This window comes from Verrucomicrobium sp. (genome assembly GCA_028283855.1).
GTDB lineage: Bacteria > Verrucomicrobiota > Verrucomicrobiia > Methylacidiphilales > GAS474 > GAS474.
Genome location: JAPWJX010000003.1, coordinates 725,944 through 778,621, shown reverse-complemented (window position 1 = coordinate 778,621; position 52,678 = coordinate 725,944). Strand labels below are relative to the sequence as shown.

At 68.8% G+C, this 52,678-nt stretch carries 61 protein-coding genes and 1 tRNA gene (1 of these 62 cut by a window edge); 27 read left to right on the top strand and 35 right to left on the bottom strand.

Annotated features, from left to right (window positions below; translation table 11 throughout):
* Nucleotides 1–26: 26 nt before the first annotated feature.
* Nucleotides 27–365, bottom strand: coding sequence for a P-II family nitrogen regulator (locus PW734_05080; protein ID MDE1170576.1), 339 nt, complete (start codon nt 363–365; stop codon nt 27–29).
* Nucleotides 366–728: 363 nt separating this feature from the next.
* Between PW734_05080 and PW734_05075 the strand changes: the two genes are divergently transcribed.
* The 5 genes from PW734_05075 (at nt 729) to PW734_05055 (ending at nt 2,910) form a co-directional block, all read left to right on the top strand.
* Nucleotides 729–810, top strand: a tRNA-Leu gene (locus PW734_05075).
* Between the two features lie 148 nt (nt 811–958).
* A complete protein-coding gene (locus PW734_05070) occupies nt 959–1,594 on the top strand; it encodes a TetR/AcrR family transcriptional regulator (GenBank protein MDE1170575.1) in 636 nt (211 codons plus the stop codon).
* A 28-nt stretch (nt 1,595–1,622) separates the two neighbouring features.
* The gene (locus PW734_05065) at nt 1,623–2,099 is read left to right on the top strand and encodes a hypothetical protein (protein MDE1170574.1); all 477 of its coding nucleotides are present in this window, start codon (nt 1,623–1,625) and stop codon (nt 2,097–2,099) included.
* Between the two features lie 65 nt (nt 2,100–2,164).
* Nucleotides 2,165–2,518, top strand: a complete 354-nt coding sequence (locus tag PW734_05060) for an arsenate reductase family protein (protein ID MDE1170573.1) — start codon at nt 2,165–2,167, stop codon at nt 2,516–2,518.
* A 26-nt stretch (nt 2,519–2,544) separates the two neighbouring features.
* Nucleotides 2,545–2,910 (top strand): DMT family protein, encoded by a 366-nt coding sequence (locus tag PW734_05055; protein MDE1170572.1) that lies wholly within the window; start codon nt 2,545–2,547, stop codon nt 2,908–2,910.
* On the opposite strand, the gene PW734_05050 is transcribed toward PW734_05055, so the two are convergent.
* Nucleotides 2,907–3,485 (bottom strand): TetR/AcrR family transcriptional regulator, encoded by a 579-nt coding sequence (locus PW734_05050; protein MDE1170571.1) that lies wholly within the window; start codon nt 3,483–3,485, stop codon nt 2,907–2,909. The two genes, PW734_05055 and PW734_05050, sit on opposite strands and share 4 nt — an antisense overlap.
* A 129-nt stretch (nt 3,486–3,614) precedes the next feature.
* Between PW734_05050 and PW734_05045 the strand changes: the two genes are divergently transcribed.
* Entirely contained in the window at nt 3,615–4,349 is a 735-nt protein-coding gene (locus PW734_05045; protein ID MDE1170570.1) for an SDR family oxidoreductase, read from the top strand.
* 13 nt (nt 4,350–4,362) lie between these two features.
* Here PW734_05045 and PW734_05040 read toward each other — a convergent pair whose 3' ends face one another.
* The 10 genes from PW734_05040 to PW734_04995 form a co-directional block, all read right to left on the bottom strand.
* Nucleotides 4,363–5,505, bottom strand: a complete 1,143-nt coding sequence (locus PW734_05040) for a M48 family metalloprotease (GenBank protein ID MDE1170569.1) — start codon at nt 5,503–5,505, stop codon at nt 4,363–4,365.
* A 45-nt stretch (nt 5,506–5,550) separates the two neighbouring features.
* A complete protein-coding gene (locus PW734_05035) occupies nt 5,551–6,105 on the bottom strand; it encodes an ATP-binding protein (GenBank protein ID MDE1170568.1) in 555 nt (184 codons plus the stop codon).
* On the bottom strand, nt 6,105–6,668 hold the full coding sequence (locus tag PW734_05030) for a peptidylprolyl isomerase (protein MDE1170567.1): 564 nt from the start codon (nt 6,666–6,668) through the stop codon (nt 6,105–6,107). The genes PW734_05035 and PW734_05030 overlap by 1 nt, the downstream gene beginning before the upstream one ends.
* Nucleotides 6,669–6,733: 65 nt before the next feature.
* Nucleotides 6,734–7,276: a GNAT family N-acetyltransferase gene (locus tag PW734_05025; GenBank protein MDE1170566.1), complete on the bottom strand. Its 543-nt coding sequence runs from the start codon at nt 7,274–7,276 to the stop codon at nt 6,734–6,736.
* The gene (locus tag PW734_05020; protein ID MDE1170565.1) at nt 7,273–8,475 is read right to left on the bottom strand and encodes an acetylornithine transaminase; all 1,203 of its coding nucleotides are present in this window, start codon (nt 8,473–8,475) and stop codon (nt 7,273–7,275) included. The genes PW734_05025 and PW734_05020 overlap by 4 nt, the downstream gene beginning before the upstream one ends.
* 346 nt (nt 8,476–8,821) lie before the next feature.
* A complete protein-coding gene (locus PW734_05015; GenBank protein ID MDE1170564.1) occupies nt 8,822–9,025 on the bottom strand; it encodes a hypothetical protein in 204 nt (67 codons plus the stop codon).
* Nucleotides 9,026–9,074: 49 nt separating this feature from the next.
* Nucleotides 9,075–10,472: a dihydrolipoyl dehydrogenase gene (gene lpdA / locus PW734_05010; protein MDE1170563.1), complete on the bottom strand. Its 1,398-nt coding sequence runs from the start codon at nt 10,470–10,472 to the stop codon at nt 9,075–9,077.
* A 4-nt stretch (nt 10,473–10,476) separates the two neighbouring features.
* Nucleotides 10,477–11,694 (bottom strand): 2-oxoglutarate dehydrogenase complex dihydrolipoyllysine-residue succinyltransferase, encoded by a 1,218-nt coding sequence (odhB, locus tag PW734_05005; GenBank protein MDE1170562.1) that lies wholly within the window; start codon nt 11,692–11,694, stop codon nt 10,477–10,479.
* Nucleotides 11,695–11,721: 27 nt separating this feature from the next.
* On the bottom strand, nt 11,722–14,559 hold the full coding sequence (locus tag PW734_05000; GenBank protein ID MDE1170561.1) for a 2-oxoglutarate dehydrogenase E1 component: 2,838 nt from the start codon (nt 14,557–14,559) through the stop codon (nt 11,722–11,724).
* Nucleotides 14,560–14,605: 46 nt separating this feature from the next.
* Nucleotides 14,606–15,493: an HAD-IIA family hydrolase gene (locus tag PW734_04995; GenBank protein MDE1170560.1), complete on the bottom strand. Its 888-nt coding sequence runs from the start codon at nt 15,491–15,493 to the stop codon at nt 14,606–14,608.
* A gap of 139 nt (nt 15,494–15,632) precedes the next feature.
* Here PW734_04995 and pgi point away from each other — a divergent pair, with 139 nt between their 5' ends.
* From pgi to PW734_04975, 4 genes are read left to right on the top strand one after another with little or no spacing between them, the layout of a single operon-like run.
* Nucleotides 15,633–17,282, top strand: a complete 1,650-nt coding sequence (gene pgi, locus PW734_04990; protein ID MDE1170559.1) for a glucose-6-phosphate isomerase — start codon at nt 15,633–15,635, stop codon at nt 17,280–17,282.
* Between the two features lie 34 nt (nt 17,283–17,316).
* Complete coding sequence (locus PW734_04985) at nt 17,317–18,216, top strand: hypothetical protein (GenBank protein MDE1170558.1); 900 nt, start codon at nt 17,317–17,319, stop codon at nt 18,214–18,216.
* 54 nt (nt 18,217–18,270) lie between these two features.
* A complete protein-coding gene (locus PW734_04980; protein ID MDE1170557.1) occupies nt 18,271–18,813 on the top strand; it encodes a TM2 domain-containing protein in 543 nt (180 codons plus the stop codon).
* Nucleotides 18,794–19,594: a histidinol-phosphatase HisJ family protein gene (locus PW734_04975; protein ID MDE1170556.1), complete on the top strand. Its 801-nt coding sequence runs from the start codon at nt 18,794–18,796 to the stop codon at nt 19,592–19,594. The genes PW734_04980 and PW734_04975 overlap by 20 nt, the downstream gene beginning before the upstream one ends.
* A gap of 7 nt (nt 19,595–19,601) precedes the next feature.
* Here PW734_04975 and PW734_04970 read toward each other — a convergent pair whose 3' ends face one another.
* The 5 genes from PW734_04970 to PW734_04950 form a co-directional block, all read right to left on the bottom strand.
* The gene (locus PW734_04970; protein ID MDE1170555.1) at nt 19,602–19,934 is read right to left on the bottom strand and encodes a hypothetical protein; all 333 of its coding nucleotides are present in this window, start codon (nt 19,932–19,934) and stop codon (nt 19,602–19,604) included.
* 2 nt (nt 19,935–19,936) lie between these two features.
* The gene (locus PW734_04965; protein ID MDE1170554.1) at nt 19,937–20,425 is read right to left on the bottom strand and encodes a hypothetical protein; all 489 of its coding nucleotides are present in this window, start codon (nt 20,423–20,425) and stop codon (nt 19,937–19,939) included.
* A 31-nt stretch (nt 20,426–20,456) separates the two neighbouring features.
* Nucleotides 20,457–21,227, bottom strand: coding sequence for an acyl-ACP--UDP-N-acetylglucosamine O-acyltransferase (gene lpxA / locus PW734_04960; GenBank protein MDE1170553.1), 771 nt, complete (start codon nt 21,225–21,227; stop codon nt 20,457–20,459).
* A 13-nt stretch (nt 21,228–21,240) separates the two neighbouring features.
* Nucleotides 21,241–22,557: a bifunctional UDP-3-O-[3-hydroxymyristoyl] N-acetylglucosamine deacetylase/3-hydroxyacyl-ACP dehydratase gene (locus PW734_04955; protein ID MDE1170552.1), complete on the bottom strand. Its 1,317-nt coding sequence runs from the start codon at nt 22,555–22,557 to the stop codon at nt 21,241–21,243.
* Between the two features lie 63 nt (nt 22,558–22,620).
* On the bottom strand, nt 22,621–23,508 hold the full coding sequence (locus PW734_04950; GenBank protein ID MDE1170551.1) for a hypothetical protein: 888 nt from the start codon (nt 23,506–23,508) through the stop codon (nt 22,621–22,623).
* Between the two features lie 93 nt (nt 23,509–23,601).
* Between PW734_04950 and PW734_04945 the strand changes: the two genes are divergently transcribed.
* From PW734_04945 to PW734_04930, 4 genes are all read left to right on the top strand, one after another.
* Nucleotides 23,602–24,453, top strand: coding sequence for an ABC transporter ATP-binding protein (locus PW734_04945; protein ID MDE1170550.1), 852 nt, complete (start codon nt 23,602–23,604; stop codon nt 24,451–24,453).
* Nucleotides 24,450–25,241, top strand: coding sequence for an ATP-binding cassette domain-containing protein (locus tag PW734_04940; GenBank protein MDE1170549.1), 792 nt, complete (start codon nt 24,450–24,452; stop codon nt 25,239–25,241). The genes PW734_04945 and PW734_04940 overlap by 4 nt, the downstream gene beginning before the upstream one ends.
* Nucleotides 25,238–26,140, top strand: a complete 903-nt coding sequence (locus PW734_04935) for a class I SAM-dependent methyltransferase (GenBank protein ID MDE1170548.1) — start codon at nt 25,238–25,240, stop codon at nt 26,138–26,140. The genes PW734_04940 and PW734_04935 overlap by 4 nt, the downstream gene beginning before the upstream one ends.
* 63 nt (nt 26,141–26,203) lie before the next feature.
* The gene (locus PW734_04930) at nt 26,204–26,638 is read left to right on the top strand and encodes a hypothetical protein (GenBank protein ID MDE1170547.1); all 435 of its coding nucleotides are present in this window, start codon (nt 26,204–26,206) and stop codon (nt 26,636–26,638) included.
* A 6-nt stretch (nt 26,639–26,644) separates the two neighbouring features.
* Here PW734_04930 and PW734_04925 read toward each other — a convergent pair whose 3' ends face one another.
* The gene (locus tag PW734_04925) at nt 26,645–26,887 is read right to left on the bottom strand and encodes a hypothetical protein (protein ID MDE1170546.1); all 243 of its coding nucleotides are present in this window, start codon (nt 26,885–26,887) and stop codon (nt 26,645–26,647) included.
* A gap of 97 nt (nt 26,888–26,984) precedes the next feature.
* On the opposite strand from PW734_04925, the gene PW734_04920 reads away from it, so the two are divergent.
* From PW734_04920 to ribF, 3 genes are read left to right on the top strand one after another with little or no spacing between them, the layout of a single operon-like run.
* Complete coding sequence (locus PW734_04920; protein MDE1170545.1) at nt 26,985–27,959, top strand: bifunctional oligoribonuclease/PAP phosphatase NrnA; 975 nt, start codon at nt 26,985–26,987, stop codon at nt 27,957–27,959.
* 13 nt (nt 27,960–27,972) lie between these two features.
* Nucleotides 27,973–28,683, top strand: coding sequence for a tRNA pseudouridine(55) synthase TruB (truB, locus tag PW734_04915; GenBank protein ID MDE1170544.1), 711 nt, complete (start codon nt 27,973–27,975; stop codon nt 28,681–28,683).
* A gap of 18 nt (nt 28,684–28,701) precedes the next feature.
* Nucleotides 28,702–29,610, top strand: coding sequence for a riboflavin biosynthesis protein RibF (gene ribF / locus PW734_04910; protein ID MDE1170543.1), 909 nt, complete (start codon nt 28,702–28,704; stop codon nt 29,608–29,610).
* Nucleotides 29,611–29,613: 3 nt separating this feature from the next.
* Here the strand turns inward: ribF and PW734_04905 are convergent, their stop codons facing one another.
* The 5 genes from PW734_04905 to PW734_04885 are packed head-to-tail and all read right to left on the bottom strand — an operon-like array spanning nt 29,614 to nt 36,031.
* Entirely contained in the window at nt 29,614–30,243 is a 630-nt protein-coding gene (locus tag PW734_04905; GenBank protein ID MDE1170542.1) for a DUF2959 family protein, read from the bottom strand.
* A 51-nt stretch (nt 30,244–30,294) separates the two neighbouring features.
* A complete protein-coding gene (locus PW734_04900; protein ID MDE1170541.1) occupies nt 30,295–30,960 on the bottom strand; it encodes a hypothetical protein in 666 nt (221 codons plus the stop codon).
* 38 nt (nt 30,961–30,998) lie between these two features.
* Nucleotides 30,999–34,307, bottom strand: a complete 3,309-nt coding sequence (locus PW734_04895) for a CPBP family glutamic-type intramembrane protease (protein ID MDE1170540.1) — start codon at nt 34,305–34,307, stop codon at nt 30,999–31,001.
* 7 nt (nt 34,308–34,314) lie between these two features.
* The gene (gene deoC / locus PW734_04890; protein MDE1170539.1) at nt 34,315–34,965 is read right to left on the bottom strand and encodes a deoxyribose-phosphate aldolase; all 651 of its coding nucleotides are present in this window, start codon (nt 34,963–34,965) and stop codon (nt 34,315–34,317) included.
* A 4-nt stretch (nt 34,966–34,969) separates the two neighbouring features.
* The gene (locus tag PW734_04885) at nt 34,970–36,031 is read right to left on the bottom strand and encodes a hypothetical protein (GenBank protein MDE1170538.1); all 1,062 of its coding nucleotides are present in this window, start codon (nt 36,029–36,031) and stop codon (nt 34,970–34,972) included.
* 73 nt (nt 36,032–36,104) lie between these two features.
* Here PW734_04885 and PW734_04880 point away from each other — a divergent pair, with 73 nt between their 5' ends.
* Together PW734_04880 and PW734_04875 are read left to right on the top strand one after the other, a co-directional pair.
* Nucleotides 36,105–36,278: a hypothetical protein gene (locus tag PW734_04880; GenBank protein MDE1170537.1), complete on the top strand. Its 174-nt coding sequence runs from the start codon at nt 36,105–36,107 to the stop codon at nt 36,276–36,278.
* A gap of 48 nt (nt 36,279–36,326) precedes the next feature.
* Complete coding sequence (locus PW734_04875; GenBank protein MDE1170536.1) at nt 36,327–37,046, top strand: RsmE family RNA methyltransferase; 720 nt, start codon at nt 36,327–36,329, stop codon at nt 37,044–37,046.
* Nucleotide 37,047: 1 nt separating this feature from the next.
* On the opposite strand, the gene PW734_04870 is transcribed toward PW734_04875, so the two are convergent.
* Together PW734_04870 and PW734_04865 are read right to left on the bottom strand one after the other, a co-directional pair.
* Nucleotides 37,048–38,541 (bottom strand): TonB-dependent receptor, encoded by a 1,494-nt coding sequence (locus PW734_04870; GenBank protein ID MDE1170535.1) that lies wholly within the window; start codon nt 38,539–38,541, stop codon nt 37,048–37,050.
* 49 nt (nt 38,542–38,590) lie between these two features.
* Nucleotides 38,591–39,862, bottom strand: a complete 1,272-nt coding sequence (locus PW734_04865) for a glycosyl hydrolase family 28-related protein (protein ID MDE1170534.1) — start codon at nt 39,860–39,862, stop codon at nt 38,591–38,593.
* A gap of 91 nt (nt 39,863–39,953) precedes the next feature.
* Between PW734_04865 and pdxH the strand changes: the two genes are divergently transcribed.
* Nucleotides 39,954–40,616 carry a pyridoxamine 5'-phosphate oxidase gene (gene pdxH, locus PW734_04860; protein MDE1170533.1) on the top strand — a complete coding sequence of 221 codons (663 nt, stop codon included), beginning with the start codon at nt 39,954–39,956 and terminating at the stop codon, nt 40,614–40,616.
* Nucleotides 40,617–40,624: 8 nt separating this feature from the next.
* Here pdxH and PW734_04855 read toward each other — a convergent pair whose 3' ends face one another.
* From PW734_04855 to PW734_04840, 4 genes are read right to left on the bottom strand one after another with little or no spacing between them, the layout of a single operon-like run.
* Nucleotides 40,625–40,855, bottom strand: a complete 231-nt coding sequence (locus PW734_04855; GenBank protein ID MDE1170532.1) for a hypothetical protein — start codon at nt 40,853–40,855, stop codon at nt 40,625–40,627.
* Nucleotides 40,856–40,867: 12 nt separating this feature from the next.
* Nucleotides 40,868–41,254, bottom strand: a complete 387-nt coding sequence (locus PW734_04850; GenBank protein MDE1170531.1) for a hypothetical protein — start codon at nt 41,252–41,254, stop codon at nt 40,868–40,870.
* 34 nt (nt 41,255–41,288) lie between these two features.
* On the bottom strand, nt 41,289–42,323 hold the full coding sequence (locus tag PW734_04845; GenBank protein MDE1170530.1) for a serine/threonine protein kinase: 1,035 nt from the start codon (nt 42,321–42,323) through the stop codon (nt 41,289–41,291).
* Nucleotides 42,323–42,661, bottom strand: a complete 339-nt coding sequence (locus PW734_04840) for a hypothetical protein (protein MDE1170529.1) — start codon at nt 42,659–42,661, stop codon at nt 42,323–42,325. Before PW734_04840 ends, PW734_04845 begins: the two co-directional genes overlap by 1 nt.
* A 96-nt stretch (nt 42,662–42,757) precedes the next feature.
* On the opposite strand from PW734_04840, the gene PW734_04835 reads away from it, so the two are divergent.
* From PW734_04835 to PW734_04805, 7 genes are all read left to right on the top strand, one after another.
* Nucleotides 42,758–43,066 carry a hypothetical protein gene (locus PW734_04835; GenBank protein MDE1170528.1) on the top strand — a complete coding sequence of 103 codons (309 nt, stop codon included), beginning with the start codon at nt 42,758–42,760 and terminating at the stop codon, nt 43,064–43,066.
* A 208-nt stretch (nt 43,067–43,274) separates the two neighbouring features.
* A complete protein-coding gene (locus PW734_04830; GenBank protein MDE1170527.1) occupies nt 43,275–44,066 on the top strand; it encodes an ABC transporter ATP-binding protein in 792 nt (263 codons plus the stop codon).
* Nucleotides 44,063–44,836: an ABC transporter permease gene (locus tag PW734_04825; GenBank protein ID MDE1170526.1), complete on the top strand. Its 774-nt coding sequence runs from the start codon at nt 44,063–44,065 to the stop codon at nt 44,834–44,836. Before PW734_04830 ends, PW734_04825 begins: the two co-directional genes overlap by 4 nt.
* Nucleotides 44,833–45,459, top strand: coding sequence for an SCO family protein (locus PW734_04820; GenBank protein MDE1170525.1), 627 nt, complete (start codon nt 44,833–44,835; stop codon nt 45,457–45,459). The genes PW734_04825 and PW734_04820 overlap by 4 nt, the downstream gene beginning before the upstream one ends.
* On the top strand, nt 45,456–45,890 hold the full coding sequence (locus PW734_04815; protein ID MDE1170524.1) for a DUF420 domain-containing protein: 435 nt from the start codon (nt 45,456–45,458) through the stop codon (nt 45,888–45,890). The genes PW734_04820 and PW734_04815 overlap by 4 nt, the downstream gene beginning before the upstream one ends.
* Nucleotides 45,887–46,117: a hypothetical protein gene (locus tag PW734_04810; GenBank protein ID MDE1170523.1), complete on the top strand. Its 231-nt coding sequence runs from the start codon at nt 45,887–45,889 to the stop codon at nt 46,115–46,117. The genes PW734_04815 and PW734_04810 overlap by 4 nt, the downstream gene beginning before the upstream one ends.
* A gap of 1 nt (nt 46,118) precedes the next feature.
* Nucleotides 46,119–47,648 (top strand): sodium:solute symporter, encoded by a 1,530-nt coding sequence (locus PW734_04805; protein ID MDE1170522.1) that lies wholly within the window; start codon nt 46,119–46,121, stop codon nt 47,646–47,648.
* Here the strand turns inward: PW734_04805 and hisF are convergent.
* The 6 genes from hisF to trpA form a co-directional block, all read right to left on the bottom strand.
* Nucleotides 47,645–48,415: an imidazole glycerol phosphate synthase subunit HisF gene (hisF, locus tag PW734_04800; GenBank protein ID MDE1170521.1), complete on the bottom strand. Its 771-nt coding sequence runs from the start codon at nt 48,413–48,415 to the stop codon at nt 47,645–47,647. The two genes, PW734_04805 and hisF, sit on opposite strands and share 4 nt — an antisense overlap.
* Before the next feature lie 133 nt (nt 48,416–48,548).
* Complete coding sequence (locus tag PW734_04795) at nt 48,549–49,694, bottom strand: DUF2817 domain-containing protein (protein MDE1170520.1); 1,146 nt, start codon at nt 49,692–49,694, stop codon at nt 48,549–48,551.
* A 12-nt stretch (nt 49,695–49,706) separates the two neighbouring features.
* A complete protein-coding gene (locus PW734_04790; protein MDE1170519.1) occupies nt 49,707–50,189 on the bottom strand; it encodes a tRNA (cytidine(34)-2'-O)-methyltransferase in 483 nt (160 codons plus the stop codon).
* Nucleotides 50,186–51,010 (bottom strand): tRNA pseudouridine(38-40) synthase TruA, encoded by an 825-nt coding sequence (gene truA, locus PW734_04785; GenBank protein MDE1170518.1) that lies wholly within the window; start codon nt 51,008–51,010, stop codon nt 50,186–50,188. Before truA ends, PW734_04790 begins: the two co-directional genes overlap by 4 nt.
* Nucleotides 51,007–51,429, bottom strand: a complete 423-nt coding sequence (ruvX, locus tag PW734_04780; GenBank protein MDE1170517.1) for a Holliday junction resolvase RuvX — start codon at nt 51,427–51,429, stop codon at nt 51,007–51,009. The genes truA and ruvX overlap by 4 nt, the downstream gene beginning before the upstream one ends.
* Nucleotides 51,426–52,678, bottom strand: partial view of a tryptophan synthase subunit alpha gene (gene trpA, locus PW734_04775; GenBank protein ID MDE1170516.1) — the 3' portion only. Its footprint extends 295 nt past the window's final position; only the last 1,253 of its 1,548 coding nucleotides appear in the window; its start codon lies beyond the right edge, outside the window; it ends in the stop codon at nt 51,426–51,428. The genes ruvX and trpA overlap by 4 nt, the downstream gene beginning before the upstream one ends.

Sequence of the window (52,678 nt, the reverse complement as noted above, 5' to 3'; positions counted from 1 at the left end):
CAGGCCCCAGGCCCAAAAAAGGCGGCCTAAACGGCCTTTTCGCCCTGCTCTTCCGTGCGGATGCGGATGGCCTGCTCCACGGGGAAGACGAAGATCTTGCCGTCGCCGATCTTGCCGGTCTTGGCCGTGGTCAGGATGGCGCGGACGATGGCCTCGGCCTTGTCGTCGGCGGCCACCACCTCGATCTTCACCTTCGGGAGGAAGTCGACGGTGTATTCGCTGCCGCGGTAAATTTCGGTATGGCCCTTCTGGCGGCCGAAACCTTTCACTTCGGTGACCGTCATCCCTTCGATGCCGATTTCGCCGAGGGCCGATTTGACCTCCTCAAGCTTGAAGGGTTTGATGATCGCTTCGATTTTTTTCACTAAAAGTCTCCTGGGTGGTTGAGAGCCAAACACGCTGGCGGAGGGGGCGTCGTTTGTCAATATAGGTGCGTAAGAACGAAAAACCGGCCCGTTTTCCAGCGCCACCAGTGCCGCAGCGCCGGCGGGGGTCTTCGTTCGGGAGCGCGCCTCGACGGCGGCGGCCGCCTTTTTCGAGGCAGAGGCCGGTTTTCTTCCTGAAACCGGCGCTTTGGTCGTTTTAAAAATCTTCACGTATGTTGACCGCCAATTAAGCAGAACTCATGCCGCCGCACAAATCGGAAGACAAATATAATCCATTCCTCGCCGTTTTTTTGGAGGAAACGATGGACAAAACGGGGGGAGGCCGTTTTAATCCTCGGCTCTGCACTCGTGGCGAAATTGGTAGACGCGCACGCTTGAGGTGCGTGTGGGGTAACCCATGGGAGTTCGAGTCTCCCCGAGTGCACATCCTCTTTTTCCGGAGCTCCCACGGCTCCGCCCCTTGGTCCAAAGCCCCGCCGCTTTTCCGCGCCCCTTTCCACAGGCCAGCGGTTTTCAATTGGAAAACCACCTCTTCTTGACAACCATCCAACTAGTAGGTAGACATTTCTTTCATGAAAACGCTGCTGGCCCCGCAAGCTAACCGGATCACCGACTGCACCCAGGCGCTGATCGCCGCCGGCGGCTACAACGGCTTTAGCTATGCCGACATCTCCGCCCACGTCGGCATCACCAAAGCCAGCATCCACCACCACTTTCCCAAAAAGGCCGATCTGGTGCTGACGCTGGTGCGGCGCTACCGCACGGCGGCGACGGAGGGCATGGCCGCGCTGGCGGCCAAGGACACCGGACCGCTGGGCTGCCTGGAAGCCTACCTCGGGTGGTGGGCCGCCTGCATCGGCGACGGATCAATGCCCCTGTGCATCTGCGCGATGCTCGCCGCTGAGGCGCCCACCCTGCCCGCGGAAGTGGCGGAGGAAGTGCGCCTGCACTTCGCCGGCCTGGCTGGCTGGCTGGAAAGCGTGCTGGCCTCCGGCGCGGCCTGCGGCGCGCTCCATCTACAGACCTCCCCGGCGGCGGAAGCCCAGCTCCTCATGGCCACCGTCCACGGCGCGATGATTTCGGCCCGCGCCTACGGCGACCCGAAGATTTTCCGCACCGCGACGAACGCGCTTCTCGAGCGGCTGGTCTTGCCTTCCTCCCCCAAAAACAACCGCCCCGCCGCCGCGGGAAAACCCGTCCGCCCTTAACCCACCCCCCCAACAAAAGGAGCTCTCCATGTTTGGAATCACACCGCCCGGCTGGGTCCATACCGTCGGCAGCCTGCCCGCCATCCCCGCCGCCCTCTACATGTTCGCCCGCCACGGCCGCATCGTGCCCCGCTCGCCGGCGGGCGCCGTCTACTTCGCCTCGATGCTCCTCGGCTCCGTCACCGTCCTCCCCATCGCGCACCAGCCGGCCAGCTACGCCATCGCCGGAGCCACGCTCCTGCTGCTGCTCCTCGGCTACGGCGCCGCCGGGCTTCCCATGCCGGAGCGCGTGAAGACGTATGTCGAGACGATCGCCCTGTCCATCACCGCGTTTCTATTGATGGTGCCCAGCGTCAGCGAGACATTGCGCCGCGTGCCCGATGGCCACCCGCTGGTGACCGACTTAAAGTCGCCCCTTTTCCTTGGAGCCCAGGGCGCCCTCTTTGTCCTCCTCCTCATCGGCCTGGCGGCACAGGTCATCGCGCTGCGCAGGCAGCGGCCCTGAAAAGCCCGGCGATTTCCCAAAAATAACTTGTGGCTTAAAACACCCGGGGCTTTTTAATCCCCCCCATGCTGAAGGCTTACGTTTACTCCGGGTGCGACACCTGCCGCAAGGCGCTCAAGTTCCTCGACGCCAAAAAGACGGCCTACACCGCCGTTCCGATCCGGGAAACGCCCCCGTCCCTGCCGGAGCTCAAAGCGATGCTGGAAGCCTACGGCGGCGACCTGCGGAAACTCTTCAACACCTCCGGCCGCGACTACAAGGAACTGGGCCTGTCCGCCAAGCTTCCCGCCATGACGGAGGCCCAAGCCCTGGCCCTGCTGGCCAAGAACGGCAACCTGGTGAAGCGCCCCTTCCTCATCGGCAAGACCGCCCGCCGGGTCGGCTTCCGGGAAGAGGAGTGGGCCGGGCCGCTGGCTTAACGCCGCCGGGCGGGCTATCTTCCCGCATGCACGCCGCCCTGCGCACCGTCCTCTTTCTTTCCGTTTCCAACCTCTTCATGACCTTTGCCTGGTACGGGCACCTGAAGTTTTTGGACAAGAGGCCCCTGTGGGCCGTCATCCTCCTGAGCTGGGGCGTCGCCTTCTTCGAATACTGCTTCCAGGTGCCCGGAAACCGCGCGGGCGCGCAGGTCTTCTCAGGCTACCAATTGAAAATTCTGCAGGAAATCATCACCCTGGTCGTTTTCGTCGGCTTCGCCAGGGCCGTCTTCGGCGAAGGAATGCGGTGGAACTACGCCGTCAGCTTCCTCTTCCTGGCGGGGGCGGCCTACTTCGCCTTCGGCTTCTCCGGGGACGGGCCGCTCAAGCACTAGGGCCAGGCCAGCATGGCCTGCTGCACCGCGCGGCGCAGCGCCGCACGAGAGGCTCCCTGCGCGCCCTCCACCGCCAGCCCCGTCAGGAACGTGTTGAAGTATCCGGCCAGCGCGGCCGGATCGGCCGCGGCGGGCAGCTCCCCCTCCCGGCGCGCCCGCTCAAATCGCTGGCGCAGCAGCGCTTCCCGACCCGCGCAGGCCCCGGCCAGCTTGCGGCGGATCGCCTCATCCCCTTTCCCGCAGGAAAGCGCGCCGTGAACGGCCAGGCAGCCCGGCGGGGTGCGCGGATCGCCCAGCCGCTCCGCCGTTTTTTGCAACAGGAAAGCCATGCCCTCCCGGGCCGACGGCATGGCCAGCGCGCCCGCGATCAGCTCACCGGCCTCCCCCAGATAACGATCCAGCACCTTGACGAAAAGCTCCTCCTTGTTTCCAAAGGCGGCGTAGAGGCTGGGCCGGTTGATCTCCATCGCCTCGGTCAGGTCGGTCAGGGAGGTCGCCTCATACCCTTGCCGCCAGAAAACCTCCATCGCCCGGCCCAGCGCCTTGTCCACATCGAAGGCGCGCGGCCGGCCCATGGGGGCGGAGGTTTTCCCTACTTTCATACCTTTCGATACAATATTCCTTTGACAGCCGGAAGGCAATGGGATACTTATTTACCAATCGATACAAAAGTATCCGCGAAAAACCAAAGGAAGGACAAGAAAATGAGCAAGAATTTGAGCGGTAAAGTGGCGTTGGTGACGGGCGGCTCGCGCGGCATCGGCGCGGCGACGGCCCGCAAGCTGGCCTCCCAGGGGGCCGACGTGGCGATCAGCTACAGCGCCTCCCCGGACAAGGCCAAGGCCGTGGTGGCCGACCTGGAAAAGCACGGCGTCCGCGCCGCCGCCTTCCAGGCCGACCAGGCCGACGCGACCCAGGTGGCCAAGCTGGTCGACGACGTCGTGGCCCGCTTCGGCAAGCTCGACATCCTGGTGAACAACGCCGGCGTCTTCGTCACCGCCGGAGCGGAACCCGCCGCCTACGAGCGCCAATACGCCATCAATGTGAGGGGTGTGACCGCCGCGGTGGAAGCGGCCATCCCGCACCTGAAGGAAGGCGCCCGCATCATCAACCTGGGCTCGGTCCTCGGGGAGCGCTCCCTGATTCCCGGCGTCACCCACTACGCGGCGACCAAGGGGGCCGTGGCCCTCTACTCCCGCGGCTTGGCGCGCGACCTGGGCTCCAAGAACATCACCGTGAACACCGTCCAGCCCGGCCCGATCGACACGGACATGAATCCCGACGGGACCGAAATGGCCGAGGCGACCAAGCCGACGTTGGCGCTGGGCCGCTACGGGAAGCCGGAGGAGGTCGCCGCGGCGATCGCCTTCCTGGCCAGCCCGGAAGCCAGCTTCATCACCGGCACGGAGCTGACCGTCGACGGCGGCGCGATCGCCTAAGCCCTCGGCGGTTCTAGGGCGCCGGAGGAGGATTCGGCGCCCCGGAATCTCCCCGGCCGGCCTGGGCGGCGGGGGGAGGCGACGTCCCCTCCCCCGGCAGGGGAGCGGACGCCGGCTTTGCCGGGGAAGCGGGCGGGATGGTCAGGGAAAATCCCGGGCGGGCGAACGGGGCCAGGCGAATCGGCCGCTCCGCGGGACCCAGGGAAAACGGCTGCGCCGCCGCGTCGCGGCGGCGGGCTTCCATCATTGCCGCCGCCTGCCTGCCCCGATTCAATCCGTGGTGCCAGGCAGGCATGAGGACTCCCGCCGCAACCAGGCCGATATAGAGGATCAGCACCGTTTGGAAATTGAAGAGCAGGGCGAAGAGATAGGCGGCGGGATTCCGCGGCGCGGCGCTCAGGTGGGTGGGGCTCTCCGTCCCAAAAAGAAGGCTGACCCGGCGCGAAAGCGTGGGATAACCGAGGGCAAGCTCATGCCAGGAAACGAAAAATCCCCGCCGGGCGCGGTATTGCTCCGCAAAGACAACGGAGTCGATCCGGGGAGCCGTCTCCCGCCCCGCCGCCATCACCAACATGGCGCGGACAGAACCCGCCGTTTCACCCGCAGCAAGGGCGCCAAAGCGATCGCAAGTCGCCTCGCAGGCGCGATGATAGGCGCGGTAAAGAAGAGCCACCAGCTGGCCGGGCAGGAGCAGGATCCGCTTCGACAGGTGGCTGCGGCGGATGTGGCCGATCTCATGCCCGATTAGGAAACGGATTTCCGGCGTGTCGTGGCCGAGGGCTTCCAGGAGGCCGGAATAGACCACGACAAAATCTCGGCCCGCATGGCGGGTGGCGAAGGCGTTGAGAATCCCGTTGCCCTGCAGAACGTAAAACTCAGGCTCCTCCCTCTGCCCCAGCGCCGCGCAGGCGGCGCGGAACGAGGCGTAAAGCTCGGGAAGCTGCCGCTCCGTCACCCGGACCGCGCCCGACTTGAGATGGGAGACGAGCAGCCCGTTCACGAACCAGAGGAAGACCCCGAGCAGCAGCGCCACCACGGCGCCGGCAAGGCTGGCCGCCAGCGCCCCCCAAAGGATCACCGAGAGCGCCAGGAGAATGCCGAAATAGGTTTTTTCCTTGGGAAGGACCACCGTCTGAAGGGAAAGCGACGAAGCCATGCCCCTCCGGATAGCGTGGCCCGCCGGGGGCGTCAAGGCCCCCCCCTACGCCGCCAGCAACTGCCCGTGGGCGCGCAGGTCTTCCAGGATGAAGGCCGCGCGCTCCGCGGGCGGCAAAAGCGGCACCCGCACCACGCGGGCTCCCTGGAGCCGGTAGACCTTCTCCAGCTCCCGGTCCAAAAACTCCGCCACCACGTCGTTCTCCGTCCGCAGGCCGTCCAGCTCAAAGGGCAGGCGGTCCATGATGTAGACGGCGCCGAACCAGACGGCCCGCGCGTCGTCGATCCAGGACGCGGAGGGCTCGATGCCGAACCAGCGCATGTAGGCCAGCGCGTCGACGTCGGTCGCCGAGTCGACGAAGACCAGGGCGTCCTTCGGCAGGGAGGCGCGGTCGGCGCGCTCCCACTCCTTTACCCGGCGCTCCAGGACCTCCTGGTCGGCGCGGATCACCTCCATGGGGACGCCTTTCTTCAGCTCCTGCTCCATGTAGGCGCGGGCGGGCTCCGTGGCGCAGGGGAAACCCTGCCGCCGCAGCTCTTCCAGGAGCGTCGTCTTGCCGCTGGAGGGCGCCCCGGCCAGGACGATCCAGTTCGGATGCATTACTGCTTTTCGTCCGCGGCGACCGTCACCTTCACGATCTTGTCCGGGGAGGCGGGCGGCTCGCCCCGGGTGATGTGGTCGACGTACTGCATGCCCTTCACCACCTGGCCCCAGACGGTGTATTGGCCGTTGAGGAAGGGGGCGGGGGCGAAGCAGATGAAGAACTGGCTGTCGGCGCTGTTCGGGTCGGCGGCGCGGGCCATGCCGCAGGTGCCGCGGACGAAGGGGGTGTTGGTGAATTCCGCCGGCAGGCTCTGGCCGCTGCCGCCCGTGCCGTTGCCCAGCGGGTCGCCCGTCTGGGCCATGAAGCCCTCGATCACCCGGTGCCACTTCAGGCCGTTGTAGAAGCCGCGGCGGACCAGCTCCTTGATCCGCTCCACATGCTTCGGCGCCAGGTCAGGGCGCAGCTGGATGACGACGCGGCCGTCCTTCAGGTCGAGGTAGAGGGTGTTTTCCGGGTCGATCGCCGGAGCGGAATCGGTCTGGGCCGGAGCCGAAGCCGCGCCGAAAAAGAGAATGCCGAGGGAGAGCGCCAGAAGGGGAAGGTGCCGCAGGGAAATCATCCTGTTTTGATAGGAACCCCCGGGCCGCTGTACAAGCCAAAAGGGGGCCTCCCCGCGGCCGGAGCTCAGGGCGCGGCGGAAAAGCCGGAGCGGTGGAGCGCGTATTCGACGATGGGGACCGCCTCCGGGTCCCGGCAGACGGCCAGGCGCGCGCCGGTCCGGCGCATCCCCAGCTTTTCCATGACGCGGCCGGAGGCGGGATTGGCCTCCATGTGGACGGCCTCCACCTTTTCCAGACCCCAGGCGGGAAAGGCGTAGCCCAGCAGCGCGCGGGCCGCCTCCGTGGCGTAGCCCCGGCCCCAGAACTCCCGGCCGATCCAGTAGCCCAGCACGCCGCGCCGCGCCTCCAGGTGGAGCTTCACCGCGATCGCGCCGACCAGCGCCCCGTCCGGCAGGCGGACGGCGAAGGCCGCGTTGGTCCCGTTTTGGAACTCCGGGCCGTGGGTGGCGATCCACCGCTCCGCCTCCCCGTCCGGATAGGGATGGGGGATGAACTGGGTGTATTGGGCCACCTCCCGGTCCCCCGCCAGCCGCTGGACGGCGGGCGCGTCGGCCGCCCGGAAGGCGTCCAGGAAAAGCCGCTCCGCGCGCAGGACCGGATGGGTCATGCGGCGGCGGCCAGTTTGGCCAGGGCCGCGTCGGTCCGCGCCAGCGCGTCGGCCACCTCGGCGGCGGTCACGTTGTAGGGCGGCAGGTAGCGGACGGTCTTGTTCCCCGCCGGGACGACGAGGAGGCCCGCCTCCAGGAAGTGGGGCATGGCCTGCGCGGGCTCGGCCGCCAGCTGGAGGCCGACGAGCGCGCCGAAGCCCCGCACCCCGGCGACGAGGCCGCCGTGCTTCCCCTGCAGGGCGCGGAGGCCGGAGAGCAGCTCTTCCCCCCGCGCGCGCACGTTGGCCGCCAGGCCCTCCCGCTCGATGACGTCGAGAACCGCGCCCGCCACCGCCGTGCCCAAGGGGGAGCCGCCGTAAGTGGTGTTATGGGAGCCGACGGTGAAGAGCGGCGCCAGCCGCTCGTCGAGCCAGAACGCGCCGATGGGGAAGCCGCCGCCGAGCGACTTGGCCATGGAGAGGCCGTCGGGCCGGAACTCGGCCGCCCGCTCCCCCAGGATGCGCTGGAAGCTCTGGTAGGCCCCGGTGCGGAAATGGCCGCACTGGATCGCGTCGATGAAGAGGAGGACGTTCTTCTCCCGCGTCAGCGCGCGGAGGCCCAGGAGGTATTCCGGATCGGCGGGCAGGATGCCGCTCTCCCCCTGGATGCCCTCGATCAGGACCGCCGCCGTGCGCGGCGTGATGGCGGCGCGGACCGCCTCCAAATCGTTATAAGGAACGTGGACGAAGCCCGGCACCAAGGGGGCGAAGCCCGCCTGCACCTTCTCCTGCCCGGTGGCGGAGAGGGTCGCCATCGTCCGGCCGTGGAAGGAGTCCTTCGTGCAAACGATCTCAAACGCGCCCCGGTCCTTGCCAAAGAGCCGCGCCGCCTTGATGAGGCCCTCGTTGGCCTCCGCGCCGCTGTTGGAATAGAAGATCTTTCCCGGCCCCAGGAGGCCGACGAGACGCTCCGCCAAGGCACCGGCGTGCTCGTTCCGATAGAGGTTGGAGCAATGGATCAGGCGGCGGGACTGGCGGGCGTAGACCTCCGCCAGGGCGGGGTGGTCGTGCCCCAGGCAGCTGACGGCGATGCCGGTGCCGAAGTCGAGGTAGGGGCGGTTCTTGTCGTCGAAGACCGTCGCGCCCTGCCCGTGCAGGAGGGTGAGCGAGCGGTTTGCGGTGTGGAGGACGTATTCGTCGTAGGCGATCGTGGGGTTCATCGGAGTCAAAAAAAATGCCGCGGCGGAAGGTTCCGTCGCGGCTAGGGTCCGCTCTTCCTTCAGAAAGAGGCGCGCCGGCGGGCCGTTGGCCCGCTCCCCTAGGCACGAAAGGCCGCAGCGTATTAGCGGAATACGTAAGGCCTTGAGTAACGACGGGGACGGGGCAACGGACCCCGGCCCGAAGGGTTATTCTTAAAAAGCCTTCTCTCCGCGTTGCTCGGCGACTTATGTGTCACAATGGACACACTGCGTCGCCTCGCGCCTTGATAGAAGGCTTTTTAAGAACAACGCGCCTCTTTCTGAAGGAAGAGCGGACCCTGGTGGGTTTCGGCTGGTGGTTCGTCGATTAGGAATAGACCTTCACGAACTTTTCCCCTTCTTTCCGCGCCTTGCCGCGCTGGTCCCATCGGATCCCGTCATAGTTGGAACGGAAGGTCTTGCTCATGTTGCGGGGAGCGGAGCCCTTGCCGTTCTGGATGGAGGTCGCCGTGGGGGCGGAGGAGGCCTTGGGGCCGCAGCCGCAGCCCGATCCACAAGAATGTTCGCTCATACGGGATTAATTTAACAAATCGCGGCGGTTTGTAAATCGGGTCTCTTACCTATGCGTGGATGGCGTGGCCGGAGACGGCGTGGGCGGCCTCGCGGACCACCTCGCTCAGGGTGGGGTGGGCGTGGCAGGTCCGGGCGATGTCCTCCGCGGCGCCCCCAAACTCGATGACGGAGACGGCGGCGGCGATCAGCTCCGAGGCGGCGGAGCAGAGGATGTGGACGCCCAGGACCCGGTCGGTCTTGGCGTCGGCCAGGATTTTGACGAAGCCTTCCGTCTGGTCGTTGGCCAGGGCGCGGCCGTTGGGGCCGAAGATGGCCTGGCCGGTTTTGTAGGCGACGCCCTTTTCCTTCAGCTGCTCTTCCGTGTGGCCGACGGAGGCGGCTTCCGGGCTGGTGTAGATGACGCCGGGGATGGCGCCGTAGTTGACCTGGCCGGGGAGGCCGGCGATCCGCTCGGCGGCGGCGATGCCTTCGTCGGAGGCTTTGTGGGCCAGCATGGGGCCGTCGACGATGTCGCCGATGGCGTAGATGTGGGGGACGCTGGTCTGGTAGTGGGCGTTGATCTGGACGCGCTTCCGCTCCGTCAGCGCCACGCCGGCCTTGTCCAGGCCGAGCCCGTCGTAGAAGGGCCTGCGGCCGACGGCGACGAGGACTTTCTCGGCGGAGAGCTTCTCCTGCTTGCCGCCGGAGGAGACGGTGAGAGTGACGCCGTCCTTGCCGACTTCGCCCGCCTCGACCTTGGTGTCGGTGAGGATTTTCAGGCCCTGCTTGGCCAGGCTCTTGCGGAGGGTTTCGGCGATCTGCCCGTCGAAGCCGAGGGCGATGCGGGGAAGGAACTCGACGACGGTGACTTCGGCGCCGAGGCGTTTCCAGACGGAGCCGAGTTCCAGGCCGATGGCGCCGCCGCCAACGACCAGGAGCGACTTGGGCACCTTGTCGAAGGCGATGGCCTCCGTGCTGGAGACGACGTTCTTGCCGTCGAACTTGAGGAAGGGCAGCTCCACCGGGACGCTGCCGGTGGCCAGGATGAAGTGGTCGGCGGTGACGGACTTTTTCGCCCCGTCGGCGCCTTCGACTTCCACGGTCTTGGCGTCGGCGAAGCGGGCGAAGCCGGAGAGCCGCTCGATCTTGTTCTTCTTCATCAGGAACTCGACGCCCCCGGTGAGCTTGGTGACGATGCCGTCCTTCCGCTTGAGAAGGGCGGCGAGGTCGAGGGAGAGATCCTTGGCGACGATGCCGTGGGCGCTGAAGCGTTCCTGGGCGAAGTGGAAGTGTTCGCTGGAGGCCAGGAGGGCCTTGGACGGGATGCAGCCGACGTTCAGGCAGGTGCCGCCGAGGGTTTTGTCCTTTTCGACGATGGCGGTCTTGAAGCCGAGCTGCGCGGCGCGGATGGCGGCGACGTAGCCGCCCGGGCCGGAACCGATGACGAGAACTTGGTAATCGGCCATACGCTTAGACTTCCAGGAGGGCGGAGCCGGGATTCTCGATCGCTTCCTTGATGCGGACGAGGAAGGTGACCGCTTCCTTGCCGTCGACGAGGCGGTGGTCGTAGCTGACGGCCAGGTACATCATGGGGCGGATTTCGACGCGGCCGTTGATGGCCACGGGGCGCTCCTGGATGGAGTGCATGCCCAGGATGCCGCTTTGGGGCGGATTGACGATGGGGGTGGAGAGGAGCGAGCCGAAGGTGCCGCCGTTGGTGATGGTGAAGACGCCGCCTTCCAGGTCGGGCAGGGTGATTTTCCCGGCGCGGGCCTTTTTGGCGTAGTCGGCGATGGCTTTCTCGATGTCGGCGAAGGAGAGCTGGTCGGCGCCCCGGATGACGGGGACCAGCAGGCCCTTCTCCGTGGAGATGGCCACGCCGATGTCGAAGTAGTTGTTCTGGACGATCTCCTTGCCGTCGATCTGGGCGTTGAGGGCGGGGACGGCCTTGAGGGCCTCGACGACGGCCTTCACGAAGAAGGACATGAAGCCGAGCTTGATCTCGTGCCTGGCGACGAAGCGGTCCTGGAAGCGGGCGCGCAAGGCCATGACGTTGGTCATGTCGACCTCGTTGAAGGTGGTGAGCAGCGCGGCCTCCTGCTGGGCGCTGACGAGCCGGGCGGCGATCTTTTGCCGCAGCTGGCTCATCGGCTTGCGGACGGTGCGGGGGCCGGAGGGAGCGGCGGCCTTGGCGGGCTTGGCGCCACCGGAGCGGACTTCGTCCACGGTGACGCGGGCGAGCGCGGCGGGGTCGAGGCCCTTCTCCTCCGCGGCGAAGCGGGCGGCGGGGGAAAGGACGGGCGCGGAGGCCTCGCCGGCGACGGCGGCCTGTTTCGGCGCGGGAGCGGCGGCGGGTTTGGACTCAGGCTGGGCCTTCGGCTCCGGCTTGGCTTCGGCCTTGGCGGCGGGTTTGTCGGCCTTCGGCGCGGGGGCGGCCTCGGCGGGCGCGGGGGCTTTTTCGTCAATGCGGGCGACGACCTGGCCGACGTCGACGGTGGCGCCGCTCTCCACCAGGGTGGCGAGGAGGCCCGCCTGCTCGGCGGCGACCTCGGAGGTCACCTTCTCCGTCTCGATCTCGAAGAGGACGTCGCCGGGGCGGACGTAGTCGCCGTTTTTCTTGTGCCACGTGCCGAGGGTGCCGGTCGTGATCGATTCGCCCACGGAGGGGACTTTGACGTCGATTGCCATAGTGTGATTGGGGAAGAAGAAGGGTGCTTAGATTTTGAAAGCCTGGGCGATGAGGTCGGCCTGCTCCAGCTTGTGCAGCGCCAAGGCGCCGACGGCCGGGCTGGAGGAGGCGTCGCGGCCCGCGTAGAGGATCTCGCGGCCGAAGAGCGCGCGCAGGCGCGGCTCGATGAAGGACCAGGCGCCCATGTTCTGGGACTCTTCCTGGCACCAGACGACCTTCTCGTAGCGGGAGACGTCGTCCGCGGCCTTCTTCAGCGCCTCGCCGTGCAGCGGGTAGAGCTGCTCGACGCGGACGAGGACCGCGTCCTCGATCTTCTGCGCCGCGCGGTAGTCCGCCAGGTCGTGGTAGACCTTGCCCGCGCAGAGGATGAGGCGTTTGGCCTTCTTGGGCGCGGGCTGGACGTCGGCCAGGATCTCCTGGAAGGCGCCGCCGGTCAGGTCGGCCAGGGCGGAGGTGCAGCGCTTGTCGCGCAGCATGCCCTTGGGCGTCATGACGACGAGGGGCTTGCGCAGCGTCTCCCGCAGCGCCTGCCGCCGCAGGAGGTGGAAGTACTGCGCCGGAGTCGTCGGGTAGGCGACGATGATGTTGTCCTCCGCGCAGGCCTGGAGGAAGCGCTCCAGGCGGGCGCTGGAGTGCTCCGGCCCCTGGCCGTCGTAACCGTGCGGCAGGAGCATGGTCAGGTTGGAGGTGATCTCCCACTTCGATTCGGCGCTGGTGATGTATTGGTCGATCATCGTCTGCGCGCCGTTGGCGAAGTCGCCGAACTGCGCCTCCCACAGGACCAGGACCTTGGGATAGTCCAGGGAGTAGCCGTAGTCGAAGCCGAGGACGGCGTATTCGGAGAGCGGGCTGTTGTAGACGCAGAACTGCGCCTGGCCGGGGGCGATGTTCTGCAGCGGCAGGTAGCGCTTGCGCGTCGTCACGTCGTAGAGGACGGAGTGGCGGCTGCTGAAGGTGCCGCGGCGGCTGTCCTGCCCGGAAAGGCGGATGGGATGGCCCTGGTCCAGGAGGGAGCCGAAGGCCAAGGCCTCCGCGCCGCTCCAATCGAGGGGCTGCTTCTTTTCCGTCATGGCGCGGCGGCCTTCCAGGACCTTGGCCACCTTGGCGTTGATCTGGTGGCCTTCCGGCACGGCGACGAGGGCCTGGCCGATGCGGACCAGGTCGGCCTCCGGCACGGCGGTCTTCACGGGGACGAAGTTCTCCGGCGCGTTCTCCACCATCGGCGGGCGCAGGGCGGGGACGATCTCCTTCGCCGCGGCCTTGGACTCGGCCATGGCGGCGGAGAGCCGCTCCTCGAACTTCTTCACGTAGTCCCGGGCTTCCTCTTCCGTGATGTCGCCGTCGGCGACCAGGCGGCGCAGGTAGACCTGGCTCACCTTCTCCTTCTGCGCGATGGCGCTGTAGAGGGTCGGCTGGGTGAAGTTGGGCTCGTCGCCCTCGTTATGGCCGTGGCGGCGGTAGCAGACGAGGTCGATGACGACGTCCTTGCCGAACTTCTGCCGGTATTCGAGCGCCATCTCCGTGACGAAGACGGCGGAAAGCGGGTCGTCGCCGTTGACGTGGAAGACGGGCAGGTCGAAGCCCTTGGCGATCGCCGTGCAGTAGGTCGTCGAGCGGCTGTCCTGCGGCAGGGTGGTGAAGCCGAGCTGGTTGTTCACCACGATGTGGACGGTGCCGCCGGTGCGGTAGCCTTCCAGCTGGGAAAGGTTGATCGTCTCGAAGACGATGCCCTGCCCGGCCATCGCCGCGTCGCCGTGGATGAGGATCGGCAGGGCCTTCTTGCGCTCCTGGGTGTCGCCGAGGAGCCGCTGGTGGGCGCGGGTCTTCCCCTCCACGACCGGGTTGACCGCTTCCAGGTGGCTCGGGTTCGGGGCCAGGGAGAGGCCGACGCGCTCGCCGGTGGAGGTGGTCTGCACCGCGTCGTAGCCCAGGTGGTACTTCACGTCGCCGTCCCCGTGGACGCCCTGCGGGATGTAGTTTTCCGCAAACGCGGTGAAGAGGAACTTGTAGTCCTTCCCCAGGATGTTGGTCAGGACGTTGAGGCGGCCCCGGTGGGCCATGCCCATGCAAACCTGCGCGATGCCGTGGCCGGGGCAGGCCTCCACGATCGCGTCGAGCATGGCGATGAGGGTCTCGCCGCCCTCCAGGGAGAAGCGCTTCTGGCCGACGTAGCGGACGTGGAGGAAGTTCTCAAACTCCTCCGCGCGCAGCACGTTGTTGAGGATCCGCTTCTTCTTCTCCCGCGCGTAGCGGGGCACGGCGCGGCCGCTTTCCAGGCAGTCCCGCACCCAGCGGCGCTGGGGGAAAGCCTGGATGTGCATGTACTCGGAGCCGATGGTGCCGCAGTAGGTGGCGCGCAGGATCTCCAGGATCTCCCGCAGCGTCCGGTCCCCGCCGCCGGCCAGCGTGCCGGAGTCGAAGACGGTGTCGAGGTCGGCCTCCGTGAAGCGGAACTGCTCCAGGGAAAGCTCCGGCATGTCGCCGGGGGCCAGATTGTTGAAGCCGAGCGGATCGAGGTTGGAGAGCCGGTGGCCCAGCGTGCGGTAGGCGAAGAGGAGGTTGTAGAGGCGGGCCTGCTTGAGCCGCAGCGGCAGCTCGCCCGGCGCGCCGGCGGCCGCGCCCCCGGCGGACGCGGAGGCCTTAGGCGGCAGGGTCTGGCAGCCCAGCTCGAAGCCCTCGAAGAAGGAACGCCAGGTCGGGTCGACCGACTCGGGCGCGGTCTTCCATTGCTCGTAATATTCCTCGAGGAGGGCGGCTTGGTCGCCGCTGCCGATGCCGCCGCGGGCGTGGGCGGTCTGACCGTTTTGGGCGCTGCGGCCCAAGCCCGCCGGAACGACCGGCGCGGCGGGAGTGGAGGTGCTCATGAGAAGGGCCTTTCAGCCTATCCTCCCCCCCGCCGGTTTCAAGTTTTTACGCGGTTGCGTAACGCTTCTTTCGATGGACGGTTTCCGTTCCCTTTTCCGGGAGCTGGAAAGCCGGGCTGCTGAGACGGTCGGACTGTTCGCCGGTGGCCACCTCCTGCAGCAGGTCGGCGACGCTCTCCAGGACGCGGGTGGGCTGGTAGACGTAATCGCCCATCTCGCCCAGGGAGGTCGAGCCGGTCAGGACCAGGTAAGCCTGCATGCCGATCTCGACGGCGCCGCGGATGTCCGTCTCCATCGTGTCGCCGACCATGATGACGTTCCAATCGGCGTGGCCCTGGCCCTGGAGGAGCCGCTTCCGGGCGCGGCTGAACATGTAGGGATTCGGCTTCCCCAGGTAATAGGGACGCTGGCCGGTGCTGGTTTCCAGATAGGCGGCCAAGGCTCCGGCGCCGGGCCGCGTCTTGTCCGAAGCCACCGGGCACCAGCAATCGGGATTGGTCACCACCAGGCGGGCCCCCTTCTCAATCAATTCATGGGCTTTAACTATTTTGTCCATCGGCGGGAAGCCTTCCCCGACCACGACGTAATGGGGAGCGATGGCGTCGTTCGGGATCTTCGCCTCCTGAAGGGCGCCGATCAGGCCGCCCTCGCCCAGGACGTAAGCGGTGCAATTCGGGTGGGTTTCCCAGAGAAAGTCGGCCGTGTTCAGCGCCGAAGTGTAGAAATGGCGGGGGTAGAGATCCTTAATCCCCAAGTGTTTGAGCTTGATGGCCAGCTCATCCGGCGTGGGGGCCGAGTTGTTCGTGAGGAACAGAAAGGGAATCCCCTTCTCCTGGAAGAGGGCGACCAGGTCGGCAGCGCCGGGGATGAGCTGATTCTCGCGGTAGATGACGCCGTCCATGTCGAGGAGGTAGGCGTTTTGCGGAGTATTCATGATATGCAGGGCAGTCTAGGGCTTTCGGCACGGCGAAGCAAGGGGGGTGCCCCTGTTATACCAGGTATTAAAGCGGGTTCGAGAGAATCGGACGGCTTGCCGCCGGGCCTTTTTCCAGGGTAGTACGGGGGCCCTCACCATGCCCTCCCCCATCAATCTCCCCGCCTGGCGCGCCCTGGAAACCCACTACCCGGAAGTCGAGCCTCTCCACCTCCGCGACCTCTTTGCCCAGGACCCGGAGCGGTTCAAAAAATTCTCCCTCCGCTTCGACGACCTCCTCCTGGACTTTTCCAAGAACCGGATCACGGAAAAGACCCTGGGCCTCCTGCGCAACCTGGCGAAGGAAGCCAAGCTCGCCGAGTGGACGGAAAAGATGTTCTCCGGCCAGAAGATCAACATCACGGAAGACCGCGCCGTCCTCCACACGGCCCTGCGCAACCGCTCCAACCGCCCCATCCTGGTCGACGGCCAGGACGTGATGCCGGAGGTCAACGCCGTCCTGGCCCACATGAAGGAGTTCTCCGAGGCCGTCCGCGGCGGCGTCTGGAAGGGCCACACCGGCAAGGCGATCACCGACGTGGTGAACATCGGCATCGGCGGGTCCGACCTGGGCCCCGTCATGGTGACGGAGGCGCTCCGCCCCTACGCCTCCGCCAAGCTGCGCGCCCACTTCGTCTCCAACGTCGACGGCACCCACCTGGCCGTCGCCCTGGAGCGCCTCGACCCGGAGACGACCCTCTTCATCGTCGCCTCCAAGACCTTCACCACCCAGGAGACGCTGGTCAACGCCACCTCCGCCAAGGAATGGCTCCTGGCCAAGCTCCAGGACCCCGCCGCCGTGGCCAAGCACTTCGTGGCCCTCTCCACGAACGAGAAGGAAGTGACCAAATTCGGCATCGACCCGAAGAACATGTTCGGCTTCTGGGACTGGGTCGGCGGGCGCTACTCCCTCTGGTCGGCCATCGGCCTCTCCATCGCCCTCTACGTCGGCTTCCCCGTCTTCGAAGAGCTGCTCACCGGCGCGCACGAGATGGACGAGCACTTCCGCACCGCCCCGCTGGAGGAAAACCTCCCGGCCACGCTGGCCCTGCTCGGGATCTGGTACAACAACTTCTTCGGCGCGCAGACGCAGGCCATCCTGCCTTACGACCAGTCCCTCCACCGCTTCGCCGCCTACTTCCAGCAGGGCGACATGGAGAGCAACGGCAAGTCGGTCGACCGGGACGGCAACCGCGTGGCCTACTCCACCGGCCCCGTCATCTGGGGCGAGCCCGGCACCAACGGCCAGCACGCCTTCTACCAGCTGATCCACCAGGGGACGAAGCTGATCCCCTGCGACTTCCTGGCCCCCATCGAAACCTTCCACCCGCTGGGCGAGCACCACCCGATCCTCCTCTCCAACTTCTTCGCCCAGACGGAGGCCCTCATGAAGGGCAAGACGCTGGACGAAGTTCGCGCGGAACTCACCGCCCAGGGCGTCACCGGCGCGGCCCAGGACGCCCTGGCCCCGCACAAAGTCTTCACCGGCAACCGGCCGAGCAACTCGCTCCTCTTCCAGAAGCTCACCCCCCGGACCCTTGGCCGCCTCACCGCCCTCTACGAGCACAAGATCTTCGTCCAGGGCATCGTCTGGAACATCAACTCCTACGACCAGTGGGGCGTCGAGCTGGGCAAGCAGCTGGCCAAGGCGATCCTGCCGAAACTTTCCGCCCCCGGCCCCGTCACCGGCCACGACAGCTCCACCGCCGGGCTGATCGAATACTACAAGTCCCACCGCGCCAAGAAGTAACGGGCGGCCCGGAACCTGCTTCGTCCTGATAGCCATGCGCCTCAAAAACCTCGCCGTCGGCCTGCTCTTCCTGCCGAACGTGCCCGCCGCCGTCCCGGCCACCCCGCCGCCTGTCGCGGCGGTGACGGCGCGCTCCGTCCTGGCGCGGCCGGTGCCCCGGCCGGTCTGCATCGGCGAGATGCACGGGACGCCGCAGCACTTCCAGATCGAGAGGGAGACCGTCCAGGCCCTCGCCCAGCGCGGCTACAAGAACTTCGACATGGAGCTTTCCCGCGACATCGAAGGGCCCGCCCGGGACTACTTCCGCTCCGCCCGCACGCCGGAGGATTACCGCGCCCTGCTCACCACCTTCGTCGACCGCGCCGCCGCGGGCGCGCCGCCGCGCAGCGCGGGCGAACGGGAAACCATCATCGGCAACGTCCTCCAGGACCAGGGCATCCGCCAGGCCGTCGCCCTCTCCGCCGCCGCCCACGACGCGGGCATGGCCGTCCACTTCATCGACGTTCCCGCCCGCGACATGTACCGGGCGGGCCAAGACCCCATCGCCTCCGTCGCCGCGCGCAACGAAGCGATGGGCCGCCTGGGCGCCGAACACGCCCGGGAAAGCGGCACCATCCTCATCAACGGCTTTTGGCACGAGACGACGCTCGCCTCTCCCAACAGCCTCCCCGGCGTCCTCATCCAGGCCGGGAGCGCCCCCTGCCAGGTCTTCCAGCTCGCCGTCGACGGGCAGCGCCCGGAACTGAGCGCCGAGGGCGGGGGCAGCTTCCTCCTCCAGCCCCAGCCGGTCGACGGCCTCGCCCAATCGGCGAAGGACATCGTCACCGCCGTCGACAAGGAGCGCCTGGCGGAAGCCCTCGCCTTCCAGCGGACGACGCTTACGCCCATCGCCCTCGCCGCCGTTTCCGGCCCGCAGGTTCGCGCGGGCCGCTAGGGCCGGGCTAAGGCTTGCGCCGCGCCGCCCCAGCGGGCAAGAATCGCCCCTCCCATGGCCGACGCCGCAACCCGCCCCAAATCCCGCGCCGTCTACGTCGCCCTGGCGCTGACGCTCGGCCTCATGGGCCTTCACAATTTCTACGCCCGCCGTTGGTGGCAGGGCGCGGCGCAGCTGATCGTCTGCATATTTGGATCCCTGGTCGGCGCCCTCCTCACCACCCTCTGGGCGATGGTGGAGGCCGCCGCGGTCACCCATGACGGGGACGGCGTCCTCCTTTACGTCCGGCCCCTGGCGCCCCGGAAGCGGCGCATCTACGTCCTTTTGGCCCTCTTCCTGGGCATGACCGGCGCGCACAGCTTCTACGCTTATTATTGGGAGCGGGGCATCCTTCAGGCCTCCCTCACCCTCTTCGGCCTCGGCTGCGAACCGCTCCTGACCCTCCTCATGGTCGACCCCCAGTCGACGGCCTTCTTCCTCCTGCCGAAGCTGCCGTGGGTCGTCCTCCTCTGGGCCTGGGCGGAGGCGGCGCTGGTCCGCAGCGACGCGCGCGGCCAAGACTTCCTTTCCCCCCCTTATGTCGACATCACTCTTTGATTACCACACCCACACGCCCCTCTGCCGCCACGCGGAGGGAGCGCCGATCGAATACGTCCGCGCCGCGCAGGCCAAGGGCCTTTCCGAGATCGGCTTCTCCGACCACAATCCGATGCCGACCCAGTTCGACGACTGGCGGATGGCCCCGGACGAGCTGCCGAAGTACCTGGCGCTGGTGGAGGAAGCCCGCGCCGCCGCGCCCGGCTACCCGGTCCGCCTGGGGCTGGAGTGCGACTTCATTCCCGGTTACGAGGACCACATCCGCCGCCTGGCCGCGGAAGCGGAGTGGGACTACCTGATCGGCTCCGTCCACTACTTGGCCCCCGGCTGGGACGTCGACGGGCCGAAGCATGTGAAGAAGTTCACCGAGCGGCCCGTGGCGGAGATTTGGGAACTCTACTTCGCCGCCTACGCGAAGATGGCCCAGTCCGGCCTCTTCGACTTCTTCGCCCACCCGGACCTGGTGAAGAAATTCGGCTACCGGCCGGAGGGCGACCTCTCCCGCTTCTACGGGGAGGCGCTGGAGGCGGTCGCCGACTCGGGCAAAGCCATCGAGGTGAGCACCGCGGGGCTGCGGAAGGAAGTGAAGGAGATCTATCCTAGCAAGCAGTTCCTGGAAATGGCCTTCCGCAAGAAGATCCCCGTTCTCATCAACTCCGACGCGCACGCGCCGGGAGACGTGGGCCACGCCTTCGACCAGGCCTTGGCGCTGGTGAAGGAAGTCGGCTACACGGAGGTGGTCCGCTTCGCCGGGCGGAAGGCGATCCCCACGCCGCTCTAGGGCCGCGCTAACGCCGCGGCTTCGATTCTTTTCCGCCGCCCCCGCCGGATAGGATCGCCTGGATGCCGATCTTTTGCAGCAGCTTGCCCGCCGCCGCACGCACGGCGGGGGAGGCGTCCGCCTCGTCGAGCGCCGCGTCCAGGGCCTCCCGAAAGGGCTTCATGCCCTTGCCCTGAAGGCCGAGCTTTTTCTGGATGGTGAGCGTGGCGGTGATGACTTCCGGCTCCTTGGCCAGGGCCTCCTCCCGCTCCGGCACGATCCCCTCTTCCGACTCGGCCGGGCCGGCAACGTAGGTGACGAAATGGCGGGCCCACTCGGCCAGCGCGGAAGGAGCGCTCATATTTATTTGTTCCGCTCGCGCTCCATGACCTGGGCGGCCAGGGAGCCGACGTGGCGGGTCGGGTTCCCCACGGCGAAGTCCTGCAGGGCCGTCGCCTTCTTGAGCGCGGCGGCGTCGCGGTCGGCTTCGCTTTCGATGCCTGCCTGGGCGAGCGCGTCGATCCGGCCCGCCAGGTTCCGCCCGTAGTCGCGCGCGTCGCGGACGCGGGCGGGAAGGTCGGCCTGGTCGATCTGGTTCAAAAGGTGCTCGAGGGTGATGCGCTCCGGGTCGGAGGCGTTGGAAAGGGTGTCCTCCAGAGCTTCGTGGAAAGGGCGGGTGTCGGGCAGGCCAAGGCTCTCCTTCAGCCGCAGGCTACTCTGGATCAGCTCGGGCTCCATGTCGGCGAGGGCGTCCGCCTCCGCCTTCTCGCGAAGGACGATCTGCCCGGCGTAATCGGCCATCACGGCCGCCCATTCCGCCAGGGCTTCCCGGCGGGACTCCTTCGGTTCCATGTCCATGGTACGTTAATTCGGCTATTTCCCGCTAGCGGATGATGCCGCGTTCCGAGGTGCGGACGAACTCGACCAGGCGGGAGACTTCCGGGTTGCCCGGGAATTCCTCCTCCAGCTTCGCCAGGGCCTGGGTGGTGTTCAGGTTCCCGTCGTAGAGGAGGCGCTGGGCGTCCCGCAGGGCGCGGATCTGCTCGGTGGAGAATCCATGGCGGCGCAGGCCCACCAGGTTCAGGGAACGGACCGTGGCCGGGTTCCCGTCCGCCAGGCAGTAAGGGGGGACGTCCTGGACGATCTTGCTGCACCCGCCGACCATCCCGTAGCGGCCGATCCGGCAGAACTGGTGGACGGCGGAGAGGCCGCCCAGGATGACGTGGTCGTCGACGACGACGTGTCCGGCCAGGGTGCCGTTGTTGGAAAAGACGCAGTGGCTCCCCACGCGGCAGTCGTGGGCGATGTGGACGTAGGCCAGGAAGAGGTTGTCGTCCCCGATGACGGTGGCGGCGCCGGGGGCGGTGCCCCGGTTGACGGTGGTGAATTCCCGGAAGCGGTTTCCCGCGCCGATCCGCAGGTGGGTGGGCTCCCCCGCGTATTTGAGATCCTGCGTCCGGCCGCCGATGGCGGAGAAGGGGAAGAAGTGGTTGTCCGGGCCGATTTCCGCCGGCCCCTCGATGGAGGCGTGGTGGTCGACGCGGCAGCGGTCGCCCAGGACGACGCCCGCGCCGACGACGGCGTAGGGGCCGACCTCGACGCCGGCTCCCAGCCGGGCTCCGGGATCGACAACGGCGGTGGGGTGGATGGCCATGCGGGCGGAAGTCCTAGCCGTCGACCAGGGCGAACATGAGGTCGGCCTCGCAGACGACCTGGCCGTTGACCAGGCACTGGCCGCGGGCCTTGCCGATCTTGGCGCGGGACTTGGTCAGCTCCACCTCCATGATGAGGGTGTCCCCCGGCATGACGGGGCGGCGGAACTTGGCCTTGTCGACGCTCATGAAGTAGCCGAGGCGCCCGGCGTTTTCCGCCTGGCGGAGCATGAGGATGCTGGCCACCTGGGCCATGGCCTCGATCTGGAGGACGCCCGGCATGATCGGGTGCCCCGGGAAGTGGCCGGGGAAGAAGGGCTCGTTGATGGTGACCGTCTTCTGGCCGATGGCCTTGTTCTCCGCCGGGAACTGGAGGATGCGGTCGACCAGGAGGAAGGGGTAGCGGTGGGGCAGGATCTTCATCACCCCGTTGATGTCGAGGGCGCCCTCTCCCACGGGGATGTTCTCCACCGGCATGAGCTGGGAGACGTAGTTGCGGTATTGCTTGGCGATGGCCTTGGCCAGCTCGACGTTGAGGCCGTGGCTCGGCTTGCTGGCCACGATGTGGGCCTTCAGCTTCAGGGGGAACAGCGCCAGGTCGCCGACGATGTCGAAGATCTTGTGGCGGACCAGCTCGTCCTGGTAGCGCAGGGGCTGGCGGCTGACCAGGGAGTCTCCCTTGATGACGATGGCGTTCTCCAGGCTGCCGCCCTTGATGAGGCCCTTCTCCATGAGGGGCTGGACCTCCTCGTAAAAGACGAAGGTGCGCGCCTGGCCGAGCTCCCGGGCGAAGCGGGAGGGCTCATGCTTCCAGTGGAGGAACTGGGTGAAGTTGCCGGTATGGTTGGCGTTGGTGCAGGTGACCTGGAAGGTGTCGCTGGGCCAGGCGGCCATATGGGCGCCGTCCTTGCCGGTGACGCAGACGGGCTCGCGCAGCTCGTAGGCCTTGGCCGGAAGGTCCTGCTCCAAGAGGCCCGCCTCCGCGATGGCGTCGACGAAGAGGGACCCGCTGCCATCGCCGATGGGGGGCTCGTTGGCGTCCAGCTCGATGATGGCGTTGTCCACGCCGCAGCCGCGCAGGCTGGCCAGGACGTGCTCCACGGTGTGGATCTTCACGTTGCCCTCTCCCAGGGTGGTGGCGCGCTCCGTCTGGCGGACTTGGTCGATGTGGGCGGCGACCGTCGGCTCGTCGGCCAGGTCGGTCCGCTTGAAAACGTAGCCGGTGCCGGTGGGAGCGGGCTTGAGGGTCAGGGTGACGTGGCTCCCCGTGTGGAGGGCCGTCCCCTTGACGGTCACTTCCTTTTGGAGCGTGTGCTGCTTGGCCGAAGACATGGCCGGATTAAAACCGTTTGCCGGAGTTTGGCAAGCGGCGAGGGAATCCGGCCCGGACGCGCCCTATTCCGACTCGGACGCCTTGACCGACCAATTCAGGCTGACGCCGCCCGCCCCGCTCCCCTGGGTATTGACGGTCAGGGACCCGGTGGGCGGCTGGCCCATGGCGGCTTTGTTCCAGCTCAGCTCGTTCCAATTGACCCAGGCGTAGGACCAGTCGTTCTGGCCGGGATCGGTCCCGCCGGTTTCCTTCTGGCTGTTGCTGTTGATGAAGCCGAAGACCAGGTTCCCGCTGGGGGTGCAGAGCCAGTCTCCCCGGTAGCGGGGGCAGGCCGGATAGCCGTAGCTGTAATCCTGCACCTGGGCGCCCGCCGTGGAACGGCCCGCCACGGCGTTCGTGTTGCTGGAGGACAGGGCCGTGGCGACGTTCTGGGTGAGCTGGCGCAGGTCGAGGTAGCCGGACTGTCCGTTGTTCATGTGGACGACCAGCCCGTTGGGCGTGGCGACGCCGTACGCGCCGCCTCCGTAGACGTATTGGTAGCCGCCCTGGCCGTAGACCGCCTGGCCGACGATCGCCACGCCGCCATTGGCGGAGGCGTTGGTGACGGAGTTGTAGGAAAGCTCGTCCAGATTGACGACGCCCCAGACCCCCGCGTTCCCGTAGGAAACGCCGGTCGGCCCCACGGCCGTGCCGCCCATCCGGCAACAGTAGACGTTGATGGCATTGGTGTAGCCCCCCAGGGAATAGCCGTGGATGGCGTAGGAGTGGCTGCCGGAGCTTGTGGTCGTGGTCGTCGTGCTCCCTCCTCCTCCACCGCCGCCCCCGCTATCGCCGCCGCCCCCTCCGTCGCCGGAATTCGCCGTCACAATCGTGTCCGAAGACGCCTGCATGGCCCAAGCGCCCGCAAGGGGGAAGACCAAAAGCGCCGCGGCGATCCAAAGCAGCTTCATCTCTTTCACAGGTAAAAGCATAAAATATGCCGTGGTATCGGGGAGATTTGGTTGTAAGTCAACCGCCGTCGATGGCATCGTGACCTCCACCGGATGAGCGACTTCCACACCCTGCTCAAGGTCGAAAACCTGACCATCGATTTCGTCTCCGACGGGCGGGAGACCCGCGCGGTCGACGGGGTTTCCTTCTCCATCGCCGACGGGCGGACCGTCGCCATCGTCGGCGAAAGCGGCAGCGGCAAGAGCGTCACCGCCCTGGCCATGACCCGGCTCCTCCCCACCCCGCCCGCCGTCTACCGGGGCGGGTCGATCCTCTTCGAGGGGCGCAGCGTCCTCCACGCCTCCCCGGAAGAGCTGCGCCGCCTGCGGGGCAAGCAGATCGCCTACATCTTCCAGGAGCCCTCCACCTCCCTGAACCCGGTCTACCCCGTCGGCGCGCAGATCGCGGAGGCGATCCGCCTCCACCGGCCCGGCCTCTCCCGCGCGCAGGTCCGCGCGGAGGTCGTCCAGGCGCTGGCCGACGTCGGCATCGTCGATCCCGCCGCCCGCGCCCGCGCCTACCCGCACGAGCTTTCCGGCGGCATGCAGCAGCGGGTCATGATCGCCATGGCGCTGGCCTGCCAGCCCCAGATCCTCATCGCCGACGAGCCGACGACCGCCCTGGACGTCACCATCCAGGCGCAGATCCTCTCCCTCCTGAAGGAGATCAAGGCCAAGCGGCAGATGGCCGTCGTCCTCATCACCCACAATTTCGGCATCATCAAGGACTTCGCGGACGAGGTGCTGGTCATGTTCCGCGGCAAGATCGTGGAGCGCGGGGAGGCCCGGCAGGTCCTGGAAAACCCGCAGCACCCCTACACGAAGGCCCTCATCGCCTGCGTGCCGCGCCTGGGCCAGCAGCGGGAGCGGCTCACCACCATCGACTACGCCCAGCTTTCCGCATGAGCGCCCCCCTCCTGGAAGTCAAGGACCTGCGGGTCCACTACCCCGCGCGCGGCGGCTGGTTCTCCAAGCAGGGGGAGCCGGTCCGCGCCGTCGACGGCGTCTCCTTCACCGTGGAGAAAGGGAAGACCGTCGGCCTCGTCGGGGAGAGCGGCAGCGGCAAGACGACGATCGGCCGCGCCATCGTCGGCCTGGCCCCGGTCACCTCCGGCGAAGTCCTTTACGAGGGGGCGCGGATCGACGGCCTCTCCGCCCGCCGCTTCCTGCCCTACCGGAAGAAGATCCAGATGATCTTCCAGGACCCCTTTCACTCCCTCAACCCCCGCATGCGCGTGGAGCAGATCGTCGGCGAGGCGCTGGAGATCCACTTCCCCGCCATGACCCCCGGCCAGCGGCGGGACCGCGTGGCGCAGCTTTTGGAAAGCGTCGGCCTCAAGGCGGAGCACCTGGCCCGCTACCCGCACCAGTTCTCCGGCGGCCAGCGCCAGCGCATCGGCATCGCCCGCGCCCTGGCGGTGGAGCCCGACCTCATCGTCTGCGACGAGCCGGTCAGCGCCCTGGACGTCTCCGTCCAGGCCCAGATCATCAACCTCCTCCAGGACCTGCAGGAAAAGCTCGGCCTGGCCTACCTCTTCATCGCGCACGACCTGGCCGTCGTCGAGCACCTCTCCGACACCATGCTGGTCATGCACCGGGGAAAGATCGTGGAGGCCGCCCCGGCGGAGGAGCTCTACCGCAACCCGCAGCACGAATACACCCGACGCCTATTAGCGGCGGTTCCCACCCTTTGAGTTGGATTTCCCCCTCCCTCCGCGCGCGGCTCGAAGCGGAGGGGACCACCCTCTACCGGATCCACACCGCGCCCGGCGGCACCGTCGAGCGCTTCGGCGGCGACGTCCTCCTCTCCGTGGAGCGGGAGGCCGACGCGCCCGCCCTCCTGGAAGCCTACCGCGCCTGGGCCGGGCGGGAGGGCTTCGCCGCCGCGCGCGTTTTCCGAAAGATCCTGCAGGCCAAGCCGGGCCCGGAACCCTACGCCCTCCTGGAGGGCGATCCCGCCGCCGACCGCCGGACCGTGGCCCTGGAAAACGGGCTCTCCTACCGGATCGACTTCGGCGCGGGCTACTCCTGCGGCCTCTTCCTGGACCAGCGGGAGAACCGCCGCTTCCTGCGGGAGCTGGGCGCGGCGACGGTCTTCAACGGCTTCGCCTACACCTGCGCCTTTTCCGTCGCCGCGGCGGCGGGCGGCGCGGAGACGGTCAGCGTCGACGTGGCGCCGAAGGCCCTGGCCTGGGGGAAGGAGAACTTCGCCCTCAACGGCCTCGACCCGCAGGCCCACCGCTTCTGGCCGGACGACGTGCGGGAAAGCCTCCACCGCCAGGAGCGGCGGAACAGCCGCTTCGCCGCCGTCATCCTCGACCCGCCCAGCTTCGCCCGGACGCCGGAGGGAAAGGTCTTCCGCGTCCAGGACGAGCTGCCGGAAATGGCCGCGCAGGCCCTGGGCCTATTGGAAACGGGCGGCCACCTCCTCCTCTCGACGAATCTCTCCACCCTGACCCGGAACGACCTGGCCGACTGGGCCGAAACCGCCGCCCGCCAGGCGGGCCGGAAGGTGAAGCCGCTCCCCGTCCCCGCCCAGGAAGACCTGCCCCCGGGCGAGGGGGCGCGGACTCTCTGGGTCCGGGCGGACTAGCTTTTTGGGGGGCCGAGCGGCGGAAATAGCCGAATTACTCTCAACACAACCTAAAGGGACACCATGGGACACACCAACGACGCACAGCTTAAAGGGGAAACGTTTCTCGCCAAATTCGACCGCGTGACCGACGCCGTTTTCGACAAGGCCGTCCAGACCTGGCTCTGTGCCGTCCCCAGCTCCCTGATCCTGGGGGGAGTGGCGCGCGGCCTGGTCGAGGGCGCGGAACGCAACGCCGCCCAGCACCCGGCGGTGACCGATTTTCTGACGCGGGGCGCCGTTCTCTCCTTTGACGGCATGCTGATCGGCGCGGGCGTCCTGGCCGCGGCCACCGCCGGAATCGTCGGCACCGCCGCCACGAAGGCCGTGGCCCATATTCCCGAAGTCGTCTCCCACGTCGTCCGCGATCTCAAGGAAGCGGGCCGTGAACTGCGCCGCGGCGTCACCGCCGACCTCGACGAGGCCCGCGCCTCCACGAACCGGGAAGCGGGCCGCTAAAGCGGCCTAGCGCTTCTTTAGCGCCTCGAACCAGGCCGAGGGCCTGTCCACAACGACCGTCCGGTGCCCGGTGATGACCCGGGCCGCCCAGAAGGCGCAGAGCGCCGCCACCGCGCAGAGCCCGACCAGCTCCGCCGTGCGGCGCAGCCGTTTCCGGCCCGGCCGGACCTGGTAGACCGGCACCGGCGGCGGGGGCGTCACCGGGGAATGCCCCGGCGCGGGGGAAGAGGGCGGAGGCGTTTCAGCCATGGCGCGACGGTAGCGGCCCGGCCCCGCTTTCCCCAAGCCTCTTTTTGCGGCCTTGATTCCACCCCCCGGGAAGCGCAACCTCTTCCCCTTCCCCGCGATGGACCCGACTTTGCTGCGCGAGATCGACGCCTTCCTCCAGGCGCATGAGTCCTTTTGCGTCCTCTCCCATATCCGGCCGGACGCCGACGCCTGCGGCACCGCCCTGGCCTTCGCCCTCTCCCTGGAGGCCAAAGGGAAGCGCGTCCGCGTCTTCAACCAGGACAGCCTGCCGGAGACGCTCCGCTTCCTACCCGGCTCGGAGCGGGTGGAAAAGACCCCGGCGGAGCCCGTCGGCCCGGAAACCGGCGTCATCTGCGTCGACACCTCCACCCTGGAACGGACCGGGGAAACCTTCCTCTCCTGGAACCGGAAGCCCGACCTGAACCTGGACCACCACGCCAGCAACCCCGGCTACGCCCGGATCAACCTGGTGGACGACACCAGCCCCGCCGCCTCCCAGACCCTTTTCGAGGTGATCGAGAAACTCGGCCTCCCCTGCCCCCCGGAAGCCGCCGCCAACCTCTACGCCGGAATCATGACCGACACCGGCTCCTTCCGCTACCGGCAGACCACCGTCCGCACCTTCGAGGTGGCCGCCCAGCTGGTCCGGCGCGGGGCCGATCCCTCCCTGGCCGCCCAGCAATGCTTCCAGACCGTCTCCCCCGCGGCCTTCCGCCTCCTGCGGGAGGCAATGAACGGCACCCGGTTCGCCTTCGGCGACCGCGTGGCCTACTACCACCTGACGCCCGACCTCTACGCCCGCACCGGCGCCAAGCCGGAGGAGGTGGAAAACTTCCTGGACCCCCTCCGCTCCGTCCGCACCGTGGAAGTGGCCTTCATGCTGGAACAGGTGGAGGGCGGAAAAATCCGCGCCAGCCTCCGCTCCCGCGCGCGGGTCGACGTGAACGCCATCGCCGCCCAATTCGGCGGCGGAGGCCACCGGCTGGCGGCGGGCTTCCGCTCCTCCAAGCCCCTGGCGGAGCTGGAGGCGGCCCTCCTGCAGGCCATCGGCAACGCTTTACCCCAAGACTAGAAAAAACGACTTCATGGAACTCGACGGCGTACTCCTTCTCGACAAACCCAAAGGCCCCACCTCCCACGACATCGTCGACCGCGTGCGGCGCAAATTCGACATGAAGAAGGTCGGCCACTGCGGCACGCTCGACCCCGCCGCCACCGGCCTCCTCATGGTCGTCCTGGGCCGGGCGACGAAGATCCAGGACCTCCTCATGGCGGAGGACAAAGTCTACGCCGGCCGCATGAAGCTGGGGGAGGCGACCGACTCCCAGGACGCCCAGGGCGTCGTCACCGCCACCGCGCCGGTCCCCGCCCTGACCCCGGCCGACATCGAGGCGGCCTTCGCCAAGTTCTCCGGGGACTTCTACCAGATCCCCCCCATGGTCTCCGCCGTGAAGAAGGACGGCGTCCCCCTCTACAAGCTGGCCCGCGCGGGCAAGACCGTGGAGCGGGAACCCCGGCTGGTCCACGTCTACCGGCACCAGATCAAGACGGTGGAGCTGCCCTTCATCGACTTTGAAATCGGGTGCAGCAAGGGCTTCTACGTCCGCACCTACTGCCACGACATCGGCGCCGACCTGGGCTGCGGCGCCCACCTGACGGAGCTGATCCGCCTGCGCTCCGGCAACTTCGCCCTGAAGGACGCCGTGAGCTGGAAGGAATTCGAGGAAGAGTCCGGCCCCGCGCTGGCCCCCAAGGTCCTCTCCCTGGCGGAGGTCTCCCGCCTGCGCCGCCAATAAAACGACGGGAATCACGCCATGCCCGAGTCGTTCTTCGCCCTGGAACCCCGCCCGAAAGTGCTGGGCCTGGCGATCGGCGTCTTCGACGGCGTCCACCTGGGCCACCAGGCCCTGGTCCGCGAGCTGGCCCGGCAGGAAGGCCGCGCCACGGTGGCGCTCACCTTCGAGCCCCATCCCGCCGCCCTCGTCCACCCGGACAAGGCGCCGCCCCGCCTCTCCACCGCCGCGCAGCGCTCCTACCTCCTGCAGGTGGCGGGCGCGGGAGACGTCGTCACCCTCCACTTCGACGAGGCCCTGCGCGCCCTCTCCGCCGAGGAGTTCCTCACCGCCCTCCACCGCCTCTTCCCGAACCTCAAGCGCGTCGCCGTCGGCCCGGACTGGCGCTTCGGCCACGACCGCGCGGGCAACGCCGCCATGATGGCCGAATACGGCGGCCGCCACGGCTTCATCGTGGAGACGATGCCCGTCCTGGAAAAGGCGGGCGGCCCCGTCCGCAGCACCCGCATCCGGGAAGCCATCGCCGCGCACGACTTCCCCCTGGCCGCCGCCCTCCTGGGCCGGGAATACGCCCTGGACGGGCACGTCGTTTCCGGCGCGGGCCGGGGCACCGGCATCGGCTTCCCCACCGCCAACGTCGGCGGCATCACCCAGATGCTCCCGCCGCCCGGCGTCTACGCCTGCCGCGCCGCCGTGCCGGACGGCGTCTTCCGCGCCGTCGCCAACTACGGCTCCCGCCCCACCTTCGAAAAGGACGGCAAGCCCGTCCTGGAAGTCCACCTCCTGGGCTACGCCGGGGAGCTCGAAGGCTCCCCCATCGCCGTCGGCACCTTCCGCCGCCTGCGGGGGGAAAAGAAATTCGCCAACGTCGAGGAGCTCAAGGCCCAGATCCTCGAGGACATCGCTCGGGCGGACGAGGAAGCGATCTAGGCCCTACTCCGGCGTGGTGGAAAGAGCCCCGCGCGATTGAGCAAAGACGCCCTTGAGCGCCGCCATGCTCCGCTGCGCCTCCTTGGCCATCCCCGCCGTCTCCTGCAGCGGCGCGGCCAGCGCCTCCACCGAGGCCGGCGTCAGGGCCGCCTTCAAATAGGACTCCACGTCCCGCATCTGGCCGATGAGCGGGCCGATCTTCGCCTCCGTCGCCGCAATATCCTTGTTCAACAGCTGGAACTGCGCCTGCCGGTCGGCCAGCTGCTTCGTCGCCAGATCGCGGATGACGGGGGAGCGGATCTCGCCGATCTGCTGCCGCCACGCGTCGTAGCGGGCGGCCAGCCGCTCGTTGAAGTCGGAGAGACTGTCGGGGAGGGTCTTGTTCAGGCTGTCGAACTTCTCGAGGTTGCGGGAGTAATCGGCCAGCGGCCCCTTCAAATCACGGCCCGGCATCAGGCTGGCGATCCTCTCCAGCGCCGCCGTCGCGTTATTCAGCCGCTCCTGGAGGAGGGAATACCGCTTTTCCAATCCGCGGAAGGCGTCCCGCACCGCGTTGTCCTCCTCCGCATGGGCCCCGCCGGAAAGACACGCCGCCAGGAGAACGGCGCAGAGCAGACGGATCAGAAGCTTCATGGCCCCGACGCTAGGGCCAATCGCCATTTAAACAAGCCGCGCGCCTTCGGTTCAGCGGCCGGACGTGACGGCCTGCGTGAGGGCGATCGCGTTCGCCGTATTGTTGATCTGCTGATGCACGGCGTCCTCTTTCGGCTTCATGATTCGGTCCACCTCTCCTGCGGTCTGCTGCGTGACCGAGGCGCGCACCGCATTCTGAAACTGGGCCGGGGTCAGCTCGACGCGGCACAGGACGCCGTTGCCGGAAGGCAGGCACGGGGCGTTCACCGGATCTTTTTCTCCCACGGGAATCTTCAAGCCGCCTTTTTCCTGGAATTGCTCCGAAGTCATCGGAATTTCGCAGGCGACGTTCTCGCCCGCCGCCGCGCACTGGGCGGGCAGGGTCTTGGCGCCTTCAAACAACCCTCCCTTGTAGGAAATCTGCAAATTCCGCAATTGGCCCGATTGGAGCGCTTTTTGGATCTCGTTCGTGCTGGCCGCATCGAGCCGCTGCGTGACGGCCTCCCGCTCCTGGCCCACATGCACCAGGGAAGTGGCCTCGGAGCTTATCACCAACCCCGTTCCCAGCAGCGCCACAACCGGAAACATGTTGAGCGCCAAATCACCCAAACGCTTCTCCTTGGCGGAATCCACGGTTTCACGGACATGCTCGGTCCCCATCTCAACACAGTCCTTACCGAACTCGACACATTCCTTAATCGCGTCATGCGGGTTCATATACTATCTAATTCGGCTATTTTTCAGCCGAAAACCGCCTAACGGCGCGCCCAAAGCCAGCCCGCCCCGGCCAGGAACGCCGCGCCCAGGAACCAGCCCCACGCGCCCGGGTGGGCCAGGAAAAGCCCCTGCTTGAGCGCGCCCGCCGCGCCGATGACGCCGAAACAGAGGGACACGCCCGCCGGGTGGCCGCGCCGCCCGCCGAAGAGGGTGAAGAAGGCCGCCGTGAAGACCAGCCCCGCGGCGACGCCGGAGAGAAGCCAGTTGCCGAGCGTCTCGATCGGCCCGCCCGCCAAATAGACGAGGGTGCCGAAGACAAGCGCCGCGCCCGCCGCCGCCGCGCCCGGCAGGCGGCCGGAGCGGGCCAGAAACCCGGCCAGCACCGCCAGCCAGCCGAACTGGGCGGCGGTGTAGAGGATGTCCGGCAGGCGGCCCACCGCGGCGGCCAGCCACGGGAGGGCGGCGGAGAGGGGCTGGGAATCGGCCCACGCCGGCGAAAGGGAGGTCCAGTGGCCGCAGAGCGCGCGCACGCCGACCCAGGCGAAGCCCGCCGCCGCCGCGCCCCAAAGCTCGCCGCGCGCCGCCGGGCGGGCGTCCCGCCGCCCGGCCAAAAATCCGGCCAGGGCGCCGATGGAAAGGGAGGCGAAGAAGGCGTGGAACAGCTCGATGCCGACCGAGGTCAGCGCCTGGTTGAGGAAAGGCTGCGCGGTGGAAAAGCCCGCCACGGTGTCCGGCCAATTATTGACGAGGAGCACGGCGCGCAGGCCGAAGACGACCGCCGCCAAGCCCAGCGCCGCGCGCCAGGCAAAGCGCCCGCGCGCCCAGGCGACGAGCGCGACGGCCCACGCCGCGAACATGGCGGCGAAGGTGACGCTGCGGGCCAGCTGCCGGATCACGTCGAACGGGGCGACGCGGTCGGCCTCCGCCCGCTCCCAGGCCTCCGGCACGTGGAGATAGGCGCGCACGTCGCCCACCTCGCCCCCCGCCAGGAGGACGGCGTAGCGGCCCTCCCCTTCCTTCAGCGGGTAGCGGGCCGGATCGGGATCGGCCCAGACCAGCTCCCAGTCGGTCCGGGCGGGCTCCTCCTTGGGATCGATGGAGATTTCCCGCAGGGCGTCGGCGGGGACGTTCCAATCCCGCCGCAGCGCGGCGGCGGCCAGGGTGCGGGCGGCAGGCTCGGCCAGTTTGGCGCCGGGCCGGGCTTCCGGCAGCCGGTGGGAAATCTCCCGCACCGCGCCGTGGCGGACGACGGTAACCGAGTACTCTTCCGCCCGCTGGGCCACATCCCCGTGGAAGTGGACGAAGCGGACCTGCCAGGCGGGCGGCTCCAGAAAGCGTTCCAGGAGCCTCCGGTAATCGGCGCGGGAACCGTGCCGCCAGGCGAAGGCGTCGTCCCGGCCCGGCGCGCTCGTCACGCCGGAAAGGACGGTCCACGTCGCGTCGAGCTGGAGCCCGCGCTGGAAGAGGGCCGTGCGGGCGATCTCCTCCGCCTTCGCGCGGGAGAGGACCAGGCGGGGAACGGGATTTTGAAAATCGCCGAAGCCGATCCAAAGGGCCACGCCCGCGAGGCCCGCCACACCCCAGGCCAGGACGGCCCGCCGGGAAGCCGCCGGGGCGGCGACGGCGGCGGAGGCGGCGTCTTTCCGGGCGGCGGGCGGCTGCCACGCGCCGTTCCAGGCGGAGGCCGCGGCGGAAGCCAGAGGGCGGCGGAAGCGCGCCCAGAGGACGACCCAGAGCGGCAGGAAGACGAGAAGGAAGAGCCACGCCCGGTCGATCCAGATGCCGGGAAGCCTGGAGACGAGGAGGGAGAGGGACATCATCACCGCGTCATAGCCAAAGTGGCAGAGGACGGCGGGCAAAAGGCCGAAGCGCAGGTAGAGCAGGCCGAAGAGGGTGGCCGGGACGACCAATTCCACAATGCGACCATAAGCGGGCTGGACGGCGTAACTGGCGTGGCCCGCGCCGAAGAGGACGACCTGGACGACGAAGGCGAGCGCGATGGCCAGGCGGCGGCAGCCGAAGCGGCTCCCGATGAGCGCCGCGCCCGCCAGCGGGATGGCCCGGAACATCGACTCCTCCCAGCTCCCGGCCTGGAAGGCCTTGGCCACGGGGCCGAACCACGGGACGTAGGTGGAGGGAAGATTCGGGTCGATCAGCATCTCCGACGGGCTCCACCAGCCGAAACGGCGCGCGGTGAAGAGGTAGAAGGCGACGACGAAGGCGGTGTTCAGCGCGACGACGAGGTAGCCGCCCACCGTCCGCCCCAGCACCTCGGGCGATCCGGCGGCGTCCCGGCTCCACAGCCTGCCGATTTGGAGGTGCTGCGGGAAGGCGCGGCGGGTCAGCCCCTCCGCCGCCATGAAGGAGAGGGAGAAGAGGATCGAATCGATGAGGAACTGGCGCAGGAGCGGGGCCAGCACGTCCTTGAAGAGGAAGAGGCGCGGGGAGAGGGCGGTGTCGTAGCCGATCCACTGAAGCGGCAGCTCGTTGAGGGAGGCCAGGAAGACGAGGAAGGCGACGCCCAGGCCCGCCAGGAGCGGCCCGCGGACGAGGGCGGCGCGGCGGCGCAGGAGGTAGAAGAGGCCGCCCAGGCAGCCGCCGAGGCCGTAGAGGAGGACGACGGCGATCTGGTCCGCGGTGGCGATGGTGGCGTTGGCCGAGCGCATCTGCTGGTAGCGCCGGGCGAAGGCCTGCGGCACCTTGACCGAATGGACGAGGGCGGTGAGCCGCCCGCCGGAAACGGTGAGGGTCAGCCGGAAGCGGGCTTCCCCGGCGCGCTCCGCCCGCTCGTAGACGAAGGTGTGGTCGACGCGGCCGGAGGGGCGGACCTCCTTGGAGGCGCCCAGGAACTTGTAGAGGGAAAGAGGCACGCCCCACGGCCCGGCGGCGGCGCTTTCCGCCAGCGCCCGCGCGGCGGGGACGGGAAGGGCGGCGCCGGGGGCCGACTCGGCCAGGGTTTCCTCGAAGCCGTAGGGGTTCCCCTCCGGCGTGAAGTAGAAGGTCGCCTCGTTCTTCTCCCCGGGGCGGTAGTGGCGGACGATCCACTGGAAGGGCGCGTAGAGGTTCCCCGCGATGAGGCGGCGGAAGGCTTCCTTGCCGCCCCCCTCCAGCTCGACGTAGTTCTGCACGTCGTCGTCCCCGTTGAAGACGGCGGTTTCCCGGTAGCCCTGCGGGCCGCAGAGGGTGCGGGCGGCGACGTCCCGGGCCTGCCGCAGGGCGGCGGCGCGGTCCATCTTCAGGTCGACGGTGAGGACGGGAAAGGCGCGCGGAAAGTCCCGGACCGCGTAGAGCGCGCAGCCCAGGAAAAGGAGGACCGCGGCGACCCAGAACGCGGGACGGCGATACATGCCGGGCCTACTTGAGGAGGGCGACGCCGTTGGAGGTGCCCAGGCGGGTGGCGCCCGCGGCGATGAGCGCCTCGGCGCCCGCGCGGTCTTTCACGCCGCCGGAAGCCTTGATGCCGGCCTTGCAGCCGGCGGCCTCCCGGATGCGGGCGACGGCCTCCGGGGTGGCCCCGCCGGGGCCGTAGCCGGTGGCGGTCTTCACGAAGGCGGCCCCGGCCTTCACGGCGCGGCGGGAGGCCTCGGAGATCTCTTCCGGGGTGAGGGCGGCGATCTCGATGATGACCTTCAAAGGACGGCCCTGGGCGGCGGAAACCAGCTCGTGGATCTCGTGCTCGATGAAGTCCCAGTGGCCTTCCTTCACCGCGCCGAGGTTGATGACCATGTCGACCTCGTCCGCGCCGGCCTCGACGGCGATGCGCGTCTCCGCCGCCTTGGCGAGGCTGGAGCTGGCCCCGTGGGGGAAGCCGACGACGGTGACGACCTTCACATCGGAACCCTGGAGGTTCTTCTTCGCGTCGGGGATCCAGTGGGAGTGGACGCAGACGCCGTGGAACTTGTGCTCCCGCGCCTCGGCGCAGAGCTTGGCGATGTCGGCGGAGGTCGCCTCCGGCTTGAGGAGGGTGTGCTCGATCAGTTCGTTGATGTTGGCGGTGGTGGACATGATGTTAGGCCAGGCGCAGGTCGCCCTGAAGGTGAAGGTTGTCGGTATACCGGGGGCGCTTCTCCACGTCGGAAAGGTAGCGGAAGAATTCCTCCGGCTGCTCGAAGAGGTGGCCCTTCTCGATATAGCTGTCGGTCGTGAAGGGGGAGAAGCCCTTGGGGAAGATCATGTAGCGGGCCTTCATGTAGTCCCGGGCGTGGCCCAGCTCGTCCATCATGCCGGCGGAGAGGGGCGGCCGCTCCGGATAGGGGTGGATGGCGACGACGGCGTCGACCTTCCCCACGTACCAGTGCAGGTCCCGGTGGACGGTGTAGGCGTAGATGACCTCCCGCGCGATGGGGTCGGAGTCGTGCCCGGCGATTTCCACCGTCTGCGGGTCGATGACGACGGCGTAGTCCCGCAGGCCGCGGATCACCTCGTTGACCTGCACGCGCTTTTCCGGCGTGGCGTAGGTCATCGAGTAGCTGGCGTAGACCACCCACGGGCGCGGGTGGGCGACGAGCTTGTAGAGACAGTCGGGCGGCTCGCCGACGGCGATCACGTAGTGGGGCACGCCCATGAAGCGCGCCCAGTCCTCCGCCAGGGAGACTTCCTCGTTCATCCAGGAAAGGATCTCGTAGAGGGTGTGGTTGCGGTCCTTGAGCGCCTTGAGGAAGGGATCGGCCTGGTCGAGGGTTTCCAGCTTCTGCTTGATGACCCACTCCGCCTCGATGAGGGTGACGATGACGTCGGGCTTGATGAACTCGCGGATGATCCGCTGGTCCTTGAACTTCCGGTTGATCCGGTTCCACTCCACCGTGGCGGGGGCGCGGATGATGACGTCCTTGAGCTTCTGGCGCTCGATCTCGAAGCCGATCTTCTCGTATTCCCGCTCGCGCGTCAGCTCGAAGACGTAGTCGGTGGTGCCCAGGAGGCGCTCCAGGGGCTTCTTCCCGCCCCGGGTGAACTCGTTCACCGCGTCGAAGACCCGGAAGTCCCGGCCGTTTTGCTTTCCGAGGGCGACCACCTTCTCGATGTAGGCCGCGTCGTCCATCCCTGCGATCATGCCGGTGACCAAGACTTTCATAGGAGGACCGAGATCGTACGCTTCACGCGTAAAAAGTAAAGCCAACCGGCATGGGTACTGCTTCTCTCCTTTTATGGACCCGAAACCGGCCCCGCATGCCCCTTCCCGCGCCCGCACCCCGGACGTGAAGCGGATCATCACCGAAAACACCCCGTTCGCCCGGTTCCTCCTCGGCTTCAAGACCCTGCCGGACGAGACCCGGACCGCCATCCTGAAGCTGGCTCCCGACGCGGACAAGGGCCGCTAGGCTTCCCCGCTTGCCGCCCCCGCCCTCTTTTGGCAAAAAGACGGGCCCGTGGAACGCTACTACTGCCCCGATCTTCTCTCCGGCCGCTTCGACGAGGCCGAATCCCGCCACTGCGGCCGCGTCATGCGGCACGGCCAGGGAGACCTGGTCCACGCCTTCGACGGCCAGGGCCGGGAATGGAAGGTCCGCCTGACCCGGGAGGAAGCCAAACGCTGGCACTTCGAAAAACTGACCGAGACGGTCAGCCCGGCCCCCGCCGTCCGCCTCATCCTGGCCCAGGCCGTGCCGAAGAACCGCGCCATGGACCTCATCCTGCAAAAGGCGACCGAGCTGGGCGTCGCCGAGATCGCCCCCCTTCTCTCCGACCGCGTCGTCTTCAAGGCCGGGGAGGACGACGGCGAGGCGAAGGCGGAGAAATGGCGGGAGACCGTCATCGAGGCGGCCAAGCAGAGCGGCCAGAACTGGCTCCCCCTCATCCACCCGCCGCGCCGCCCGCGCGACTTTTTCCCGGAGGTGGCCCGCGCGCCCCTGAAGGTGATCGGCTCCCTCCAGCCGGAAGCCCGCCCGCTCAAGGAGACGCTGCGGGAGGCCCCCGCCAAGCCCGCCAGCGCGGTGGTCATGATCGGGCCGGAGGGGGACTTCACCCCCGCCGAGGTCGGCGAGGCCCGCGCCCACGGCTTTCTCCCCGTCTCCCTGGGGGACCTGGTCCTCCGCTCGGAGACGGCCGCCCTCTACACGCTGGGCGCGCTCAAGTACGAGCTGATGTAAATCAGCTCAGGGGAACCTTCGCCTCCAAGCCCGTGGCCATGGGGAGGCCGTTGGCGCCGATCAGATTCTCGCTGATCTGCTGGCCGACCTGCCCGTTGTTCCAGCCGAAGTAGCCGTGCTGCTTGATCAGCTCCGCCACCTTCGGCACGACGAAACGTTCCCACGACGGATCGCCCGCCTTGATCTTCTGCGCCACGATCTGGGAGGAGAACTGAAGGTCGCCGATGGCGTTGTCGTCCGCCTGCACGTCCTGGATGGAACTCTGGTGGATCAGGTGGAGGTAGAGGTGCCGCACCTCGTCCGGCATCTGAATGTTGCGGATGCTGATCCGCTCCCCCTTGGGGTCGACGCCGGGGTAGACGTAGATGCGGACGGCGTTCTTGAAGAGACGCCCGAAGGCCTCCAGCGTCCCGCCCTCCAAGTCGCCGTAATAGTCGTCCCGGAAAAGCTCCCGCATGAGCGGGATGCCCATGACGATGCCCACCATCTCCCGCGTGTAACGGGAGAGGAAGGCGCTCAACTTGTAGAACTCCGCGTAGTTGGAAATCATCACCGTCTTTCCCAGGGCGGCCAGGACGTCGACGCGCTCCAGGAAGTCCTTCGGGTCGACCTGCCCCTGGTTGAGCAGGTTGTTCATCGTCATCTCCGCGATTTCCAGGACCGGCTTGTCGGCGTTGCGGGGGTCCTGGAGGAACTGCGCGCGGGCCTGGGCCAGCATGTCCAGGTTGATGCGGGTGATGGGGCGGAAGTTGCCGCGCTCGATGAGGATCGCCTTCTTGTAGAGCGCCTCGGAGGGCTGGAGAGTCTCCCCCTCCGGGCTGAACATGGCCACCTCCGCCAGGCCCAGCCGGACCAGGTGGAGGGAGAGGAGCCGGTTGTCCAGGCCCGCGAAGTCGGGGCCGGAGAAGTGGATCATGTCGATCTCGATCCGCTCCGCCGTCAGGCCGTCCAGCAGGGACTCGACGAGGGTGTAGGGCCCCTGAGAGTTGTAGAACGCGCCGTGGAGGAGGTTGACCCCCAGGATGCCCAGGGCCTCCTGCTGGAGGAGGTTCTCCTTATCGAGCATGCGGACGTGGAGGATGATCTCGTTGGCCCGGCTGTGGGTGTGGAGCTGGTAGCGGATGCCCAGCCAGCCGTGGCACTCGTCCTTCCCCTGGTAGCTGCGGGCGCGGACCGTGTCGGCGAAGGTGAAGAAATGGGTGTCGTTCCCCCGCTTCTCGTTGAGCCGCTCGATGAGGAGGTCGAACTCGTGGTGGAGCATCTGCTCCAGCCGCTGGCGGCTGACGTAGCGCTCGCACGGCCCGTAGATCGCGTCGGAAAAGATCATGTCGTAGGCCGACATGCTCTTGGCCACCGTGCCGGCGGCCGCGCCGACGCGGAAAAACCAGCGGGCCACCTCCTGCCCCGCGCCGATCTCGGCAAACGTCCCGTATTTCTTCGGGTCGAGGTTGATCTGGAGGGCCTTCTGGTGGGTCGAAAGGATTTCGCGCGGCATCGGGACCTATAATATGCCCGAAAAACGGGCGCGGGGCAATGCCCCCACCCTACGGCATCTCGTTGAGCCCGATCTGGGCGCGGCTGCCAATGCCATTATCGACGCGGAAGCCGCCGGGCTCCAGGTTCCCCGTCAGGAGGGCCTTCTCCACGCCGTGCCCCAGGTGGACGGCGGGGCCCTGGATCTCGAAGTTGCACCCCTGGACGATGAGCCGCCCGGCGTCCGCCTGGACGTCGCCGCCCCCCTGGCAGATGTGGCAGGCGGAAAGGGTCACCTGGGTCTTCCCCCGCAGCCACGCGGCGTGGGAAAGAACGCCCCAGAAATTGCAGTTCACGAACTGGGCCGCCCCCGCCGCCTCCGGCGCGGTGACGATGGCGGAATTGGGCTCCCCGGCGAAGGCGGTGAACTCCCCGTTGGTGACCTGGAGGCCGATCGGCTGGATCATGTCGATGCCGACGCAGACGCGGCAAAAGTCGGCCCCGATGCCGAGGAACTGCCCGTTGCACCCGCCGCGCTCCCCCTTCACGAAACGGTAGCCGTACGCCGCGCCCCAGACGAAGGTGTCGACGACGTATTCCCAGTCCGAGCGGGCGAAGACGAAGGCCTCCAGGTTTTTCGAGACGAAGTCGCGGATCTTTTCCTCGCTGGGGCTTCCGGGGCCCGGCGGCTGGATGCCGTTCCTCTCCGTGAAGGAGGGATGGCCGCTGCGGGACCAGTAGTGGGGATTGAGGTGGACGTTCTCGATCCGGCCGATGTCCGTGCAGTTGTCGACGAAGACGCCGCGCCGCAGGGCGAAGCCGTAGACGTTGCGGATGAGGTGCAGGGAGCCGTCCCCGCCCTGCCCGATGGAGATGCCCTGGTAGGCGTTGACCAGGGTGACGTTCTCCACCGTGGCGTGCATGCTCCGGGAACGCACCGCCCACGGGTAGGGCTGGATATCGTTCCAACTCTCCTCCGGCCAAAGGAGGGTGACGCCCTGCAGCGCCGCGTCGCGGGAAAGCTCGATCGCGGCCGGGCCGTCCTCCTGGCCGCGCCCGCCGGTGAGGAGGAGGGTGGTCCCCTTCCGCCACTCCTGGCCATGGTGGGGAGCCGTCCAGCTGCCGCGCAGAGCCACGCCCGGCGGCACGGTCAGATGCCCGGCAAGGAGGTATTGGCCCGGCGGCAGGAGCACCTCGCCCCCGGCGGCCCCGGCCGCGTCGAGCCGCTGCTGGATGGCCGCCGTGGCGTCCGCCCGTCCGTCGGCGGGCAGGGGGGCCAGGTCGGCCCGGGCCAGGATGGGGAAAAGGAGCGCCGCCACGAGAACCCGCCGGTGCCGTTTCATGGGGGAAGAGGGTGGAGGCCGCCCCCGCGCGGGGGAAGCCGTTTTTTGGGATGGGCCCCGCCGCCGCGCTGTGGAACGATGCGGCCTCGTCATGCACCGCGATCCTCTGCCCGAGCTGCCGCTGGCCTCCCTCCGCCAGGACTATATGGCCCGAGGCCTGAGCGAGGCCGACCTCGACCCCGATCCATTCCGCCAGTTCGCCGCGTGGTTTTCCGAGGCGCTGGCGAGCGGCGTGCGGGAGCCGAACGCCATGGTCCTCTCCACCGCCACCCCCGGCGGCTCGCCGCGCGGGCGCTTCGTCCTTCTCAAGGGCTACGGGCGGGACGGCTTCCATTTCTTCACCAACACGCGGAGCGACAAGGGCCGGGCCCTTTCCCTCAACCCGCAGACGGCGCTTACCTTCGGCTGGCTGGAGGTGGAGCGGCAGATCTGCATCGAAGGCCGGGCCGAGCCGCTGCCCCGCGAGGCGGTGGAAGCCTACTTCGCCAAGCGGCCGCGCGGCAGCCGCCTGGGAGCCTGGGCTTCCGAGCAGAGCCGCGTCCTGCCCGACCGCGCCGCGCTGGAACGCCTCCTGGCGGAGGCGGAAGCGGCCTTCCCGGAAGGGGCGCAGATCCCCGCGCCGCACGCCTGGGGAGGCTATCGCGTGGTGCCCCACGCGATCGAATTCTGGCAGGGCCGGACGAACCGGCTGCACGACCGCCTCCGCTACCGGAAGACGGGGGACGAGTGGAAGATCGAGCGGCTGGCCCCGTAAGGGGAAGCCTAGCGAACCTGGAAGCGGCCCGCGCCCTGGTAGTGGTGCAGGGCGGAAACGCGGGCCTGGACGCCCTCCACCTCGCGGCTGCGGCGGAATCCGGAGGCGACGGCGCCGATGCCGTCGTGCTTCATCTCGAAATTCTGGAGGGCCAGGAACTCCCACTTGCCCGGCAGCGCGCCGGGACGGGGCGCGGCCTCCTGCGAGGGGAACTCGACGCCGGCGGCGGGCATTCTCATGGGGCTTGGCTCCTAGGAGCGGGACTGCGCGGCCTGGCGGCCGGCGACCAAGGTGTTGTAGTTCCGCAGGGTGGCGCTGCGGCGCCCTTCGGGCAGGTCGAAGTCGGCCTGGCGGGCACGCTTGTTCTGGTCCGCTTCCACGGGGGAGGCCTCCGTGGAACCGGCGGCGCGGAGGCGGCGGAAAATGCGGTCGGCGGTTTCCGGCAGCGCGGCGACCTGCTGGTAGGGAACGGCGGGATGCTGCGGAAGGGAATCGGCCCGGCTGGCGGCGGGAGCGCCGATCAGGACGCCCGCCAAGGCGGCGGTGCCCACGGCGACGGCCGCGCTGAGGCCTGCGGAAGCGCCGGAACCGGCGCCCGCGCTTGCCCCGGAAGAACCTTGGGAATTTCCTCCTGCCATAGAAGGCAAAAACTGCCGGGGCGGCGCCCGGAAATCAAGCCGGAATCAGGGAAAGTTGCTCCCGCAAATCGCCCAGCTGCTCGCGCCAATAGGCTTCCGTCCCGAAATGCTCGAAACGGCGGGGAAAGGCCGGGTCGTCCCACCGCTTGGCGATCCAGGCGGAGAAGTGGATGTAGCGCAGCGCCCGCAGCGGCTCGATGAGGGCGGCGGTGGCGCGGTCCAGCTCCCGCATCTCCTCGTACCCCTCGAAAAGGAGGCGCCGCCGCTCCACGGCCTCCTCGTCCCGGCCCGGGACGACGAGCCAGAGGTCCTGCATGGCGGGGCCGACGACCATGTCGTCAAAGTCGACCCAGGAGGGGCCGCTCTCCTCGTTCCAGATCAGGTTCCCCAGGTGGCAGTCCCCGTGGAGGCGGTGGACGGCGGCCCGCTCGAAAAGGGGGAACGACCGCTCGCAGATCTCCTCCACCACGTCGATGTAGTCCTGCTCCAGCCGTTCGGGAATCGCCTCCGCCTCCAAAAGGAAGTCGAGGTTGCGCAGGCCGTAGCTCTCCGGGTCAAGGCGGAGGCGGTGCGGCGCCTCCCCCGCCGCGCCGACGTTGTGCAGGCGGCCCAGGAGCCGCCCGACGCGCCGGAGCTGGTCGGCGTCCATCTCGTCCGGATGGCGGCCGCCCATCTTCGGGAAGAGGGCGTAGTGGACGCCCGCCTCCTCCGCGCGGCGCAGGGTCGCGCCGTCCGGGAAGCGGAGCGGGGCGACGACGGGCACGTCGGCCTCCGCCAGGTCCAGCAGGAAACGGTGCTCCTCCTGAATCTGCTCCCGGCTCCAGCGGCCCGGACGGTAGAATTTGATGACGCGCGCCTTCTCGCTGGGGCTGCGGAGGCGGGAGGGGTCGGCCACCTCGACCTCCACCTCGTAGACGCGGTTCTCCAGGCTGTTGAGCTGCAGGGTCCGGCCCGTGCAGCGGACCCCGAGGCCCTCCGCCGCCTGCAGGATGCGGTCCGGCGTCAGCTCGTAGAAGAACTCGGTCTCCCGGTCGCCCCAGGCGGAGGCGGCGTGGTCGGGCGCGGCCATCAGCGGGCGGGTGGAGGAGGAGGCGCGCCGTCCTGTCCGGTGGGGAGCATGCCGGCGGCGCTCTCCACGGTCTCCCGGTAGGTCGCGGCGTTTTCCATGACGTTGGTGGAGACGGCGGGCGGCGCCTGGTCCGGCTGGGCCGCGGACGAATCGTTCTGCTGGAGATACGTGGCGGCCTCCGAGTTGGTGTGGGACTCGGTGGCCAGCCGCCGGATTTGGGCCAGCTTCGGCGTCGTGTCGTCGCCGTAGAAGTCCCAGACCTTCAGCGCCAGGGTGCAGAGCGCGAAGAAAAGGGTGACGTAGAGAAACGCCTTGAAGAGCATGGAAAAGAGTTTCACGGAAACCGGAGCGTTGCAGGTGAGACTTTGGCCTAGGCATTTTAACTTACCCGCCCCTTCCTTGACAAACAAGAGGAGGCGATCAAAATCGCGGTTATGCCGCTGAATTCGATCGGCGCGGCGGTGCCTCTCCAGGTGCCCCTGCCCACGACACCCCCTTCCAAAAAGGAAGGGGCCGGCTCCCTCGACCCGGACCAGAGCCAATCGCCCTCTTTCCCCGTTCCCGCCGCCGAAGCGGCGGCCGGGCAGGAGGAATCGGCCGCCCAGTCCGGTTCCGAGGGCGATTCCGCTCCGGAAGATCCCCTGGCGGACGTCGACCCCTCCAGCCTCACCACGTACGACGCCCGGGGCAATGTCCAGACGGGCCGCGCCGCCTCCGGCGCGGCGGTCCAGTTCCTGGCCTAGTTTGACAACCCGCCCGCGATCCCCGAAGATCGCCGGCCCATGACCGCCTCCGCTCCCGCCGCGCTCCGTTGCGACGGGCTTTCCTACGCCTACGGCGCCCGCCTGGCCCTGGACCAGGTTTCCTTCGAAGTCCGCCCCGGGGAAATCTTCGGCGTCCTGGGGCCGAACGGCAGCGGCAAGTCGACCCTCTTCCCGCCTCCTCTCCACCCTGGTCCCGCACGACCCCGCCCGGGGCGCCCTCTCTCTCAACGGCCACCCCTACCCGGCGGAGGCCGCCGCCGCGCGGCGCGGCCTGGGCGTCGTCTTCCAGTCCCCCAGCCTGGACAAGAAGCTGACCGTGGCGGAGAACATGCAAACCCACGGCGCGCTTTACGGCCTGCGCGGCGCGGCGCTGGAAAGCCGCGTGGCGGAACTTTTGGAGCGCTTCGCCCTGGCCGACCGCCGCCGGGACAGCGTGGAGGCCCTCTCCGGCGGCCTGCAGCGCCGGGTGGAAATCGCCAAGAGCCTCATCCCCCGCCCCACCCTCCTCCTCCTGGACGAGCCAAGCACCGGCCTGGACCCCTCCGCCCGGCGGGAACTGTGGGACTACCTGCGCGCCCTGCGGGAGAGCGACGGGCTGACCCTGATGATGACGACCCATTTCCTGGACGAGGCGGAGTGGTGCGACCGGCTGCTGGTCCTCGACCAGGGCCGCGTGGTGGCCCTCGACGCGCCCGACGCGCTCAAGCGCAAGGTGGGCGGGGGCGGCGCTCTCCTCTCCGTCCAGCCCCTGCCCGGCGCGGCCGCCGCGCTGCGGGAGACGCTGCGGGGCCTCGGCTTCGCCGCCACGGAGCGCGGCGCGTTCCTGGACGTGGAGGCCCCCGCCCACGCGGAGGCGGAGCGCCGCCTGGTGGAGGCGCTCCTGGCCGCCCACCGCCGGCAGATCGCGGGGCTGACCCTCTCCGCGCCCTCCCTGGAAACGGTCTTCACCCGCCTGACGGGCCGCTCCTTCACCTCATGAATTCCTTCACCCCCGCCGTCCTGGCCCTGACCCGCCGCGAGGTCGTCCGCTTCCTGCGGCAGCGCAACCGCGTCGTCGGCGCGCTGGCCACGCCGCTCGTCTTCTGGTTCCTCATCGGCTCCGGCGTCGGCCGCTCCTTCTCCGGCGCGGGCGGGAGCGCCTCCTACCTCCAGTATTTCTTCCCGGGCACCCTCCTCCTCATCATCCTCTTCACCGCCATCTTCTCCACCATCTCGATCATCGAGGACCGGCGGGAAGGGTTCCTGCAGGGCGTCCTGGTCTCCCCCATCCCCCGCTCCGCCTTCGTCCTGGCCAAGCTCCTGGGCGGCACCCTCCTCTCCCTCCTCCAGTGCGTCCTCCTCTACGGCCTGGCGGCGGCCATGGGCCTGCCCGCCACCCCGGGCGGCTTCCTCCTCTTCCTGGCGGCCGTCGTCCTCCTGGGGCTGGGGCTCACCGCGCTGGGCTACCTCATCGCCTGGCCGCTCGACTCGACGCAGGGCTTCCACGCCCTCATGAACCTGGTCCTCATGCCGCTCTGGTTCCTCTCCGGCGCGCTCTTCCCCCCCGGCGGCGCGGCGGGCTGGCTGCGCGCCCTCATGGCGGTCAACCCCCTCTCCTACGGCCTGGAACTGCTCCGCGCCTCCCTCAACCCCCATGCGCCCGCCGCCGTCTCCCTGCCGGCGGCCCTGGCCGTCACCGCCCTCTTCGCCCTGGCGCTGGGCTGGGCCTGCGCCGCCATGACGGAAAAACGGGGGGCCCGTCACCCATGAGACGCTGGGAATGGGTCCTCACCGGCCTGCCGATCCTCCTCTTGGGGGCGGTGCTGACCGTCTTCGTCCTGCGCCACCTGGGCGGAATGCACAAGGAGGAGGAGCCCCTCCCCCGCTACGCGCAGATCCATCCCTTCTCCTTCGTCGACCAGGACGGGCGGCCCTTCACGGAAAAGGACCTGCTGGGGAAAGTCTGGGTCGCCCAGTTCTTCTTCACCAGCTGCCCCGGCCCCTGCCCGGCGGTGAGCCACCAGATCTCCCAGCTCCAGGACATGCTCTCCGGCGTGCCGGAATTCCGCCTCGTCTCCATCGCCATCGACCCGGAGAACGACACCCCGGCGGCCCTGCGCGAATACGCCGCCCGCATGGGCGCGCAGCCCGGGCGCTGGATCTTCCTCACCGGCACCCCGGAGGGGCTGGCCCAGCTGGTGCGCCAGGACTTCATGATCGGCTTCCAAAAAAACCCCGACCCCTCCCAGGGCCGCTACCTTCACAGCACGAAGGTGGCCCTCGTCGACCCGCAGGGCGTCGTCCGCGGCTACTATGAAGGCCTCGACATGGAGGCGCCGCAGCGCATCCTTTCCGACATCGGCCGCCTGCTGAGAGAACAACCCGCCCCATGACCGTCCACGAATTCGCCAGCCACCTCCCCCCCGTCAACGCCAGCCTCAACGCCCTGACCGCCGTCCTCCTGGCCGTGGGCCTCTGGCGGATCAAGCGCGGCGACACCGGCGGCCACATGCGCGTCATGCTCACCGCGCTCTCCGTCTCCGCCCTCTTCCTGGCCTGCTACCTCCTCTACCACTTCTTCCACGGCGCCACCCTCTTCCCCCGGCACGACTGGTCGCGGCCCCTCTACTTCCTCGTCCTGGGCACGCACACCGTCCTGGCCGTGGTGAACCTGCCCCTCATCTTCCTGGCCGTCCGCCACGCCGTGCGCGGCGACTTCGCCCGCCACGTCGCCATCACCCGCTGGCTCTGGCCCAGCTGGATGTACGTCTCGGTCACCGGCGTCCTCGTCTACTTCATGCTCTACAAGTGGTTCACCGCATGAGGAGACGCCTCCTCTTCCTCGCCCTCCTGGCCCTGCCCTCCCTGGCGCGGGCCTGCCCCGGCTGCAACACCGGCGTCCGCAGCGGCGACGCGGCGGCGACGACGCGGGTCCTGGCCGGCTTCTCCTGGAGCGTCGTCCTCCTGGTCGGGGCCGTCGCCCTGGCCCTGGGCTTCCTGGGCTGGGCCGCCGCCCGCGCGGTGAAAGAGGCGGACCAAGCCCGGAATTAAAATGGCCTGGGACCTGGCGGTCGTCGCCCTCTACTTCGCCGCCATCGCCGCCATCGGCCTCTGGATGGGGCGCGGGGAAAAGAGCCTGCGGGGCTACGCCCTGGGCGACCGCTCGATCCCCTGGTGGGCGATCCTCGCCTCCATCCTCGCCTCGGAAATCAGCGCCGCCACCTTCCTGGGCGCGCCGGGGGAGGGCTACGCGCTGCGGAACTACACCTACCTGCAGCTGGCCGCCGGGACGATCCTGGCCCGGCTCCTGGTGGGCCGCTTCTTCATCGGCGCCTACTACGCGCACGGCGTCGTCTCCATCTACGAGTTCCTGGAGCAGCGCTTCGGCCCCGCCAGCCGGAAGGCGGCCTCCCTCGTCTTCCTGGCCACCCGCGCCCTGGCCAGCGGCACGCGGCTCTACGTCGCCGCCATCCCGCTGGTCCTGGCCATCGAGATCGCCCGCGGCGCGGCGCCCGGCGCGGGGGAGGAAGTCGCCATCTACCTGGGCACCGTCGTCGTCCTCACCCTCCTCACCGCGCTCTACACGGCGGCGGGCGGCATCAAGGCCGTCGTCTGGACCGACCTGATCCAGGCCGCCATCCTCGCCGTCTCCCTGGCCGCCACGCTGGCCCTCCTCCTGGGCCGCATCCCGCACGGCTGGGCGGGGGCGCGCGCCTTCCTCCTGGGACCGGACGACCTGCGGCTGGCCGTCACCGGCCTCATCCCGCACGGCGGCTGGGCGGCGAGCCTCCGGAACATCCTGGAGAGCGACTACACCCTCTTCTCCGCCTTCATCGCCGCCACCTTCATCACCCTGGCGACGCACGGCACCGACCAGGACATGGTGCAGCGGATGCTGACCGGCAAGGACGCCAAGGCGGGCGCGCGGGCGGTCATCCTCTCCGGCCTGGCCGACGCGCCGATCGTCTTCGCCTTCCTCACCATCGGCATCCTCCTTTGGGTCTTCTACCAGGCCCACCCGGACCCGCGCCTGCCGCGGGAGAACGTCCAGGTCTTCGCCTACTTCATCCTGACGCAGCTGCCCGCCGGGCTGCGCGGCCTCCTCGTCGCCGCGCTTTTGGCCACCGCGATGGGATCCCTCTCCACCGCCCTCAACGCGCTGGCGACGAGCTTCTGCCGCGACTTCCGCCCCATGAAAGACGGGGAGGCCGCCCTGCGCGCCGCCCGCCGGGCCACGGTCGGCTTCGCCGCCCTCCTCTCCCTCATCGGCGCGGCGACGGCCTACGTGGTGGTGAATTCCCCCGGCGCGCGCATCCTGCCGATCGTCCTCGGCGTCTTCGGCTACACCTACGGCTCGCTCCTGGGCGTTTTTCTCCTGGCCCTCTTCACGAAGAACCGGGGGAGCGACCGGGGCAACCTGTGGGCGATGGCGGCGGGCTTCCTGGCCGTCAGCTACCTCAGCGGCCTCTTCCCCCTGCCGCACCCGGCGGGGCTGCCGATGCTGGCCTTCCCCTGGCGGGTCTTCTTCGGCACCGCCGTGACGGCGGCGGTTGGGGCCTGCTTTAAAACGAAAAGAAACTAACGGACAGGCAAGCCCTGCCCGCGCAGGTAGTCCCGCACCTGGGCGACGGTCAGCTCGTTCCGGTGGAAGACGCCCGCGGCGAGGACCGCGTCGGCCTCCCCCTCCCGCAGCGCGGCGGCGAAGTCTTCCAGCCGCCCCGCGCCGCCGGAGGCGACGACCGGCACGTCGACCGCGCGGCTCACCCGGCGGGTGATCTCCAAATCGTAGCCCTGCTTCGTCCCGTCGCCGTCGATGCTGTTGAGGACGATCTCCCCCGCGCCGAGGGCGGTCCCCTTCTCCGCCCAGGCTTCCGCCTCCCACTCCGTCTCCTTGCGGCCGCCGTGGCTGAAGACCTTCCAGACGCCGGGGGCGGTCCGCTTGGCGTCGATGGAGAGGACGACGCACTGGCGGCCGAAGCGCTCGGCCCCCGCGCGGATCAGGTCGGGGTTGGCCAGGGCGGCCGAATTGACGCTGATCTTGTCCGCCCCCGCCTGGAGGAGGACCCGCATGTCCTCCGGCGCGCGGACGCCGCCGCCGACGGTCAGCGGCATGAAGCACTGGTCGGCCGTCCGCTCGATGACGGAGAGGATCCCGGCCCGCCCCTCGGACGTGGCGGTGATGTCGAAGAAGACCAGCTCGTCGGCCCCGGCGGCGTTGTAGCGCAGGGCCAGCTCCACGGGGTCGCCGACGGAGTGGAGCCCGCCCTCCTCGGCGCGGCCGAACTGAAGGCCGCGCGTCACCTGCCCGGCGTGGACGTCGAGGCAGGGAATGATCCGTTTGGCGAGCATAGGGGGGCGATTTTCACCCCGCCGCCGCCCGCCTGGCAACAAAGAGATTGCGGCTCCGGCCCCGAAGGAGGAAAATCCCCCCTAACGATGCATACGTTTTTGGTGGTTCTGGCGATCTCCGGGGTATTCGCCATCATCTACATGCTTCTCTTCCACCGGCTGCACTGATTCCCCCGCCGTCCCCGGAAGCGCGGCGCGCCAAGGCTTTGAAGGCCTCGAACGCCTTTCGGCCGTCGGCGACTTGCTCCGGGCCGAGGATGTCCTTCACCGGGGAGCGGTCGATGTCGAGCGGCAGAGTGTAGATCCCGGCGTTATGTTCCCCGCACAGCGGTCGCGGCAAGCCGACCGTGCTGAGGCGGCCCGGCCCGGCGGCGGCCTGCAGGTCGAAGTTCCGCGCCTCCCGGGCCGGGCGGAAGGAAGGATCGGAAATCCTCTCCGCCAGCGCCTCCACGACGGCCGTGTGCGCCTTCACCCGCCTGCCCAACTCCATGTAAGAGGGCGTCTCGACGATGTAGGCCAGATCGGTGACGCCCACCTCGCGGAGAAGGGAGGTTTCCGCCTGCTTGTTGTGGAGGTAGCCGACCAAGCCGTCGGCTCCCGGAACTTCCGACTGGAGACCGCCGCGGCGAATGACGCCGTCTTCCGCGGCCAGGCCGTCGATCTCGGCCAGCCGGTTGCGGGGCATGCCCGATTTTTCCAGGGCGCCCCGGATCTCGTCGATCGCCACGGGGCCGCCGTCCCGGTTCATCTCGTAGATGTAGGCGCCCTGGCCGCCCTCCCCCTCGTAGCGTTCCCAGTCCTCGTGCGGGCTGATCGCGGCGGTGAACTTGCCGATCGCCCGGTAGAACGCGGCCAGATTCCGCGCCTCGTCGCTGGAGGTGAGGAGGAAATCCCGGTTCAGGTCGACATTCCGCCCGTTCCCGCGCTTCCCTTGGCTAAGGCCCACCGGGTTGACCATCGGGATCAGCACCACCTCGCAATCCTTGAGGGAGGGCGAGGAAAGAAGATCGAGGCAGGCCAGCGGCCCCGACGGCTCGTTGCCGTGGATGCCGGTGGTGATGAGGAGGGAGGGGGAATTCGGCTTCGGGGCCGGTTTGTGGAAAATCAGGCGGTCGTAGCCCCCCGGCTGGTCGAGGGTAACGACCTCCCACGCATGGGGGCTCCGCGCCGCCCGCGCCCGCAACCGCTCGTTCAACTGGGCGGGATCGACTTCCCGCCGCGTCGGCTCGTGCGCGGCGGCCGCCAGCTGGCCCGCCAATTCCGGGGCAAGATCGCCCATAGTACATGGGCGTTAAGCACCGGGTGTGCCAAACTCCAGCTGCCGCAGGGCCTCGTAGACGCCGATGCCCGCCGCCGTGGAGAGGTTGAGGCTCCGCACCTGGGGGTGGAGCTTCGGGATGCGGACCCGGCGGTCCGGATGCGCGTTGAGGAGCGCCTCCGGCAACCCCTTCGACTCCCTTCCAAAAAGGAGGTAGTCCCCCGCGCGGAACGACGCGTCGACGTGGCGGCGCTCCCCCTTCGTCGTGAAGAGGTGCCACCGCTCCGGGAAACCGTTCTCCGCGCGGAAGGCCTCCCAATTTTCCCACACCTTCCAGTCCAGGAATTCCCAGTAGTCGAGGCCCGCGCGCTTCAAATATCGGTCGCTCACCTCGAAGCCGAGCGGGCCGACGAGGTGCAGGCGGCAGCGCGTCGCCGCGCAGAGCCGGGCGATGTTCCCGGCGTTGGGCGGGATCTCCGGCTCGACCAGGACAACGTGGAGGAGCGGCTCCGTCATTCGACCTCGGCGGCGGGCAGGCGGCCCTTCCGGTTCTTGGCGCGCTCCAGGCGGGCCGCCTTCGGGAAGTAGACGACTTTCTTGAGGTAGAGCCCGTGCGCGGGCGCGCTGGCCGGGGCGGCGGTCCGCTGGCGCGCGGACAGGATCCGGCCCAGCTCGGCGGGAGAGAGCCGCCCCTTGCCGACGGCGACAAGCGCGCCGGTCAGGTTCCGCACCATGTGGTAAAGGAAGCCGTCCGCCGTCGCGCGGACGGTGACCAGAGAGCCGCTGCGGCGCACCTCCAATTCCTTGAGGTGGCGCGTCATGCTGGGCCGCGCGTAGCCGGGGTTGGAGGCGAAGGAGGTGAAGTCGTGCCGCCCCTGGAGCTTGGCCGCGGCGGCGCGCATCGCCTCCAGGTCGAGCGGCACGGGGACGTGCCAGACGCGGTCCTGCTGGAAGGGGTCGGTGAAGGGGGCGTTCCAGACTCGGTATTCGTAGGTCTTCCAGGCGACGTCGAAACGGGCGTGGAAGGTCGGCTCCAAAAAATCGACCCGGCGGACGCGAATGCCCGCGGGCAGGTGGTCGTTGAGCGCGCGCAGGAGGACGGGGGCGGCCAGCTTGCGCGGCGCGGTGAAGCTGGCGGGCTGGGCCAGGGCGTGGACGCCGGTGTCGGTCCGGCCGGAACCTTCCAGGGAGATGGGGCGCTTCCAGATTTGGGCCAGGACTTTCTCCACCTCCTCCTGGATGCTGGAGTGGCCCGCCTGCCGCTGCCAGCCGTGGAAGCCGGTGCCGACGTAGGCGATGAGGAGCCGGTGCCCGGCCAGAGGCGGCTCCGGCCTCATCCTTCCCCCCGCAGGGCGCGGCGGTCCAGGTAGGCCTGGAGGAGGACGGCGGCGGCGGCGCTGTCGATCTTCTCCCGCTGCGTCTTGGCGTTGTGGCCCGCCTCGTGGAGGCGGCGGCTGGCCTCGACGGTGGTGAGCCGCTCGTCGACCAGCTCGATCGGCACGGCGGCGACGGGGCCGAGCTTGGCGGCGAAGGCGCGGGCCTTCTCCGCCGCCTCCCCGTAGCTGCCGTCCATGTTCCGGGGCAGGCCCAGGACGATGAGGGTGACGCCCTCCTTCGCCGCCAGGTCGCGGACCTGGGCGGCCAGGCGGCGGAACGGCTCCGCCTCCAGGAACGGCAGGGGCCGGGCCAGGGAGAGGGTCCCGTCGCTCAGGGCGACGCCGACCCGCTTGGAACCGGGATCGAGGGCCAGGATCATGCCCCGTGGATCGCCTCCGCGAAGGGGCGGGCAAAGGCCTCCAGCCGCGCCGGGAGGTCGGCGGCTTTCCCGTGCTGGGCCACCTGGCTGACCAGGACGCTGCCGACGACCGCGCCGTCCGCCTGCGCGGCGACGGCCCGGGCCTGTTCCGGCGTGGAGATGCCGAAGCCGACGCAGACCGGCGTCTCCGTGGCGGCGCGAACGGCGGCGACCCGCTCCGGGATGCCCGCGGCCACGTCGCTCCGGGCGCCGGTGACGCCCTCCCGCGAGACGTAGTAGACGAAGCCGCCCGCCGCGCGGGAGAGCGCGGCCAGCCGCTCCGGCGGCGTGGTGGGGGAAATGAGGGTGATCCGCCGCAGCGCCTCCGGGAAAAGCTCTTCCGGCGGGGCGCCCAGGCTTTCCTCCGGCGGCAGGTCGAGGACGAGCGCGCCGTCGACGCCCGCCTCCGCCAGCTCCTCCAGCCCCGCGCGCAGGGAGGCGGCGGCCCCGCCCTCCCCGCGCAGGAGCGGATTGACGTAGGCGTAGAGGACGACGGGGATCTGGCTGCGACGGCGCAGGGCGCGGATCATTTCCAGGACCTTCGGGAAGGTCGCCCCCGCCTCCAGCGCGCGCTGGGCGGAGAGCTGGTTGACCAGCCCGTCGGCCAGGGGATCGGAAAAAGGGAGCCCCAGCTCCACGACGTCGGCCCCCGCCCGTTCCAGGGCCAGGACCAGCTCCGGCGTGGCGGCCAGGTCGGGATCGCCCGCGCCCAGGTAGGCGACGAAGGCCTTGCGGCCCGCGACGCGGAGGTTGGCGAAGACGGAGTCGATGCGGTTCATAGAATGGTTTGGGCCCCAAAGGCGGAGGCCGTCCAGGGTCAGGCCGGGGACGACGGCCTCGATCTCCGGCAGGCCGCGCGCGACGACGGCGGCCTGGCCGCCGGTGGCCAGGACGCGGAGGCGGCGCGCGCCCAGCTCCTTTTTCAGCGCGGCCAGAATCTCCCGGATGAGGCCCCGGTAGCCGACGACGGCGCCGACGCGGATCGCCTCCGCCGTGCTCTGGGCGACGATGCGGCGCGGCTCCCGCACGGAGACGCGGGGCAGAAGGGCGGTCCGCTCATGCAGGTAATCGGTCATGACGTTGAGGCCGGGGGCGATGACGCCGCCCGCGTAGGCCCCGTCCGCGTCGACCACGTCGAAGGTGACGGCGGTGCCGAAGTCGATGACGACGGCGGGCGCGCCCCAGAGCTTCCGCGCGGCGATCGCGTTGG

What these genes read in the sequence shown, in the direction of transcription:
- PW734_05070 (MDE1170575.1), top strand. Translation starts at nt 959, where the DNA reads ATGAAAACGCTGCTGGCCCCGCAAGCTAACCGGATCACCGACTGCACC.
- PW734_05065 (MDE1170574.1), top strand. Translation starts at nt 1,623, where the DNA reads ATGTTTGGAATCACACCGCCCGGCTGGGTCCATACCGTCGGCAGCCTG.
- PW734_05060 (MDE1170573.1), top strand. Translation starts at nt 2,165, where the DNA reads ATGCTGAAGGCTTACGTTTACTCCGGGTGCGACACCTGCCGCAAGGCG.
- PW734_05055 (MDE1170572.1), top strand. Translation starts at nt 2,545, where the DNA reads ATGCACGCCGCCCTGCGCACCGTCCTCTTTCTTTCCGTTTCCAACCTC.
- PW734_05050 (MDE1170571.1), bottom strand. Translation starts at nt 3,485, where the DNA reads ATGGGCCGGCCGCGCGCCTTCGATGTGGACAAGGCGCTGGGCCGGGCG.
- PW734_05045 (MDE1170570.1), top strand. Translation starts at nt 3,615, where the DNA reads ATGAGCAAGAATTTGAGCGGTAAAGTGGCGTTGGTGACGGGCGGCTCG.
- PW734_05040 (MDE1170569.1), bottom strand. Translation starts at nt 5,505, where the DNA reads ATGGCTTCGTCGCTTTCCCTTCAGACGGTGGTCCTTCCCAAGGAAAAA.
- PW734_05035 (MDE1170568.1), bottom strand. Translation starts at nt 6,105, where the DNA reads ATGCATCCGAACTGGATCGTCCTGGCCGGGGCGCCCTCCAGCGGCAAG.
- PW734_05030 (MDE1170567.1), bottom strand. Translation starts at nt 6,668, where the DNA reads ATGATTTCCCTGCGGCACCTTCCCCTTCTGGCGCTCTCCCTCGGCATT.
- PW734_05025 (MDE1170566.1), bottom strand. Translation starts at nt 7,276, where the DNA reads ATGACCCATCCGGTCCTGCGCGCGGAGCGGCTTTTCCTGGACGCCTTC.
- PW734_05020 (MDE1170565.1), bottom strand. Translation starts at nt 8,475, where the DNA reads ATGAACCCCACGATCGCCTACGACGAATACGTCCTCCACACCGCAAAC.
- PW734_05015 (MDE1170564.1), bottom strand. Translation starts at nt 9,025, where the DNA reads ATGAGCGAACATTCTTGTGGATCGGGCTGCGGCTGCGGCCCCAAGGCC.
- lpdA (MDE1170563.1), bottom strand. Translation starts at nt 10,472, where the DNA reads ATGGCCGATTACCAAGTTCTCGTCATCGGTTCCGGCCCGGGCGGCTAC.
- odhB (MDE1170562.1), bottom strand. Translation starts at nt 11,694, where the DNA reads ATGGCAATCGACGTCAAAGTCCCCTCCGTGGGCGAATCGATCACGACC.
- PW734_05000 (MDE1170561.1), bottom strand. Translation starts at nt 14,559, where the DNA reads ATGAGCACCTCCACTCCCGCCGCGCCGGTCGTTCCGGCGGGCTTGGGC.
- PW734_04995 (MDE1170560.1), bottom strand. Translation starts at nt 15,493, where the DNA reads ATGAATACTCCGCAAAACGCCTACCTCCTCGACATGGACGGCGTCATC.
- pgi (MDE1170559.1), top strand. Translation starts at nt 15,633, where the DNA reads ATGCCCTCCCCCATCAATCTCCCCGCCTGGCGCGCCCTGGAAACCCAC.
- PW734_04985 (MDE1170558.1), top strand. Translation starts at nt 17,317, where the DNA reads ATGCGCCTCAAAAACCTCGCCGTCGGCCTGCTCTTCCTGCCGAACGTG.
- PW734_04980 (MDE1170557.1), top strand. Translation starts at nt 18,271, where the DNA reads ATGGCCGACGCCGCAACCCGCCCCAAATCCCGCGCCGTCTACGTCGCC.
- PW734_04975 (MDE1170556.1), top strand. Translation starts at nt 18,794, where the DNA reads ATGTCGACATCACTCTTTGATTACCACACCCACACGCCCCTCTGCCGC.
- PW734_04970 (MDE1170555.1), bottom strand. Translation starts at nt 19,934, where the DNA reads ATGAGCGCTCCTTCCGCGCTGGCCGAGTGGGCCCGCCATTTCGTCACC.
- PW734_04965 (MDE1170554.1), bottom strand. Translation starts at nt 20,425, where the DNA reads ATGGAACCGAAGGAGTCCCGCCGGGAAGCCCTGGCGGAATGGGCGGCC.
- lpxA (MDE1170553.1), bottom strand. Translation starts at nt 21,227, where the DNA reads ATGGCCATCCACCCCACCGCCGTTGTCGATCCCGGAGCCCGGCTGGGA.
- PW734_04955 (MDE1170552.1), bottom strand. Translation starts at nt 22,557, where the DNA reads ATGTCTTCGGCCAAGCAGCACACGCTCCAAAAGGAAGTGACCGTCAAG.
- PW734_04950 (MDE1170551.1), bottom strand. Translation starts at nt 23,508, where the DNA reads ATGAAGCTGCTTTGGATCGCCGCGGCGCTTTTGGTCTTCCCCCTTGCG.
- PW734_04945 (MDE1170550.1), top strand. Translation starts at nt 23,602, where the DNA reads ATGAGCGACTTCCACACCCTGCTCAAGGTCGAAAACCTGACCATCGAT.
- PW734_04940 (MDE1170549.1), top strand. Translation starts at nt 24,450, where the DNA reads ATGAGCGCCCCCCTCCTGGAAGTCAAGGACCTGCGGGTCCACTACCCC.
- PW734_04930 (MDE1170547.1), top strand. Translation starts at nt 26,204, where the DNA reads ATGGGACACACCAACGACGCACAGCTTAAAGGGGAAACGTTTCTCGCC.
- PW734_04925 (MDE1170546.1), bottom strand. Translation starts at nt 26,887, where the DNA reads ATGGCTGAAACGCCTCCGCCCTCTTCCCCCGCGCCGGGGCATTCCCCG.
- PW734_04920 (MDE1170545.1), top strand. Translation starts at nt 26,985, where the DNA reads ATGGACCCGACTTTGCTGCGCGAGATCGACGCCTTCCTCCAGGCGCAT.
- truB (MDE1170544.1), top strand. Translation starts at nt 27,973, where the DNA reads ATGGAACTCGACGGCGTACTCCTTCTCGACAAACCCAAAGGCCCCACC.
- ribF (MDE1170543.1), top strand. Translation starts at nt 28,702, where the DNA reads ATGCCCGAGTCGTTCTTCGCCCTGGAACCCCGCCCGAAAGTGCTGGGC.
- PW734_04905 (MDE1170542.1), bottom strand. Translation starts at nt 30,243, where the DNA reads ATGAAGCTTCTGATCCGTCTGCTCTGCGCCGTTCTCCTGGCGGCGTGT.
- PW734_04900 (MDE1170541.1), bottom strand. Translation starts at nt 30,960, where the DNA reads ATGAACCCGCATGACGCGATTAAGGAATGTGTCGAGTTCGGTAAGGAC.
- PW734_04895 (MDE1170540.1), bottom strand. Translation starts at nt 34,307, where the DNA reads ATGTATCGCCGTCCCGCGTTCTGGGTCGCCGCGGTCCTCCTTTTCCTG.
- deoC (MDE1170539.1), bottom strand. Translation starts at nt 34,965, where the DNA reads ATGTCCACCACCGCCAACATCAACGAACTGATCGAGCACACCCTCCTC.
- PW734_04885 (MDE1170538.1), bottom strand. Translation starts at nt 36,031, where the DNA reads ATGAAAGTCTTGGTCACCGGCATGATCGCAGGGATGGACGACGCGGCC.
- PW734_04880 (MDE1170537.1), top strand. Translation starts at nt 36,105, where the DNA reads ATGGACCCGAAACCGGCCCCGCATGCCCCTTCCCGCGCCCGCACCCCG.
- PW734_04870 (MDE1170535.1), bottom strand. Translation starts at nt 38,541, where the DNA reads ATGCCGCGCGAAATCCTTTCGACCCACCAGAAGGCCCTCCAGATCAAC.
- PW734_04865 (MDE1170534.1), bottom strand. Translation starts at nt 39,862, where the DNA reads ATGAAACGGCACCGGCGGGTTCTCGTGGCGGCGCTCCTTTTCCCCATC.
- pdxH (MDE1170533.1), top strand. Translation starts at nt 39,954, where the DNA reads ATGCACCGCGATCCTCTGCCCGAGCTGCCGCTGGCCTCCCTCCGCCAG.
- PW734_04855 (MDE1170532.1), bottom strand. Translation starts at nt 40,855, where the DNA reads ATGAGAATGCCCGCCGCCGGCGTCGAGTTCCCCTCGCAGGAGGCCGCG.
- PW734_04850 (MDE1170531.1), bottom strand. Translation starts at nt 41,254, where the DNA reads ATGGCAGGAGGAAATTCCCAAGGTTCTTCCGGGGCAAGCGCGGGCGCC.
- PW734_04845 (MDE1170530.1), bottom strand. Translation starts at nt 42,323, where the DNA reads ATGGCCGCGCCCGACCACGCCGCCTCCGCCTGGGGCGACCGGGAGACC.
- PW734_04835 (MDE1170528.1), top strand. Translation starts at nt 42,758, where the DNA reads ATGCCGCTGAATTCGATCGGCGCGGCGGTGCCTCTCCAGGTGCCCCTG.
- PW734_04825 (MDE1170526.1), top strand. Translation starts at nt 44,063, where the DNA reads ATGAATTCCTTCACCCCCGCCGTCCTGGCCCTGACCCGCCGCGAGGTC.
- PW734_04820 (MDE1170525.1), top strand. Translation starts at nt 44,833, where the DNA reads ATGAGACGCTGGGAATGGGTCCTCACCGGCCTGCCGATCCTCCTCTTG.
- PW734_04815 (MDE1170524.1), top strand. Translation starts at nt 45,456, where the DNA reads ATGACCGTCCACGAATTCGCCAGCCACCTCCCCCCCGTCAACGCCAGC.
- PW734_04810 (MDE1170523.1), top strand. Translation starts at nt 45,887, where the DNA reads ATGAGGAGACGCCTCCTCTTCCTCGCCCTCCTGGCCCTGCCCTCCCTG.
- PW734_04805 (MDE1170522.1), top strand. Translation starts at nt 46,119, where the DNA reads ATGGCCTGGGACCTGGCGGTCGTCGCCCTCTACTTCGCCGCCATCGCC.
- hisF (MDE1170521.1), bottom strand. Translation starts at nt 48,415, where the DNA reads ATGCTCGCCAAACGGATCATTCCCTGCCTCGACGTCCACGCCGGGCAG.
- PW734_04795 (MDE1170520.1), bottom strand. Translation starts at nt 49,694, where the DNA reads ATGGGCGATCTTGCCCCGGAATTGGCGGGCCAGCTGGCGGCCGCCGCG.
- PW734_04790 (MDE1170519.1), bottom strand. Translation starts at nt 50,189, where the DNA reads ATGACGGAGCCGCTCCTCCACGTTGTCCTGGTCGAGCCGGAGATCCCG.
- truA (MDE1170518.1), bottom strand. Translation starts at nt 51,010, where the DNA reads ATGAGGCCGGAGCCGCCTCTGGCCGGGCACCGGCTCCTCATCGCCTAC.
- ruvX (MDE1170517.1), bottom strand. Translation starts at nt 51,429, where the DNA reads ATGATCCTGGCCCTCGATCCCGGTTCCAAGCGGGTCGGCGTCGCCCTG.